This window comes from Gemmobacter serpentinus (assembly GCF_008973825.1).
In the GTDB taxonomy this organism is placed as follows: Bacteria; Pseudomonadota; Alphaproteobacteria; order Rhodobacterales; family Rhodobacteraceae; genus Gemmobacter; species Gemmobacter serpentinus.
This window is the reverse complement of sequence record NZ_WCHR01000022.1, coordinates 1-53,349: the sequence shown is the minus strand read 5'-3', so window position 1 is coordinate 53,349 and position 53,349 is coordinate 1. Positions and strand designations below refer to the sequence as shown.

Annotated in this window: 52 protein-coding genes and 2 tRNA genes; 16 read left to right on the top strand and 38 right to left on the bottom strand. The window is 63.7% G+C overall.

Going from position 1 to position 53,349, the window contains the following annotated elements:
• The first annotated feature begins 296 nt into the window (after window positions 1-296).
• Entirely contained in the window at window positions 297-1,589 is a 1,293-nt protein-coding gene (locus tag GBJ34_RS14705) for an adenylosuccinate synthase (protein WP_151719974.1), read from the top strand.
• Window positions 1,590-1,593: 4 nt separating this feature from the next.
• On the top strand, window positions 1,594-1,836 hold the full coding sequence (locus tag GBJ34_RS14700; protein WP_151719973.1) for a DUF2842 domain-containing protein: 243 nt from the start codon (window positions 1,594-1,596) through the stop codon (window positions 1,834-1,836).
• Window positions 1,837-1,930: 94 nt separating this feature from the next.
• Here the strand turns inward: GBJ34_RS14700 and GBJ34_RS14695 are convergent, their stop codons facing one another.
• Complete coding sequence (locus tag GBJ34_RS14695; RefSeq protein ID WP_151719972.1) at window positions 1,931-4,357, bottom strand: hypothetical protein; 2,427 nt, start codon at window positions 4,355-4,357, stop codon at window positions 1,931-1,933.
• A gap of 222 nt (window positions 4,358-4,579) precedes the next feature.
• Here GBJ34_RS14695 and GBJ34_RS14690 point away from each other — a divergent pair, with 222 nt between their 5' ends.
• A complete protein-coding gene (locus GBJ34_RS14690) occupies window positions 4,580-5,266 on the top strand; it encodes a thiamine diphosphokinase (protein ID WP_226341198.1) in 687 nt (228 codons plus the stop codon).
• Between the two features lie 25 nt (window positions 5,267-5,291).
• Here the strand turns inward: GBJ34_RS14690 and GBJ34_RS14685 are convergent, their stop codons facing one another.
• Entirely contained in the window at window positions 5,292-6,230 is a 939-nt protein-coding gene (locus GBJ34_RS14685) for a DMT family transporter (protein WP_226341197.1), read from the bottom strand.
• A 157-nt stretch (window positions 6,231-6,387) separates the two neighbouring features.
• Between GBJ34_RS14685 and gor the strand changes: the two genes are divergently transcribed.
• Window positions 6,388-7,746, top strand: a complete 1,359-nt coding sequence (gene gor, locus GBJ34_RS14680) for a glutathione-disulfide reductase (RefSeq protein ID WP_151719971.1) — start codon at window positions 6,388-6,390, stop codon at window positions 7,744-7,746.
• A 273-nt stretch (window positions 7,747-8,019) separates the two neighbouring features.
• Entirely contained in the window at window positions 8,020-9,393 is a 1,374-nt protein-coding gene (locus GBJ34_RS14675; RefSeq protein WP_151719970.1) for an L-serine ammonia-lyase, read from the top strand.
• 204 nt (window positions 9,394-9,597) lie between these two features.
• Here the strand turns inward: GBJ34_RS14675 and rpiA are convergent, their stop codons facing one another.
• Window positions 9,598-10,380, bottom strand: coding sequence for a ribose-5-phosphate isomerase RpiA (gene rpiA, locus GBJ34_RS14670; RefSeq protein ID WP_151719969.1), 783 nt, complete (start codon window positions 10,378-10,380; stop codon window positions 9,598-9,600).
• A 139-nt stretch (window positions 10,381-10,519) separates the two neighbouring features.
• The gene (locus GBJ34_RS14665) at window positions 10,520-11,095 is read right to left on the bottom strand and encodes a biliverdin-producing heme oxygenase (RefSeq protein WP_151719968.1); all 576 of its coding nucleotides are present in this window, start codon (window positions 11,093-11,095) and stop codon (window positions 10,520-10,522) included.
• Between the two features lie 232 nt (window positions 11,096-11,327).
• Here GBJ34_RS14665 and GBJ34_RS14660 point away from each other — a divergent pair, with 232 nt between their 5' ends.
• Window positions 11,328-12,365, top strand: coding sequence for a hypothetical protein (locus GBJ34_RS14660; protein ID WP_151719967.1), 1,038 nt, complete (start codon window positions 11,328-11,330; stop codon window positions 12,363-12,365).
• Between the two features lie 301 nt (window positions 12,366-12,666).
• Complete coding sequence (locus tag GBJ34_RS14655; protein ID WP_151719966.1) at window positions 12,667-13,077, top strand: VOC family protein; 411 nt, start codon at window positions 12,667-12,669, stop codon at window positions 13,075-13,077.
• A gap of 130 nt (window positions 13,078-13,207) precedes the next feature.
• Here GBJ34_RS14655 and GBJ34_RS14650 read toward each other — a convergent pair.
• Window positions 13,208-13,283, bottom strand: a tRNA-Ile gene (locus GBJ34_RS14650).
• Between the two features lie 124 nt (window positions 13,284-13,407).
• Between GBJ34_RS14650 and purM the strand changes: the two genes are divergently transcribed.
• Together purM and purN are read left to right on the top strand one after the other, a co-directional pair.
• A complete protein-coding gene (purM, locus tag GBJ34_RS14645) occupies window positions 13,408-14,454 on the top strand; it encodes a phosphoribosylformylglycinamidine cyclo-ligase (RefSeq protein ID WP_151719965.1) in 1,047 nt (348 codons plus the stop codon).
• On the top strand, window positions 14,451-15,038 hold the full coding sequence (gene purN, locus GBJ34_RS14640; RefSeq protein ID WP_151719964.1) for a phosphoribosylglycinamide formyltransferase: 588 nt from the start codon (window positions 14,451-14,453) through the stop codon (window positions 15,036-15,038). Before purM ends, purN begins: the two co-directional genes overlap by 4 nt.
• 144 nt (window positions 15,039-15,182) lie before the next feature.
• Here purN and GBJ34_RS14635 read toward each other — a convergent pair whose 3' ends face one another.
• On the bottom strand, window positions 15,183-15,548 hold the full coding sequence (locus tag GBJ34_RS14635; protein WP_151719963.1) for a YbaN family protein: 366 nt from the start codon (window positions 15,546-15,548) through the stop codon (window positions 15,183-15,185).
• A 334-nt stretch (window positions 15,549-15,882) separates the two neighbouring features.
• Between GBJ34_RS14635 and rnd the strand changes: the two genes are divergently transcribed.
• On the top strand, window positions 15,883-17,040 hold the full coding sequence (gene rnd, locus GBJ34_RS14630) for a ribonuclease D (protein WP_151719962.1): 1,158 nt from the start codon (window positions 15,883-15,885) through the stop codon (window positions 17,038-17,040).
• 59 nt (window positions 17,041-17,099) lie between these two features.
• On the opposite strand, the gene GBJ34_RS14625 is transcribed toward rnd, so the two are convergent.
• Window positions 17,100-17,561 (bottom strand): hypothetical protein, encoded by a 462-nt coding sequence (locus tag GBJ34_RS14625; RefSeq protein WP_151719961.1) that lies wholly within the window; start codon window positions 17,559-17,561, stop codon window positions 17,100-17,102.
• 163 nt (window positions 17,562-17,724) lie between these two features.
• Here GBJ34_RS14625 and GBJ34_RS14620 point away from each other — a divergent pair, with 163 nt between their 5' ends.
• Window positions 17,725-18,141 carry a SufE family protein gene (locus GBJ34_RS14620; RefSeq protein WP_151719960.1) on the top strand — a complete coding sequence of 139 codons (417 nt, stop codon included), beginning with the start codon at window positions 17,725-17,727 and terminating at the stop codon, window positions 18,139-18,141.
• A 134-nt stretch (window positions 18,142-18,275) separates the two neighbouring features.
• On the opposite strand, the gene GBJ34_RS14615 is transcribed toward GBJ34_RS14620, so the two are convergent.
• The 13 genes from GBJ34_RS14615 to GBJ34_RS14555 form a co-directional block, all read right to left on the bottom strand.
• Window positions 18,276-19,604 carry a P-loop NTPase family protein gene (locus GBJ34_RS14615; RefSeq protein ID WP_151719959.1) on the bottom strand — a complete coding sequence of 443 codons (1,329 nt, stop codon included), beginning with the start codon at window positions 19,602-19,604 and terminating at the stop codon, window positions 18,276-18,278.
• Window positions 19,605-19,676: 72 nt separating this feature from the next.
• Window positions 19,677-20,165: an A24 family peptidase gene (locus tag GBJ34_RS14610; protein ID WP_151719958.1), complete on the bottom strand. Its 489-nt coding sequence runs from the start codon at window positions 20,163-20,165 to the stop codon at window positions 19,677-19,679.
• Window positions 20,166-20,172: 7 nt separating this feature from the next.
• Window positions 20,173-21,021 carry a tetratricopeptide repeat protein gene (locus GBJ34_RS14605; protein WP_151719957.1) on the bottom strand — a complete coding sequence of 283 codons (849 nt, stop codon included), beginning with the start codon at window positions 21,019-21,021 and terminating at the stop codon, window positions 20,173-20,175.
• Window positions 21,022-21,066: 45 nt separating this feature from the next.
• Window positions 21,067-21,567, bottom strand: a complete 501-nt coding sequence (locus GBJ34_RS14600) for a tetratricopeptide repeat protein (RefSeq protein WP_151719956.1) — start codon at window positions 21,565-21,567, stop codon at window positions 21,067-21,069.
• Between the two features lie 85 nt (window positions 21,568-21,652).
• Window positions 21,653-22,618, bottom strand: coding sequence for a type II secretion system F family protein (locus GBJ34_RS14595; RefSeq protein ID WP_151719955.1), 966 nt, complete (start codon window positions 22,616-22,618; stop codon window positions 21,653-21,655).
• Between the two features lie 12 nt (window positions 22,619-22,630).
• A complete protein-coding gene (locus tag GBJ34_RS14590; protein WP_151719954.1) occupies window positions 22,631-23,593 on the bottom strand; it encodes a type II secretion system F family protein in 963 nt (320 codons plus the stop codon).
• Window positions 23,594-23,602: 9 nt separating this feature from the next.
• On the bottom strand, window positions 23,603-25,051 hold the full coding sequence (locus GBJ34_RS14585; protein ID WP_151719953.1) for a CpaF family protein: 1,449 nt from the start codon (window positions 25,049-25,051) through the stop codon (window positions 23,603-23,605).
• A gap of 23 nt (window positions 25,052-25,074) precedes the next feature.
• Window positions 25,075-26,352 (bottom strand): AAA family ATPase, encoded by a 1,278-nt coding sequence (locus tag GBJ34_RS14580; protein ID WP_151719952.1) that lies wholly within the window; start codon window positions 26,350-26,352, stop codon window positions 25,075-25,077.
• A 232-nt stretch (window positions 26,353-26,584) separates the two neighbouring features.
• On the bottom strand, window positions 26,585-27,229 hold the full coding sequence (locus tag GBJ34_RS14575) for an OmpA family protein (protein ID WP_151719951.1): 645 nt from the start codon (window positions 27,227-27,229) through the stop codon (window positions 26,585-26,587).
• A gap of 4 nt (window positions 27,230-27,233) precedes the next feature.
• The gene (locus tag GBJ34_RS14570; RefSeq protein ID WP_151719950.1) at window positions 27,234-28,625 is read right to left on the bottom strand and encodes a type II and III secretion system protein family protein; all 1,392 of its coding nucleotides are present in this window, start codon (window positions 28,623-28,625) and stop codon (window positions 27,234-27,236) included.
• 201 nt (window positions 28,626-28,826) lie between these two features.
• Window positions 28,827-29,666 carry a Flp pilus assembly protein CpaB gene (cpaB, locus tag GBJ34_RS14565; RefSeq protein WP_151719949.1) on the bottom strand — a complete coding sequence of 280 codons (840 nt, stop codon included), beginning with the start codon at window positions 29,664-29,666 and terminating at the stop codon, window positions 28,827-28,829.
• Between the two features lie 51 nt (window positions 29,667-29,717).
• Window positions 29,718-29,897 (bottom strand): hypothetical protein, encoded by a 180-nt coding sequence (locus GBJ34_RS14560; protein ID WP_151719948.1) that lies wholly within the window; start codon window positions 29,895-29,897, stop codon window positions 29,718-29,720.
• Between the two features lie 134 nt (window positions 29,898-30,031).
• Window positions 30,032-30,226, bottom strand: coding sequence for a Flp family type IVb pilin (locus tag GBJ34_RS14555; protein ID WP_151719947.1), 195 nt, complete (start codon window positions 30,224-30,226; stop codon window positions 30,032-30,034).
• A gap of 414 nt (window positions 30,227-30,640) precedes the next feature.
• On the opposite strand from GBJ34_RS14555, the gene GBJ34_RS14550 reads away from it, so the two are divergent.
• Window positions 30,641-31,687: a lytic transglycosylase domain-containing protein gene (locus GBJ34_RS14550; protein WP_226341195.1), complete on the top strand. Its 1,047-nt coding sequence runs from the start codon at window positions 30,641-30,643 to the stop codon at window positions 31,685-31,687.
• 36 nt (window positions 31,688-31,723) lie between these two features.
• On the opposite strand, the gene GBJ34_RS14545 is transcribed toward GBJ34_RS14550, so the two are convergent.
• Together GBJ34_RS14545 and GBJ34_RS14540 are read right to left on the bottom strand one after the other, a co-directional pair.
• Window positions 31,724-32,014 carry a GNAT family N-acetyltransferase gene (locus GBJ34_RS14545; protein ID WP_151719946.1) on the bottom strand — a complete coding sequence of 97 codons (291 nt, stop codon included), beginning with the start codon at window positions 32,012-32,014 and terminating at the stop codon, window positions 31,724-31,726.
• 105 nt (window positions 32,015-32,119) lie between these two features.
• The gene (locus tag GBJ34_RS14540) at window positions 32,120-33,193 is read right to left on the bottom strand and encodes a hypothetical protein (RefSeq protein ID WP_151719945.1); all 1,074 of its coding nucleotides are present in this window, start codon (window positions 33,191-33,193) and stop codon (window positions 32,120-32,122) included.
• A gap of 125 nt (window positions 33,194-33,318) precedes the next feature.
• Between GBJ34_RS14540 and GBJ34_RS14535 the strand changes: the two genes are divergently transcribed.
• From GBJ34_RS14535 to GBJ34_RS14525, 3 genes are all read left to right on the top strand, one after another.
• Window positions 33,319-33,402 (top strand) — tRNA-Leu (locus GBJ34_RS14535).
• A gap of 477 nt (window positions 33,403-33,879) precedes the next feature.
• On the top strand, window positions 33,880-34,383 hold the full coding sequence (locus GBJ34_RS14530) for a MarR family winged helix-turn-helix transcriptional regulator (RefSeq protein ID WP_226341194.1): 504 nt from the start codon (window positions 33,880-33,882) through the stop codon (window positions 34,381-34,383).
• Between the two features lie 193 nt (window positions 34,384-34,576).
• Window positions 34,577-34,921 (top strand): DUF6616 family protein, encoded by a 345-nt coding sequence (locus GBJ34_RS14525; RefSeq protein ID WP_151719943.1) that lies wholly within the window; start codon window positions 34,577-34,579, stop codon window positions 34,919-34,921.
• Window positions 34,922-35,445: 524 nt separating this feature from the next.
• Here the strand turns inward: GBJ34_RS14525 and GBJ34_RS14520 are convergent.
• The 10 genes from GBJ34_RS14520 to pedF form a co-directional block, all read right to left on the bottom strand.
• On the bottom strand, window positions 35,446-35,895 hold the full coding sequence (locus GBJ34_RS14520) for a pseudoazurin (RefSeq protein ID WP_151719942.1): 450 nt from the start codon (window positions 35,893-35,895) through the stop codon (window positions 35,446-35,448).
• Between the two features lie 106 nt (window positions 35,896-36,001).
• On the bottom strand, window positions 36,002-38,200 hold the full coding sequence (locus GBJ34_RS14515) for a hybrid sensor histidine kinase/response regulator (RefSeq protein ID WP_151719941.1): 2,199 nt from the start codon (window positions 38,198-38,200) through the stop codon (window positions 36,002-36,004).
• A complete protein-coding gene (locus tag GBJ34_RS14510) occupies window positions 38,197-39,351 on the bottom strand; it encodes an FIST signal transduction protein (protein WP_151719940.1) in 1,155 nt (384 codons plus the stop codon). Before GBJ34_RS14510 ends, GBJ34_RS14515 begins: the two co-directional genes overlap by 4 nt.
• A 140-nt stretch (window positions 39,352-39,491) precedes the next feature.
• Window positions 39,492-40,205, bottom strand: a complete 714-nt coding sequence (locus tag GBJ34_RS14505; RefSeq protein WP_151719939.1) for a response regulator — start codon at window positions 40,203-40,205, stop codon at window positions 39,492-39,494.
• 355 nt (window positions 40,206-40,560) lie between these two features.
• On the bottom strand, window positions 40,561-40,986 hold the full coding sequence (locus GBJ34_RS14500; protein WP_151719938.1) for a hypothetical protein: 426 nt from the start codon (window positions 40,984-40,986) through the stop codon (window positions 40,561-40,563).
• 44 nt (window positions 40,987-41,030) lie between these two features.
• Window positions 41,031-41,672 (bottom strand): pentapeptide repeat-containing protein, encoded by a 642-nt coding sequence (locus GBJ34_RS14495; RefSeq protein ID WP_151719937.1) that lies wholly within the window; start codon window positions 41,670-41,672, stop codon window positions 41,031-41,033.
• 131 nt (window positions 41,673-41,803) lie between these two features.
• Window positions 41,804-43,663 (bottom strand): PQQ-dependent methanol/ethanol family dehydrogenase, encoded by a 1,860-nt coding sequence (locus GBJ34_RS14490; RefSeq protein WP_226341193.1) that lies wholly within the window; start codon window positions 43,661-43,663, stop codon window positions 41,804-41,806.
• Between the two features lie 34 nt (window positions 43,664-43,697).
• Window positions 43,698-44,702, bottom strand: a complete 1,005-nt coding sequence (locus GBJ34_RS14485; protein ID WP_151719936.1) for a quinoprotein relay system zinc metallohydrolase 1 — start codon at window positions 44,700-44,702, stop codon at window positions 43,698-43,700.
• Window positions 44,699-45,484, bottom strand: a complete 786-nt coding sequence (locus GBJ34_RS14480; RefSeq protein WP_151719935.1) for a quinoprotein dehydrogenase-associated SoxYZ-like carrier — start codon at window positions 45,482-45,484, stop codon at window positions 44,699-44,701. The genes GBJ34_RS14485 and GBJ34_RS14480 overlap by 4 nt, the downstream gene beginning before the upstream one ends.
• Window positions 45,485-45,489: 5 nt before the next feature.
• Window positions 45,490-46,167 carry a cytochrome c-550 PedF gene (gene pedF / locus GBJ34_RS14475; protein WP_226341192.1) on the bottom strand — a complete coding sequence of 226 codons (678 nt, stop codon included), beginning with the start codon at window positions 46,165-46,167 and terminating at the stop codon, window positions 45,490-45,492.
• Between pedF and GBJ34_RS14470 the strand changes: the two genes are divergently transcribed.
• Window positions 46,151-46,837, top strand: a complete 687-nt coding sequence (locus tag GBJ34_RS14470; RefSeq protein WP_226341191.1) for a rhodanese-like domain-containing protein — start codon at window positions 46,151-46,153, stop codon at window positions 46,835-46,837. The two genes, pedF and GBJ34_RS14470, sit on opposite strands and share 17 nt — an antisense overlap.
• A gap of 145 nt (window positions 46,838-46,982) precedes the next feature.
• Here GBJ34_RS14470 and mnhG read toward each other — a convergent pair whose 3' ends face one another.
• Genes mnhG through GBJ34_RS14435 form a run of 6 tightly spaced genes read right to left on the bottom strand, consistent with a single transcriptional unit; the run spans window position 46,983 to window position 53,111 of the window.
• Window positions 46,983-47,345 carry a monovalent cation/H(+) antiporter subunit G gene (mnhG, locus tag GBJ34_RS14465; protein ID WP_151719932.1) on the bottom strand — a complete coding sequence of 121 codons (363 nt, stop codon included), beginning with the start codon at window positions 47,343-47,345 and terminating at the stop codon, window positions 46,983-46,985.
• The gene (locus tag GBJ34_RS14460) at window positions 47,342-47,626 is read right to left on the bottom strand and encodes a K+/H+ antiporter subunit F (protein ID WP_151719931.1); all 285 of its coding nucleotides are present in this window, start codon (window positions 47,624-47,626) and stop codon (window positions 47,342-47,344) included. The genes mnhG and GBJ34_RS14460 overlap by 4 nt, the downstream gene beginning before the upstream one ends.
• Complete coding sequence (locus GBJ34_RS14455; RefSeq protein ID WP_151719930.1) at window positions 47,623-48,114, bottom strand: Na+/H+ antiporter subunit E; 492 nt, start codon at window positions 48,112-48,114, stop codon at window positions 47,623-47,625. The genes GBJ34_RS14460 and GBJ34_RS14455 overlap by 4 nt, the downstream gene beginning before the upstream one ends.
• Complete coding sequence (locus tag GBJ34_RS14445; RefSeq protein WP_192931230.1) at window positions 48,111-49,856, bottom strand: monovalent cation/H+ antiporter subunit D; 1,746 nt, start codon at window positions 49,854-49,856, stop codon at window positions 48,111-48,113. The genes GBJ34_RS14455 and GBJ34_RS14445 overlap by 4 nt, the downstream gene beginning before the upstream one ends.
• Complete coding sequence (locus GBJ34_RS14440) at window positions 49,853-50,197, bottom strand: Na+/H+ antiporter subunit C (protein ID WP_151719929.1); 345 nt, start codon at window positions 50,195-50,197, stop codon at window positions 49,853-49,855. Before GBJ34_RS14440 ends, GBJ34_RS14445 begins: the two co-directional genes overlap by 4 nt.
• Before the next feature lies 1 nt (window position 50,198).
• Complete coding sequence (locus GBJ34_RS14435) at window positions 50,199-53,111, bottom strand: monovalent cation/H+ antiporter subunit A (RefSeq protein ID WP_151719928.1); 2,913 nt, start codon at window positions 53,109-53,111, stop codon at window positions 50,199-50,201.
• Window positions 53,112-53,349 lie beyond the last annotated feature (238 nt).

Sequence of the window (53,349 nt, the reverse complement as noted above, 5' to 3'; positions counted from 1 at the left end):
GAGCCTTGAGCCTTGAGCCTTGAGCCTTGAGCCTTGAGCCTTGAGCCTTGAGCCTTGAGCCTTGAGCCTTGAGCCTTGAGCCTTGAGCCTTGAGCCGTGCCGACAAGTGGCCCGCATTTTTATGTCTCTAAATATCCCGGGGTGAATTGGGCCGCAGGCCCAAGAGGGGCAGCGCCCCTGTCTTCCCGCAAGCGCCCCGTCACACCCCTTCCCGACCCCGCGCGCGTTTTTCGCTGTCATCGCCGGGCCGGCCTCTATATACGGTCGCGGGTTTCACTTTGCCGAAAGGTTCGGGCATGGCCAATGTCGTTGTCGTGGGCGCCCAATGGGGCGACGAGGGGAAGGGCAAGATCGTTGACTGGCTCAGCGAACGCGCGGATGTGATCGCGCGCTTCCAGGGCGGTCACAATGCCGGCCATACGCTGGTCATTGACGGCAAGGTCTACAAGCTGTCGCTGCTGCCTTCGGGCATTGTGCGCGGCGGCAAGCTGTCGGTCATCGGCAATGGTGTGGTGCTTGATCCCTGGCATCTGGTGAACGAGATCGCCAAGCTGCGCGATCAGGGCGTCGATATCAGCCCGGAAAATCTGATGATCGCCGAGAACACCTCGCTGATCCTGCCGCTGCATGGCGAGCTGGACCGGGCGCGCGAAGGCGCGGTGGGTGTGGCGAAGATCGGCACCACCGGCCGTGGTATCGGCCCGGCCTATGAGGACAAGGTCGGTCGTCGCGCCATCCGCGTCGCCGATCTGGCCGATGCGGCCACGCTTGAGGTCCGGGTGGACCGGCTGCTGGCGCATCACGATGCGCTGCGCAAGGGGCTTGGCCTTGATCCGGTGGATCGTGCGGCACTGGTGGCTGCGCTGCAGGCGATTGCCTCGCAAGTTCTGCCCTATGCGGCCCCGGTCTGGAAAGTGTTGACCGAGGCGCGTCGCGCCGGCAAGCGCATCCTGTTCGAAGGCGCACAAGGCGCGCTGCTCGATGTGGATTTTGGCACCTACCCCTATGTCACCTCTTCCAATACTCTGGCAGGGCAGGCGGCAACCGGCGTGGGTCTTGGGCCGACCGCCATCGATTTCGTGCTGGGCATCGTGAAGGCCTATACGACCCGCGTCGGCGAAGGCCCCTTCCCGGCAGAGTTGTTCGATGCCGATGGCGACCGTCTGGGCGAGCGCGGGCATGAGTTCGGCACTGTCACCGGGCGCAAGCGCCGCTGCGGCTGGTTCGATGCGGTGCTGGTGCGCCAGACCTGTGCCACCTCGGGCGTGTCGGGCATCGCGCTGACCAAGCTGGACGTGCTGGATGGCTTCAAGACGCTGAAGATCTGCGTGGGCTATGATCTGGACGGCAAGCAGATCGACTATCTGCCGACCGCCGCCGATCAGCAGGCGCGCTGCAAGCCGATCTATGAAGAAATGGACGGTTGGGACGAATCAACCGCAGGCGCGCGCAGCTGGGCCGATCTGCCGGCCGCCGCGATCAAATATGTCCGCCGCGTCGAAGAACTGATCCAATGTCCGGTCGCGCTGCTGTCGACCAGCCCGGAGCGTGACGACACCATTCTCGTCACCGATCCCTTCGCGGATTGATCGCATGGCCCTTGGTTACCGCACCCGCAAACGGCTGGCGCTGCTGATCCTGATCGTCGGGTTGCCGCTTTATATCGCGGTGGCCTGGGGCATCATGGGGGCATTGGAGCGTCCGCCGATCTGGCTGGAGCTGGTAATCTATGTGGCGCTTGGCCTGGTCTGGGCGCTGCCCTTCAAGTTTGTCTTCAAGGGCGTGGGGCAGCCCGATCCGGATGCCCCGCCATCGCGGGACGACCAGCTGCACTAGATGGTCTGAAAATGAAAAAAGGCGGAAGGGAAACCTTCCGCCTTTCGCGTCCGGGGAGGGTGGCAGCCCTGCCACCCGGACCTGTCTGCAGATCTCAGCCCACCAGCTTGCGGGCTTCGACCAGATAATGCGAACGTTCCGTCAGCGCGTAATGGCCGCGCCGCACTTTCACAATGGTGCCATCCCGCAGCAGACGGCCAAAGCTGCGCAACCCGTCTTCGCGGCTGCTATCGGCCCCGGATTCGGTATTGGCGATCTGCCGCATGATCTGCGGGCGCGAGAAATGCGGGCGCCCTTCGACGCAGGCAGCATAAGCTGCGGCAGCCTCCAGAAGTGCGGGCAGACCCTGCGCGCCAAGGCGGTCGGCAAATTCGGCAAATCCTTGATTGTCCTCAAAGATATTGCCCGCATCTTCGTCGTCCAGATCCTCGTCATCTTCGGGTTCCATCAGACGCGCCGCAGCCGCGGCCGCGCCGCTCGACAGGCGCTGCGGGCGCAGCGTTGCCACAGAGGCAGCCGGGGCTTGAACGGCCTCTTCGGCAGCATCAGCGGCCAAGGTGACCGGCTCTGCCGCGACAGGCGTGACTTGCGTCGGGCGGCGGTCGATCCGTTGCTCCGAGACCAGAACCAGCGGCGAGGGGCGGTTGGCCACGGCCTCGCCGTCGCCATGCACGATCTGAGACAGATCGGCGCGATAGGGGTCCTGGCGTTCCACCGGATTGGCGGGTTTGGCAAGACCGGCGCGCCGTTCCGCGACAGTCGCGGCAACGGCCGCCTTCAGATGCTGGATCGCAGCCAGACGGCGGCGGTTTTCCGGGCCATCCATCTGCGAATTGGTCTCGGCCAGCAGGCGCGACACTGATTCCTCGCCGGTCTCGCCGCCAAGCGCGGTGGCGGGCGGCGGCGTGACCGGGCCGGAGGTGGATCGGACCGGACGCACCGGGCGGACCGGACGCACGCGTCGCGGCGCGACGGAGCCATCGTCTGCAGGCGCAAGCGCGGCTTCGGCGCGCACTTCGGCCAGTTCGCGCATCAGATCGGCCTCGGCCTCGGCCGAAAGTGCGCTGGCGCGTTCCTGCATGGCGGGCGTCGTGGCCACGGCGTCTTCGGCAGGGCTCGCAGAAACCGGCGGATTGCGGCGGATGCGAATCACCCTTGCGCGGGCACGTTCCAGCCGCTCATTCGTGGGGCGGGCCGGCGAGGCCGCTTGTTCCGGCGTGGCTGTCAGCGCGGCGGCGATCCCGGCAAAGGCATCTTCCTGATCCTGCTCGGGTTCATCCTCAACCGTCTCAGCCGCAATCGCGGCTGCATCGTGCAAAGCATTTGGCGACAGATCGGCGGACAGGTCGCGCCCGTTCAATGCGCTGAGGTCGATGTCCAGATCAACCGCCGACTCGGCCACGTCGTTTTCCAGGCCGAGATCGTCTTCCAGCACCAGATCATCGGCCTCGGCGAGATCCAGCCCGTAGGCGGCCTCTTCGTCGTCATACCCGGCCTCGGTTTCCGGCTGGATTTCCGCCGTCTCCGGGGTGGCTTCTGCCAAATCTTCCTCAGCGGTGCTGAAATCGATCCCGGTCAGCATCCCTGCCAGATCGTCGTCTTCGTCATTCTCGGCCAGATCGGTTTCGACACTCGCTTCTGTCATCGCCGCGACCGCAGGCCCGGCCAGCGCGGCCGGCCCCTCGGTCAAGGCGGTTTCCGTTGCGATCGCGGCAAGCACCCCGCTCAGATCGTCTTCAGCATCGTCGGATTCGGCCACCGGCTCTGCAGCATTTTCCAGCACGAAGTCTTCGCCGAAATCTTCAGTCTCCAGCGCATCGGATGTGCGGAAATCGCCTTGGGCGAAATCGGCCTCGGCAAAGTCCCCATCATCAATGCCCTCATCCTCAAGGCCCAGATCGAAATCCGGCACCGCGATATCGCGCGGGACAAGCAGGGTTGCATCGGGCTCGGGGATGAAATCGGCCGGGGCCACCTCATCCTCGACGTAATCGACAAGGGCCGCCGAAAGCCGCGTGGTGTCCAGCACCGGCTTGGCGACAGCCGGGGCGACGGCTGCCTCTTCGCGGGCCTGGTTCACGGCATTCCGGATGCGCGACAGCCGCGCCTCGGTTGCGGGATCGTTATCCTTTGTCGCCGGCGTGGCAACGGATGCATTCGCGACAGGAGATGGGGCGGCGGTTTGGGCAGTTGCGGTGGGGGCGGCCTCCGCAGGTTGCGCTGAAGATGCAGGTTTCGGCGCGATCTGCGGTGCGGCGGCGTGCAGCGCGGCGGCCGAAGCCTCCGCGCGCAGGGTGGCAGGCACCCCTGCCGGTCGGGCACCCGGCGCAGGCATCGCCTGAACCTCGATCTCTCCCGCGCGCAGAATCACGCCGTTCTCCTGAATCTTTGCTTCGACCCGGCGCTGGATCTCGCGTTCGGCGATCTTGTGCAGCATCGCGGCATCGGGCGTGGGTGGTTCGGCGCCGAAATAGCGGTCCTCCGCAGCGAGGTCGCGGAAATATTCTGCGATGGCCTTCATGGTGTTGAAAGGTTCGTCAAACCCCTCCAACGTGCATGAGAAGGTCCCGTAGGAGACCGTTAGAATTTTACTGGCACCGATCATCGGTCGCTTCGCCCTCTACAAACCATGCTGCCACTTTAGGCCACCGGGGTTCAATTCCATGGACAGATAGGGGTAATTTGAAGGATTGATTATGGCCCGTAGCCCCATTGTCTGCCACATTTCGAGAACAGTATCCGTATGAATCCTGCCATTGTCGATGCCGAAGCCATGCGGTTTGACGCAGCCGTGACGTTGATCGCGGCGGGTCCGCTGCGGCGGGCAGAGCTTGCCTTGGCGCGGGCGCGGGCGCCGCATGTGGTCGCGGTCGATGGCGGTGCGGACCGTGCGCTGCGCCTTGGCATCACGCCGGATCTGGTGCTGGGGGATCTGGATTCGCTGAGCGATGCCGCCCGTGCTGCCCTTGGCCCCAGCCGCCTGCGCCAGATCGATGAACAGGAGACCACCGATTTCGACAAGGCGCTGCGGGGCATCTGCGCGCCGCTGGTGATTGCGGTCGGTGTCATGGGTGGGCGGCATGACCATGCGCTGGCGGTGCTGTCGGGCTTGATGCGGCATCAGGCAGCGGGGGGCGGGCCGGTCTTGCTGCTGGGGCCCGAGGACGTGATCTTTGCCGCCCCTCCCGACATAGCGCTGAAGATGCGCGCAGGCGACCGGCTGTCGCTTTACCCGCTGGCCCCTGTGACCGGGCGCTGCACCGGGCTGGACTGGCCGATCGAGGGGCTGCAGTTCACGCCGATGGGGCGCATCGGCACCTCAAACCGGGTCACCGACGGGCCGGTGACGCTTGAATTTGATGCGCCGGGCATGTTGATCATTCTGCCGCGTGCGCGCCTTGATGCGGCAATCCGGGCGCTGCGGGCCTGAGCGTCGCGCGTCACCTCACCTTCCGTCAGATCGCCTCGGGGCTGCGGCTGATCGCCTCGCTGCCTCGTGCCGCCGTCCGGGCGGTGACCCTCTCGCGCCAGATCACATAAAGCCCCGATCCGGTGATGATGGCGATACCTGCCCATGTCATCAGGTTCGGGAAATCGCCAAACACCAGAAAGCCAAGCGCCACCGCCACCACGATCTCGAAGTAATGCAGCGGGGCCACGGTCGAGGCCGGAGCCAGTTTCAGTGCCCATGTCATGCACATATGGCTGACACTGGCCCAGAAGCCGACGCCGAACAGCCAGAGCCAGACCATGCCCTGCGGCATGACCGGGTCCAGATCGGGCAGCCCGGTGCCATCGGCCCAAAGGATCACTGGCGCGCAGATCAGGCTTCCCGCAATCGCGGTGTGCAATTGCATCGGCACCGGGTGCAGCCCGCTGGCCATGGCGCGCGTCACCAGCATGTAGAAGGCGAACAGGAAGGCGGTGCCCAAGGGAAACAGCGTGACCCAGCCAAAGGTGGCAAAGGCCGGCTGAATCACCAGAAGCGCGCCGGCAAATCCGACGACCGAGGCCGCGATCCGCCTTGGCCCGACCGTGTCCCCAAACAGCAGATAGCCCAGCAGCAGCAGGATAAACGGCTCCACAAACACGATCGCCAGCGCATCGGCAATCGGCATCACCGCAATGCCTGCGATGAAGCAATAGGTGGACAGAACCAGAAACACCGCACGCAGCAGCAAAAGCCCGATCATCCGGGCATCCATCCGGCCCCATTCGCCCATCAGGGCCGCCACCGGCAGCATCAATGCGGCCTGCACCAAGAACCGCGCCAAGGTGATCTGCCCGACCGGCAGACTTGCGGCCGCCAGTTTGGCGCAGACATCCAGCAGGGGGGCCAGCACGCAAAAGGCCAGCATCAGAAGGATGCCGGGCAGGGGGCGGTCTTGGGTCATCGGCTTGGGCTTTCGTCAGGGTCAGGCAAGCGGGACCATGGCCCGCGCCCGCCCGCCTGTCCCGTCTGATCGCGGCATCGCTGTGTCGCACGCTCTGGTCTTTGGGGGGCAAACATGGAATATCTGCCAACCGCAACCACCGAAAGGGATCCGCGCCATGACCTTCGATTATGATCTTTTTGTCATTGGTGGCGGCTCGGGCGGCGTGCGGGCTGCGCGCATTGCGGCCTCGGAAGGTGGGGCACGCGTCGCGCTGGCCGAGGAATACCGCATGGGCGGCACCTGTGTGATCCGGGGCTGCGTGCCGAAAAAGCTGATGGTCTATGCCAGCGAGTTTCCCGCAGCCTTGCAGGACGCCCGCGCCTATGGCTGGCAGGTGGATGCAGGTGGCTTTGACTGGCCGCAATTCCGCGCGCGGCTGGAGCAGGAGTTGAACCGGCTTGAGGCCGCCTATCGTGGCGGTCTGACCAATGCAGGCGTGACCATTTATGACCAACGCGCCCGGCTGGTCGATGCGCATCAGGTCGAACTGGCCGATGGCACGCGCTTTCGGGCCAAGCATATCCTGATTGCGACCGGCGGTCGCCCCTTCATCCCCGAGATCCCGGGGGCGGATCTTGCCATCACCTCGAACGAGATCTTCGGGATGGATGCCCTTCCGGGCCGTGTGCTGATCGTGGGCGGTGGCTATATCGCATCTGAATTCGCCTGTATCCTCAACGGATTGGGGGTGAAGGTCACGCAATCCTTCCGCGGGACGCAAATCCTGCGCGGCTTTGATGATGAATGCCGCAGCCTCGTCGCGCGCAGCATGGCCGAGGCCGGGATCGACATGCGCCCCGAGACCACCGTCGCCGCGCTGTCGCGCCACGAAAGCGGGATCCGCGCCACATTCGGCGACGACGCGCAGGAAACCTTCGATCTTGTGCTTTACGCCACGGGTCGGGTGCCCAACAGCGCAGGGCTCGGGCTTGAAGGGCTTGGCGTGGGCCTTGGTGCACGCGGCGAGATCGTCGTCGATGGCTATAGCCAGACCGCGGTGCCCTCGATCTTCGCGGTGGGCGATGTGACCGACCGCATCGCGCTGACCCCGGTCGCGATCCGCGAGGGTCATGCCTTTGCCGATACCGTGTTCAAGGGGCAGGCGCGGCAGGTCGATCATGAACTTGTCGCCTCGGCCATCTTCACCCAGCCCGAACTCGGCACCGTGGGCATGAGCGAGGAAGACGCCCGCGCACAGGGCAAGATCGATGTCTATAGCGCCAGTTTCCGCCCGATGCGGACATTGTTTGCCGGGCGCGAGGATCGCATGTTGATGAAACTGGTCGTGGCGCAGGACAGCGGCAAGGTTCTGGGCTGCCATATCGTCGGCCCCGGCGCGGGCGAGATGATCCAGATGGCCGCAATTGCGGTGAAGATGGGCGCGACCAAGGCCGATTTCGACCGCACGGTGGCCGTCCATCCGACTGTGGCCGAAGAACTGGTGACCCTGCGCAACCCGTCCCGCCGCGACTGAGCGGGATAGAACGGCGGCCAGATGGCGCGTCCCCGCAAGGGGTGATCATGTCTTGGTGCTCATGTCTGGCCTCCCGTGTCTGGCCCAGCCGCCAATGACCGTTTGGCGACCTGGCGGCGCGTCGGTGCTGCGCCCTGGCCCTTTCCGGCGGTGATCTGTCGCAATTTTCCTGTCCCTCGCCCAAATCAAAGGCATAGTGAGCGGGAACAGGGAGAGCCGAATGCACATCAAACCGCCATCCAAACCCGCAAGCCGCCAGATCTGAGGCCGCACATGTTCCTGTCTGTCTTCGATATGTTCAAAGTCGGTATCGGCCCGTCCTCGTCGCATACGATGGGGCCGATGGTGGCGGCCGCGCGGTTTCTGGCAACGCTGCGCAACAGCCCGTTTCAGGCGCAGGGCCTGCGCGCCTCGTTGCATGGCAGCCTGGCCTTTACCGGCGTGGGGCACGCGACCGACCGGGCAACGATCCTCGGCCTTGCCGGGTTTGAACCCGCCACCTATGACAATGCCAAGGCCGAGGCCGCCCTGGCCGAAATCCACGCGACGCGGCAGATCACGCCGCCGGGCCTTGGCCCGATGCGGTTCGATCCCAAGGCCGATATGATCTTCGATTACGGCCCCGCGCTGCCGGGTCACGCCAATGGCATGATCCTTCGTGCGCTGGACGGGCAGGGCGACGTGATCCTTGAGGAAACCTATTATTCCATCGGGGGCGGATTCGTGCTGACCGCGGCCGAGCTTGCCGCGGGCTCCTCCGCAGCCAGCGGCCCGAAAGTGCCCTATCCTTTCGAGACGGCTGCGCAGATGCTGGAGATGTCGCGCGAGTCCGGCCTTTCGGTGGCCGCGATGAAGCGCGCGAATGAACTGGCTGTGCGCAGCAAGGCCGAGATCGATCAGGGGCTGGAGCGCATCTGGGCGGTGATGGAGGCCTGCATTGATCGGGGCATGACGACAGACGGCATCCTGCCCGGCGGCCTTTCTGTGCGCCGCCGCGCCAAGGGCATCCATGAGGCCTTGCTGGCCGAACGCGGGCTGAACATGACCGCGCCCCATACGATCAATGACTGGATGTCGGTCTATGCCATGGCGGTGAACGAGGAAAACGCGGCCGGGGGCCAGGTTGTCACTGCCCCGACCAATGGCGCGGCCGGGGTCTTGCCCGCAACGATCCGCTATTGGCTCGATCATGTGCCGGGGGCAAGCCGCGCCAAGATCGGGGATTTCCTGCTGACCGCCGCCGCGGTGGGGGGCCTGTGCAAGCACAATGCCTCGATCTCGGGTGCGGAATGCGGCTGTCAGGCCGAGGTCGGATCGGCCGCGGCCATGTCGGCGGCAGGGCTTGCCGCCGTGCTTGGTGGCACGCCGGAGCAGGTTGAAAATGCTGCCGAAATTGCGCTGGAACATCACCTTGGCATGACCTGCGACCCGGTGAAGGGTCTGGTTCAGGTGCCCTGCATCGAGCGCAACGGTTTGGGCGCGATCAAGGCGGTCTCTGCCGCCAGCCTCGCGCTGCGTGGCGATGGTGTCCACCTTGTCAGCCTTGACGCCTGTATCGAGACCATGCGCCAGACCGGCCATGACATGCACGAGAAATACAAGGAAACCAGCCTTGGTGGCCTTGCTGTCAACGTGCCGAACTGCTGACCTGCGCGCGCGCCTTCGAAGGTCAGGATGAAAATGCGGTGGCGGTCTGCCCCCGCACCCCCAGGATATTTTGGGACAGAAAATGGGCAGGCAGCCAAGCTCTGCCTGTTCAGCTGTTCTCAAATATCCTCGGGGGTGAGCCGCAGAATGCGGCGAGGGGGCGCGAGCGCCCCCTTCTCGTCCGATAGCCGAAGGGCTGTGGCTTCAGAAATCGGCGAAGATATTGTCGCTATCGGCGAATTCGATACGCTCATCGAAGGTTTCACCGGAATTGATATCGCGCAGCACCACGCGGCCATCGCCGTGCCCGATGATGACCTTGTCGCAGATATCAATGAACAGCCCGTTTTCGACCACGCCGGGGATCTGGTTCATCACCAGCGCCAGTTGCCGCGGATTGCCGATGCGTTTCAGATGCAGATCGAGGATGTAATTCGCCTCATCCGTCACCAAGGGGGCCGCGCCATTCATCCGCAGCGTCACGTCACGGTCCAGCACATCCATCGAGACCAGCGTTTCCTCAATCAGCGCCTTGGTGGTCTGCCAACCAAAGGGAATCACCTCCACCGGCAGCGGAAAGGCACCAAGCTGCGTCACCTCTTTCGCCGCATCGGTGATGACGATCATCTGATCCGAGGCCGTGGCGACGATCTTTTCCTGCAGAAGCGCCGCACCGCCGCCTTTGATCAGGTTCAGTTGCGGGTCGAACTCATCCGCACCATCAATGGTCAGATCCAGCCATTTTGCATCATCCAGCGAGGTGACGGTGATGCCCAGATTGCGCGCAAGTTCTGCCGTGCGGGTGGAGGTCGGCACGCCGGTGACGCGCAGACCTTCCTCGCGGATGCGCTCGGCCAGGCAACGCACCATCCAGGCCGCGGTGGAGCCAGTGCCAAGGCCAAGTTTCATGCCATCTTCAACGAAATCCACCGCGCGGCGGGCGGCAACGAATTTGGCCTTGTCGATGGGGGACAGTTCGGCGGGCATGGGCGACTCCGGCAGGCAGCTTTGGATCTGGCGCGCTTATAGGGCGGGAAACCGCGATAGGCGAGACATGTTTCACGGCCGTTGCAAATGCAAAAGGGCCGGTCGACAGGACCGGCCCCTGATCTCTGTGCAGCCCAGATCAGGCCGCGATGTGATGCATGGCCAGCTTGTGGGTATAATCAAAGGCGGTGCGCGCGCCTTCTGCCAGATCGGCGCGCCCTGACTCATCCAGATCCAGCGTGTTCAGCGCGGTCGTGAAGGTCGCCCAATGGCGGGCGCGCCCTTCCGGGGCCCCGGCCAGATGGCGCGCGCCATGGGTTTCCGACAGGCCAAGTGCTTTGGCGGCTTTCAGCAGGAAGGCCGCGCCCAGATTGGAGCCTTCGATGACATAAAGCGCGCCCAGTGCCTTGGGCAGCGGCATGGCCCCGAAATCAGGGGCCGAAAGCTCGGCCACCGGGGTGGGCAGCGACAGATCCTCGAGGTCGGCGGTGGTCGCATCGCTGCGCCCCAGCGTCTCCAGGTCGGGGATGATCGCGGCCAGATCGGCACGGCTGTAAAGCGGGCGCATCGCCTCATGCAGCAGGTGCTGCATCTGCACAAAGCCGCCATAGCGGGTGGTATCGGCAAAGGGATTGCGCGCCATGATGGCCTTGTCGAGACGGTTATGGGTCTCGGACGTTTCTTCCCGCAGGATCTCCAGATTGGTCTTGCTCATGATGCCCCTCGGCTGGCCGCTTTGATCGCTGAAGGTGATAGCGAGGGGTCGAATGCACGGCAAGATAAATCTTGACTGTTTTGCATTGGATTTCTGTTTGGCGGCAGCTTCAAGGGGGTGGCTGAGCAGGCCAGTGGGCAGCAATTCCATCTGCCGGGACCATATTCACGCCAAAATTTGACCACAGCGCCGGGAAAGGGTGGGGGTAGGGAGATTTGCTTGAGGTGCCGCAATGCGACCGATTTGGGTTCTGCTGTTTTTACTTTTGCCCCATGTGGTGCAGGCGGGTGCTCAGGCGCGTTCCCTTGTCGAAGCCGATCCGCAGATGTTGGCGGCACTGGCCGGGCTGGTGCCAGACCTGCCGGATTGGCATTGCACGGAGCCACCGTCATCTCCGATGCTCGACGCCGTTGCCCCCTATGCGCCTATGGCCGTCAGGGAATGTCAGTGGGGCGAGGTCAGCCTTATTCTGATGATCGCATTCGATCCGGACTTTGCGGCAAGTAACTGCACCCAGATCCGGCGGAGTGCCGCAGCCCCGGCACCGGGCAAGAGCCGGCCTGGGCGGTCCTATTTGCAGGAGGGCGGCTGGCTGGTGGAAGCCGGGGCTGCGGGGTTCAAGGCTTGCTTGGACAATCAAGTCTATACCGATGCATCATTGCTTGGGGCGGGAACACACAGCAGCACGGTGAATGCAGCGCTGGATCGGTTTCGCACTGCGCTGACGTCGCGCGATGTCACCAAGATCGAACAACTTGGTCCTGAAAGCGAGAAACGGCTGACCGAGACCTTTGCCGTTTTGCATGAGCGCAGCCTTGAGCTTGATCGCCTGTTGCCGCGCCCCGAGGGCTGGACGGTCAGCGCGAATACTGTCGAACAGATGAACATGATGGAACAGGCAGGCGTCCTCGACCTGCCCGTGCTGTTGCGCCTGATGTGGGGAGCGTTTGCAAGCCTGCGCCTATCGCGCGGCGACTGTTCGATCAACCTGAGCCTGTCGGCTGCACCTGAGGCGCTTCATGAGACGGGGGCGGAATTTGCAAGGTTGCGCTTAAGGGAAGGCTTCACCCGTTTCACCAAGCGCGACAGGGTGACGGCGCGTTTGCGCGGCCAGGAGGCGGTCGATGGCAGCGCTTACCGCTTCGTCCTTGACGAGAAGGTGGTGATGCGGGTCACGGCATTGGGGGATTGCTCGGCCGAGCCTGGGGCCGCCGAAGCCCTTTCCAACACCATCATCGGACATGATTTCTCGGGCTTCCCGCAAGACTGACTGCAAAAGCCGTGGGGCGGTTCCGGTTTCCGAGTGCATCAGGGCAGAGGTCTCGGGGCGAACTGGCATGACGGCATGAGGATGCAGGAAGGGCGGATGGTTCGGATTGCGGAGCCCATTTTCATTGGACAGCACGCTTGTATGACTGGACGTCTTGCGGCCCGAACCATAGCGCCGCGCATGAAGGCATCGGCCTGCAGATGCAATTCTCCGAGTGGTCTTTAAGCAGGATGGAGCGGTCGTTGTCGCTCCCCATTCCTGTGATAGATTGACCTCAGCCCATACATACAGACAGACCATCATGCCCAACCGTCTCGCATTCTTTGCAATCCTTGTCCCAGACTATGACGAGGCGCTCGAGTTCTTTCTTCAGATCGGTTTCGAATGCCGCGAGGATACCGATCTGGGGAATGGCAAGCGTTGGGTAAGAATTGCACCTCGCGGGGGAGAGACTGAAATTTTGCTAGCTCGTGCGGTCGGTGCACGGCAAGTCGAAGCGATTGGAGAGCAAGGGGGAGGTCGGGTCTGGCTGTTCCTCGAAACGACTGACTTCGATGCAGATTTTTCACATATGCAAAGCATCGGAATTCACTTCGAGACCAAGCCACGCGATGAACCATACGGGCGTGTTGCTGTATGGGTGGACCCTTGGGGGAACCGCTGGGACTTGATCGAATTTGTCCGAGAGGATCGCCGCGGCACAGTCCGCTAATGGGCGCTTCTCGACGGATCCGTCTCATGCCGGCGCAGCGCGTCGATCAGGTCTTCAACGCCTGCGGGGCAGGCGCGCAGGCAAGCTGTGTCTCGCGTCGGTCTATGCCGCGCCTGCAAATCCCGGAATTTGGTAGGGCCGGAGGGACTCGAACCCCCAACCAAGGCGTTATGAGCGCCCGGCTCTAACCATTGAGCTACAGCCCCGCCGCGCTCTGCCTAGGCAATCGTCGCGCGCGGGTCAAGCGCAGGCGTTGCCTGTGCGGCGTTTATCGTCTATGCGGGCGCCACATCCGCAACCCATATCCGCCACATAGCCTGGAGCGCCCAGATGACCACGCCGAAAAACGGACTGACCTATGCCGATGCCGGGGTGGATATCGATGCAGGTAATGCGCTGGTGGAGCGGATCAAGCCGGCGGCCAAGCGCACCAACCGCGCCGGTACTATGTCGGGCCTTGGCGGCTTTGGTGCGTTGTTCGATCTGAAGGCTGCAGGCTACAAGGACCCGATCCTTGTCGGCGCGACCGACGGGGTGGGCACAAAGCTGCGCATCGCCATCGACACCGGCAATGTCGACACGATCGGTATCGACCTTGTGGCGATGTGCGTGAACGATCTGGTGTGTCAGGGCGCGGAGCCGCTGTTTTTCCTGGATTATTTCGCGACCGGCAAGCTGGAGCTGGATCAGGCGACCCGCATCATCAACGGCATTGCCGAAGGTTGCGTGCAGTCGGGCTGCGCTCTGATCGGCGGCGAGACCGCCGAGATGCCGGGCATGTATCACAAGGGTGATTTCGATCTGGCGGGCTTTGCGGTCGGCGCGATGGAGCGCGGCGAGGATCTGCCCAAGGGCGTGACCGAGGGCGACGTGCTGCTGGGTCTTGCCTCCAATGGGGTGCATTCCAACGGCTACAGCTTCGTGCGCAAGGTGGTGGAGCTGTCGGGCCTTGGCTGGGATGCCGATGCGCCCTTTGCTGACGGCACTTTGGGCCATGCCCTGCTGGCACCGACCCGGCTTTATGTGAAACAGGCGCTGAACGCGGTGCGGGCGGGCGGTGTTCATGCGCTGGCCCATATTACGGGGGGCGGTCTGACCGAAAACCCGCCGCGTGTGCTGCCCGAAGGGCTGGCCTGCGAGATCGACCTGTCGTCCTGGGCGCTGCCGCCGGTCTTCCGCTGGCTGGCGGAAACCGCTGGCATGTCGGAGCCGGAGCTGCTGAAGACCTTCAATTGCGGCATCGGCATGATGCTGGTGGTGCGTGCAGACCGCGCGGCAGAAGTGTCGGCGCTGCTGGAGGCCGAGGGCGAGACCGTGGTGCAACTGGGCCGCGTGATCGCGGGCGAGGGCGTGGTCTATAAGGGCCGGCTGCTGTGAAACGCGTCGCCATCCTGATTTCCGGGGGTGGCTCCAATATGGTGGCGCTTGTCCGGTCGATGACCGGCGATCACCCGGCGCGCCCGGTTCTTGTGGCCTCCAACGATCCGCAGGCCGGGGGACTGGCCAAGGCTGCCGCCGATGGCATCGACACAGCGGCTGTCGATCACCGGGCCTTTGGCAAGGATCGCGCAGCCTTCGAGGCGGAGCTGTTGAAGCATATCGAGGCGGCGGAGCCCGATATCCTGTGCCTAGCGGGTTTCATGCGGGTGTTGACGCCCGGTTTTGTCGCCCGGTTCGAAGGGCGGATGCTGAACATCCACCCCTCGCTTTTGCCGAAATATCCGGGCCTTCACACCCATCAGCGCGCGATCGATGCCGGGGATTCCGAGGCCGGTTGCACCGTGCATGAGGTGACGGCGGTGCTGGATGATGGCCCGATCCTGGGGCAAGCCCGCGTGCCGGTTTTGCCCGGTGATCTGTCAGACACGCTGGCGGGGCGGGTCCTGGTGCAGGAGCATCGCCTTTACCCTGCGGTGTTGCGCCGTTATGCGGCAGGGGACCGGAAACCGCTGTTCTGGTGACTGCGGTCGGCCGGGGGGCTGTCTGCCCCCCGCACCCCCCGAGGATATTTTTGAACAGGTGAGGGCCGGGCGGGCTTGCGCTTTGCTGGATCGTTTTCCGGGCTGTTGTCGTCTGGACTGGCCCGCAGGCCGGGCTTCCTGAGGTCAGTTATCCGAAGGTGGCTCTGCCCGCGTCCAGATCCAGCTGCCCATGGTGACGAGCACCAGCGCCTGGAGCAGCAACGCCCACCATGCCACGCCAAGCGCCACGCTCAGCAAAAAGGCCAGCCCCATCGCGATCAGGGCCGCGCGCTTGCCGCGCCGGGGGATCGCGCGATGCGCGCGCCAGTCGCGGATCATCGGGCCGAAGACGCGGTGACCCATCAGCCAGCCATGCAGCCGGTCTGAGGATTTGGCGAAACAGGCGGCGGCGAGGATCATGAAGGGTGTGGTGGGCAGCAGGGGCAGGAAGACCCCGATCACCCCGACCGCGACTGCAAGGCAGCCCAGGATCAGCCAGACCAGCTTCATGGCGGGGCCTGCATGATGAGGGGAGGGGGCCTGGGCGGGGCTGTCATGATGGGCGCACCATAATCGCATTTCCGGCGATGGAAAGCCCCGGTTAAGCCCGCAATCCATGGCCCAGGGCGGGGTGGCGCGGATGGGTTTTCGGGCGAATGACCCGCAGGCACGGGGCATTTGCCCGGCATGGGGCTGTTGCAGGCCTGCCCGGAACGGCAGGCGCAGGCGCGCGCCCCTCTTTTCAATTCAACGTGAGCGCCTTACAGCTAGCGGATTCCGGTCAGATCCGTGGGTCGCCATGCCGGTCGAATGCGGGAGATCCCCGCGCAGCAGCAGGGGACCGATGCGCACCATCACCACGACCGAAGACCTCGTCGCCTATTGCGAGGCCGCCAAGCAGCAACCCTATGTCACCATCGACACCGAGTTCCTGCGCGAACGCACCTATTGGTCCAAGCTCTGCCTGATCCAGATGGCCCTGCCCGGCAAGACCGGCGAAGCGGTGCTGGTCGACCCGATCGAGGGCGAGGGCATGAGCATGGAACCGCTCTATGACCTGTTCCGCCATCCGGGCACCGTCAAGGTGTTCCACGCCGCACGGCAGGATCTGGAGATCTTCTTTGTCGAGGGGGGCGTCTTCCCCGAACCGCTGTTTGACACCCAGGTGGCCGCCATGGTCTGCGGCTATGGCGAGCAGGTCGGCTATGAGACGCTGGTGAAGAAAATCGCCCGCGAAAGTCTCGACAAGACCTCGCGCTTCACCGACTGGTCGCGCCGTCCGCTGTCGGATGCGCAGAAGGAGTATGCGCTGGCCGATGTGACGCATCTGCGTGTGGTCTATGAAAGCCTTGCCAAGCAGATCGCCAAATCCAGGCGCGAGGCATGGGTGGCCGAAGAATTGACCCTGCTGACCGATCCGGAAACCTATACCGTGCGTCCGGTCGAGGCCTGGACGCGGGTGAAGACCCGCACCACTTCGGGGCGGTTCCTTGCGCTTGTGAAGGCCCTGGCACAGTTCCGCGAGGAATATGCCCAAGGGCACAACGTGCCGCGGTCGCGCGTGATGAAGGACGACGCGCTGCTGGAGATCGCCTCGACCCGCCCGACCAATCACGAGGAACTGGGGCGGTCGCGCCTGTTGTTGCGTGAGGGGCGGCGGGGTGACATCGCCGATGGCATTCTGGCCGCCGTGAAGGCCGGGCTGGAGATGAAGCCCGAAGACATGCCCAAGCCCGACCTCTCGCGCGAGCAATTGCAGGTCAATCCGGCCCTGGCGGATCTGTTGCGGGTGCTGCTCAAGGCGAAATCCGAAAGCCTCGGGGTGGCGGCAAAACTGATCGCCTCGGCCTCGGAGCTGGATGCGATTGCGGCGGGTGAGCGCGACCTGCCCAGCCTGAAGGGGTGGCGCAAAGAGGCTTTTGGCGATGATGCGCTGCGGCTGTGCAAGGGCGAGATCGCCCTGACGGCCAAGGGCAGCATGGTGCAAGTGGTCACGCTCTAGGGCTTTTCCGCGCCGGATCTCCGGCGCGGGGCGCGCCCGCCCGCGTCGCGGCGGCCCAATCAGCGACGGGTGGTCATGCCATTGGTTGCACCCTGCACGGTGACCGAATTGATCCGCGACAGCTTGATATCCGACAGGAACACCGCTGCGGTGATGCTGCGCGAATGCGGGGTGGACACCCCGGCCTGATTGATCGGCGGATAAGTGCGGAATTCATAGACCATCTTGCCATCGACGGGCTCCTTGTCGACGGCGACCAGTTCGGCCTCCCACCAGCCTTGCGTCGGCATGACGGCAGTGGCGCGCAGGATGGCACCACCCGGCATCGGCTCCATCTTCAGATCGGTGATTTGGCCGGCAAGCGCGCGCGGATCTGCAGGTCTTGCCGGTATCACGGGCGCGGCAGCGGCCGGTTCGGCACGGCCGAACCAGTTGACCGGATTCAGGCGCGATTGCGAAAACCCGCCGCAAGCGGAGGTGAACAGCACGAGTGTCAGCGCGGCAAGCAGCGGCTTTGTCATTCCAGATCCTTTCGCGCCAGACCTTTCAGCCCCGGGGCTGCAATCTGCACCGGCCTTGGCGTTCCATCCCTTGGCTAACCGATGCCGGGCCGTTTGAAAAGCGCCCCTCTGGACGTTTTGGCCCTCAAAGGCTAGCTCTTCACCCGAAGCAGGAGAGCGCGCCATGGCCACCGCCGCCTTTGAGGATATTGTCGAGATATTCGAGTTTCTGGATGATTGGGAAGACCGCTATCGGCATGTGATCGAACTGGGCAAAGCCTTTCCCGATCTGGATGCGGCGTTTCAGGTGCCGGCCTTCAAGGTTGATGGCTGCGCAAGCCAGGTCTGGCTGCGTCCGCTGATCGAGGGGCAGGGGGCGCAAGCGCGGTTCGATTTTCAGGGCACCTCGGATGCGATGATCGTGCGCGGCTTGATCGCGATCCTGCACGCGCTCTATGCGGGGCTGAGCAAGGCGGATGTGCTGGCAGTCAATGCCGCGGCCGAACTGGCGCGGCTGGGGCTCGACGATCACCTGTCGGCGCAGCGCTCCAACGGGCTGCGGGCCATGGTGGAACGCATCCGCCAGACCGCCGCGGCCTGAGAAGGGCATTGATCCTTCGGCGAAGGATCGGGGCCGGAAAGGGCAAAACCGGGTTTTCGACGAAAACCCGTGGTCCTGTGCGGCAAAATTCGCGCCGGGCCTTGCCTTGCGCAAAACTTGCCTCGCGCCCGGTCTTACTTCGCAATCGTCTCGCTTTTCACGAACATATTGGCCCAGGCCCGGTCGATCAGTTCGGGCGACATCTGGTTCTCGATCCCTTCGAATTCGCAGATCGCCAGCATCTGGTCGATCAGGAAGACCGGCTGGTAATTGGCGTAATTGTTGTTGATTGTCGGGTATTTGTTCTTCAGCAGATGGATGATCGCCGCCTGATCGATGGGCATCTTTTTCTTGCGGGCGACCATGGCGAAGATCTTCAGGAAGTTTTCCTGGTTCGGACCGTCGATCTTGATCTTGAAGAAGATCCGCCGCAGCGCCGCGCCGTCGAAAATCTCGTTCGGGTGGAAGTTGGTCGAAAAGATCACCAGCGTGTCGAAGGGCACGGTAAACTTCTCGCCCGATTGCAGCTGCAGGATGTCGCGGCTTTCCTCCAGTGGCACGATCCAGCGGTTGACCAGCTTTTGCGGCGGCTCGGACTGGCGGCCAAGGTCGTCGACGATGAAGATACCGCCATTGGATTTCATCTGCAGCGGCGCGGTATAGGTGCGCGCGACCGAATTGTACTTCAGGTCCAGCATATCCAGCGTCAATTCGCCGCCGGTGATGACTGAGGGGCGCTGACAATAGACGTAACGCTGGTCATAGCGGTTGGAATTGCGGCGCAGGCTGGCCGGATCATCGACCAGTTCTTCGGCGGCGCTGTGAACGATCGGATCGAAGACCGTGATGACCTGGCCAGAATATTCCACCGCGCGCGGGATATAGATCTTGTCGCCCAGCGAATCGCGGATGCCGTTCGAGATCGAGGATTTGCCATTGCCGGGCGGGCCATACATCAGGATCGACCGGCCCGAGCCGACCGCCGGCCCCAGATTGCCGATCAGGTCATCGGGCAGGATCAGGTGGCCCATGCCTTTCAGCAATTGCTGGCGCGTCAGCTTCATGTTGCGCACGGATTGCCGCTTGGTCTGGGCATTGTATTCTGCCAGCGGCACCGGCATGGCCCCGTAATATTCGGATTGCTTCAAGGCATCCAGGGCGCGGGTCTTGCCGGTATCGGTCAGCTGATACCCCATTTCATTGCCCGAAGTCGCGTGGAGCGTGCCGGTGGCCTCCAGCAGACGTTGCGCCCGGGCCATATCCACCAGCTCTTGCACCGCGGTGACCGGCAGACAGACCACGCGCGAGATCTGGCTGACCAGATCCAGATTCATGCGGAACATGGTCTTCAGCAGAATATCGCGCATCATCACGACGGAAAGGCCGGTTGCCGCCAGGCTGCGCGGGGCGGGCGGGGCGGTCACATTCGGGGTGATCGCATCGGGGCTGATCTGCACATTCATCGGAACTGGTCCCTGTCAAACGGCAACAGGCCCGAAGGGGGCCTGTGCGGTGTCAGGACTGATCTGACCCGATCATTGGGCCAGAATTGCGGCAAGAAGATAGAAAATCAGCGTTCCTGCCAAGGCAAGCCCAAAGGGAAAGTCCTTGCGGGTCCAGCTTTCCCAATCGGGGGTGGCCCGGCGCACGGCCGGAATGGCGCGCGCGATGCGATGCACCACAAGTGCCGCAAACATCGCGCCGCAGATCAGTGTCAGGATCAGCCGCAGATCGCCGGTGATGAAGATCGGGGCCATGGCGGCCCCGAATTTCGCGTCCCCCGCGCCGAACAGCCCGATGGCATTGCCAAGAAAGCCGATGACCATGGCGATCGCCATCACCAGCCAACCCCAAAGCCAGGTCTCCAGCGGGAAGATGACGAAGCCGATCACGGCATAGACCGCGATCATGGCGAGGGTGGCAATATTGGGGATCTTCATCCGCCGCATATCGGTGATCGCGATCCAGATCGCGAGCGGCACACAGAAGGGCAGCAGCCAGGCTGCCTGCGTGAACGTCAGCATGATGGTCTCAGCTCTTGAGGGCCTCAAGGCTGCGCGCGGCTGCCTCGAAATATTGTGGATGGGTTTCGACAGCCTCTTCCAGCAGGTTGCGGCCGGTGGAGACATCGCCCTGTTTCACGGCCGTCAGACCAAGGGTGTAAAGCAGTTCGGCCCGTTCGGTCTGGGTCATCTCGATCACCGGCAGGTCATATTTGCGCTGCGCGCCGCGCGCCATGACCAGATTGTTCTTGGCGGTGAACATGGTGGGGTCATTGCCAAGCGCCTCGATGAACAGCTTTTCCGAGGCGGCATATTCGCCCCGGTTCATCTTGGAGAAACCCCAATTGTTCAAAACGCTGGCGGGTTTGGCAGTCAGCCCGGCCGCGATCTCGTAAAAGCTGTCAGCCTTCTTCCACTGTTTCTTGCTGTCGGCAACCATCGCCTCCAGCCGGTAGCGGTCATAGGTTTCATGCGTTGGCGGGATCTTGGCCAGCTCGGCCTCAGCCTCGGGCCATTTATTGGCGCGGATCAATGCCTCGGCATAGCCCACGCGGTCCTCATTCGTGCCTTCATGCGAATTGACAAGGCCGGACCAGGTGCGCGCAGCCTCTTCCGGCTTCCCCGCCCGCATCAGCGATTTGGCGAGGCCGCGTTGCAGGTCAGGGCGGCCCGGGTTCTGCTGCAGCGTGCGCGAGAAGTAATTGACCGCTTCATTGGGGTCGCCGACCGTCAACATGATATCGCCGAGATTGCTTTCATCGACGACGTTCACGTCCTTCACCGCGCGTTTCACCTCGGCATCCGAGGGGCCGCGATTGCACCCGGCAAGAACCGCCATGCCGGTCAGGCATAGCGTCACATACAAAGAATGGCGCATATAGCGTCCTTCCAACTGCTCAATACGGGCGCGCGATCCCTCGGATCAAAGCGCAGACAGCAGGACGAATTCACCCTGTCCGCGCCGGACCAGCTTGAGGTTCGGAGCCTCTTTTTCCGTTTCCTTGGGCTCAGAATAGACAGAATTCTCGGTCATGGCTATGGCGAGGCGGAGATTTTCGCGGATCGAGTCCGAGGCGCCACTGTCCAGGGCAAAGGCCTGCTGAAAGACGTTGCGCGCCTCATGCAGCTTGCCCTGCTCCATCAGGGCGCAGCCCAGATTGTTCAGCGCCGGCACAAAGGCCGGATCGCGCTCCAGCGCGCGTCGCAGCACCTGTTCGGCCTGGCCCAGACGGCCCAGGGCAAGATTGGCCGATCCGATGGCCGACAGCACATCGGCATCGATGCCGTCTTCCGCCGCTGCACGGTAATAGGCTTTCAAGGCAAGCTCATGCTCGCCCGCCTCCATCAGCCGGTGGCCGACCAGCAAGCCATCGACGCCTTCGCCGCGCGCATCGGCCGCAGGGGCGCGGTTCTCGGCAGTCATGCGCGCGCCGCCCAGCGAATTGCAGGCGGCGAGCGTAAGCAGGACAACTAGGGAAATCGTGACGCTGTGCAATTGGGCTCCGGTCTCAGCCCCCGCTCAGACCCGCAGCGATACTGTAGACCGAGGGGCCGACAAGCATCACCATCAAGGGCGGAAGGGTGAAGACCATTGTGCCAAGAGACAGTTTCGTCGGCAAGGTGTTCGCTTTTTCTTCGGCCCGCATCACGCGTTTGTCACGCATTTCCGCCACATAGACCCGCAGCGCATCCGAGATCGAGGTGCCGAAAGTCGCGGATTGGATCAAGGTGGTGATGAAGGATGACACATCCGGCACCGCGATGCGTTCGGACATGTCCTTCAGCACCTGCACCCGTTCCTTGCCGGCCTTGACCTCTTGCGCGACGATTTCGAATTCTTCGGCGAGGGATTTGTAACCGTTGCGCATTTCCTTGGCGACGCGGTTGATCGATTGGTCCAGCGACTGCCCGGCCTCGACACAGACCAGCATGAGGTCAAGCGCATCAGCAAAGCCCGCGATGATCTCTTGCTGGCGGGTTTGCAAGCGGCGTTGCACCCAGTATTGCGGCAGATAATACCCGATCCCGCCGGGTATGATCGTGTGCAGCAAGATGGTTTTCATCGGCAGCTCACCCTGCTGCGATTGCAGATACAGCGTATAGACCACCCCAAGCAAAAGCCCGCCAAGCCCCAGCGAGAATTTGGCAAAGTGGAAGATCCGCACCGCATTCTTGCTGCGATAGCCGGCGCGCATCATCATCAGCTTGGCCTTGGACATGGAGGCCATGTCTTGCGGTTCCAGATATTGCGCATATTTGTCGAGCTTGGCGGCGGCACCGCTTTTCTCGCGCAGATGCATGGTTTCTGCCGAGGGCGCGCTGCGCAGGGCCTTCAGCTTATCGAGCGGATCGATGCGTTTCTGCAGCACAGAAGGCAGGATGAAGGCCAGAAGGCCTGCACCTGCGATCAGGATGAGGAAGGCCGGGGCAAGCGGCCCAAACGCATCGGTCAGGGGGGTCAACAGACCGGACATGGCATTACTTCCTCAAACCTTGATATTGACCATGATCTTCATGAAGATCACGTTGACGACCAGCATCGCGAACACACCGATGGCGACCGGCGTGAACAGCGCGCTTTCTTGCACCTGGTCGAAATAGTCGGGCTTGATCATCAGGATCATGCCAAGCGCAAGCGCAGGGAATGCCGACAGGAACATGCCGGACCATTTCGCTTCGGCGGTGATGGCGCGCACGCGCCGGAACAGCTTGAACCGCGCCCGAATGACCTGGGACAGACCATGAAGGATTTCGGCAAGGTTGCCGCCGGATTGCTGCTGGATCGATACCGCGACTGCGAGGAAACGCAGATCCTGATTGTCGACACGTTCGGCAAATTCCTCAAGGCTTTCGGACACGTCACGACCATAGGCCGCCTCGTCCGAGATCAGACCGAATTCGGTGCCGATCGGATCGGGAATTTCCTTGGCGACGATGCCGAGCGATGCGTTGAACGGATGTCCCACACGCAGGCTCCGCACGATCAGTTCCACCGCGTCGGGAAGCTGTTCCTCCAGCAAGGCCATGCGTTTCTTGGCCTTCTTGTTGACCCAGAAATAGACACCGCCCACGCCCGCTACCAGCGCCATGACCGCACGGACCTGCGGCGAGGTGCCGGTGCCCACGGTCAGGCCGACAAAGGCAAGGATGGTAACGCCCAGCATGATGCCGAGCAGGACCAGCGGCGAAAAGGCGATATTGGCCTGTTGCGCCTTCTTGGCGAGGATCGAATAGAGCGGAATCGAGGCTGCGTTCAGGTGTTGGCCGGCTTCCTTGCGCAGCTGATCCAGCGCCTGTTCCTTGTTGCCATGCTTTTCCAGCAGGGCCATGCGGCGCGACATGCGCTGATCCAGGCTGATGGATTTACCGAAGGTGACCCGGTAGATCCCTTCAATCAGCAGAACGACGCCTGCAAAGACAATGACATAGACGATTAGGACGGATTCCATGGCATATCCTCAGGCGATGGGTTCATAAATCGATGGCGGCAGATGGAAGCCCCATTGCTTGAAACGGTCGGAATAGTGGGACCGCACACCGGTCGCGTTGAAGCGGCCGATGATCTTGCCGTCGGGCGCAAGGCCCAGGCGCTCATAGCGGAAGATCTCCTGCATGGAGATCACCTCGCCCTCCATGCCGGTGATCTCGGTGATCGAGGTCATCCGGCGCGAGCCGTCCTGCAGGCGCGAGGCCTGCACGATCAGGTTCACAGCCGAGGAAATCTGGCTGCGCATCGCCTTCAGCGGCATGTCGATCCCGGCCATGGCAACCATGTTTTCAAGGCGGCTGATGCCGTCACGCGGGTTGTTGGCGTGGATCGTGGTCATGGAACCGTCATGGCCGGTGTTCATGGCCTGCAACATGTCGATCACTTCTTCACCGCGGGTTTCGCCCACGATGATGCGGTCGGGGCGCATCCGCAGCGCGTTGCGCAAACAGTCGCGCTGCGTCACCGCGCCCTTGCCTTCGACGTTGGCGGGGCGGCTTTCCATCCGGCCGACATGGATCTGCTGCAGTTGCAGTTCTGCCGTATCCTCGATGGTCAGCACGCGTTCGGTATTGTCGATGAAGGAGGACAGCGCGTTCAGCGTCGTGGTCTTGCCCGAGCCCGTGCCGCCCGAGACGATGACGTTCAGCCGGGTTGAGACGGCCGCTTCCAGATACAGCGCCATTTCCTCTGTGAAGGCCCCGAAGGCGACCAGATCCTTGATTGCCAGCTTGTCCTTCTTGAATTTCCGGATCGAGACGAGCGAGCCATCCACCGCAACCGGCGGCACCATGCAGTTGAAGCGCGAGCCATCCGCCAGACGGGCGTCGCAATAGGGGTTCGATTCATCGACCCGCCGCCCCACGGCCGAGACGATCTTGTCGATGATGCGCAGCAGGTGGCGTTCATCCTTGAAGGTGACGTCCGACAATTGCAGCTTGCCGCCGCGCTCCACGAAGATGCGCTGCGGGCCGTTGACCAGAATATCGCTGATCGTGTCATCCTTCAGCAGCGGCTCCAGGGGCCCAAGGCCCATGACCTCGTCATAAAGCTCCTGGTTCAGCGTGGCGCGGTCCGGGCCGCTCAGCACCACCGCCATATCGTCCAGAGCCTCGGCGCTGATCGCGGCGATCTCGGATTTCAACTGGCCTTCCGAGGCTTTTTCAAGCGCCGCAAGATTGAGATCTTCCAGAAGGCGCTTGTGCAGCTCCACCTTCAGGTCCTGCAACCGTTCCTTACGCTTGCGCTCCTTGTCGGCCACCGCAGCCTCTGCCGGGTTTCTCGGCAGCGGCTTGGCGGCGGCAGGTGCCGGGGCCTTGGCCGCAACGGGCGCAGGCGCGGCTTGCGCCGCGCCGACCGGAACCATCTTGGCGGCGGGTTTGGCAGCCCCGGCCGCTGGTGTCTTGAAACGCGAAAACATCGTCACTCCCCCATCGTGCAGGCTCAGGCGCTCGTGCCGGCCTCGGCGGTTTTACTCAGATCGAACAAAGACTTGGCCAGCTTTGCAATTTCCTTGCGCAGCGGGTTCTTCGCCGCCGTTTCCGACAGCGGCAGCCCATGGTCGTTGGATTGCGTGACCTGCGGTCCGCCCTCGGGCAGTTGCAGTTCCAGCGTGATATCAAGGCTTTCTGCCAGCCGTTTCACCCGGCTTTTTGCCGTCAGATCGGTAAATTTCGGCGCGCGGTTCAGCACGAAGCGCAGCCGCTCATAAGGCAGCCCTTCGGCCTTCAAGGCGCGCGCCAGCCGCAATTCATTCTGTGCCGAACGCAGGTCCAGCTCCATCAGCGCGAAATAGACCTGCACCCGGTTCAGCACCGTTTCGGTCCAGGCCACGATGGTCTTGGGCATATCGACGATGACGAAATCGAAATTCGCCTGCGCCATGTCCAGCAGCTTTTCGATCTCGTTCGGTCCGATGATGTCCAGCGGCAGCATATCGGCGGGGGCGGTGAACACGTTCAGCTTGTCGTTGAAGCTGACCATGGCCTGCAGGAACATCTCGCTTTCGACGTTTTCCAGGTCCTGCAGCACCTCGAACACCGCTTCGCGGCGCGGCAGATCCAGATAGGTGCCGACCGAGCCGAATTGCAGATCAAGGTCGATCAGGCAGACGCGCGGGGCCTTGCTTTTGTCGACGGTGGCCAGTTCCCAGGCCAGGTTGGTCGCAAAGGTCGAGGCACCGGCACCGCCCGCCATGCCATGCACCGCCAGAATCACCCCGTCGCGATCCCCCTTGGCCTTGAAGCGCGGCGCGTGGTGGTCATCTTCGGGAATATGCGGCGGGGGCGGGGCAGGGGGCGCGGCCACAATGGCCGCCTGTTTCAGCCGCTCAATCGCATCATGCAGCGCGCCATCGGGCAGCGGATAGGGCACGAAATCATCGGCCCCAAGGCGCAGCAACTGGTGCAGCGCCACCGGGCTGACCTGATCCGCGATCAGCACGACCCGAATGTCACGTTCTTTCGCAATGCGGATGATTTCTGTGATGCGGCCCAGATCGCCCTCGTCATCCGTATCGACGGCGACAGCCACGAATTGCAATGAGGCAGCATCGGGTTGTTGCAGGAAAAGCGGCGCATCCTCGAACGAAAGATCGCCCCAGTTTTCCCCCAGCTCCTGCTCCATATCATCGATCAACAGCTCGAAATTCTGCACATCCCGAGAGATCGTGCAGGCCAGGATCGGCGCCGGTTCCGGCTGGAGATTTGCCACACTCGTCATTCGCCTCAAGTCCTTTCTGATCGGTCGGATGGGTGGGGGAACACATCGACACCTGTCCGGCCGAGCGCAGGCATTGGTCTGCGCAATCGGGTTCTATTGTTGCGACATTCACCGGGAAGTTGGGCGAGAATGGGGCTAAACTTTCGTATTTCTGGGGATTCTGAGGGGCCGAAATGGGCAAGGGCAGACCCTTCGGTCTGCCCCTTTCCTTCTGGTTGTTTCCTGCGAAGGATCAGTTGCTGATGTTCAGCTGTGTGACCTGCGTCGGCGGATCGATGGCGCGACGCGCGGATTCCACATATTCGCGATGGATCACTTCGGCATATTTGCCGCTCAGCGGGCCGGATTTGCGATTGGCCCAACCCGAGACCTCGGTCACGGTGCGGCGGTTGCGCTCTTCCGGGCCAAGGGTGTGAACAACGGGTTGTGTCTTGCCGAACGAGACCAGCGCATCCAGCCGCGAGGACGAGATACCGCGGCTGCCCAGATAGGCGACAACGGCCTGCGCCCGACGTTTGCCAAGTGCCTTGTTGTAGCTGTCGCCCCCCACAAGATCGGTATGGCCATAAACTGAGAAGCGCAGTTCCGGGAATTGCCGCATCCAGCTTGCCTGCAGATCCAGCACCGACCGTGCTTCGGGTGTCAGCGAGGCCGAATTGAACGGGAAGGTGATGGTTGGCGGCACTTCGCGGTTGAACCGCTGCGCCAGCAGCGCCTGCGCGTCGATCGCACCCATCTGCACCATGGTGTTGTTCATGGTGGAGTTCCCGAAATAGCCGCTATCGACCTCGGCCCCCACTTCGCGGTTCATGTCGCCACAGGCGGCAAGGGCCGCAAGGGTCGACAGGGAAAGAAGAAAACGCATATGCCCCCGCATGGCCTTACTCCATCACATAGCCATAGGGGCTGGTGAATTCCTGCCGCGCCACCTCGGCCGCAGGGCCTTTCTTGCCGGTGACCTTGCCAAACAGGAACAGCTCTTTTTCCGTCGGCAGGCGCACCCGGTCGGTCGGAAGCGCCAGCGCCTCGCCCCGGGTCGGGGTGACCAGATGCGGCGTCACGATGATGACCAGTTCGGATTGCGACCGCTGATATTCGGCGCTGCGGAACAGCGTGCCCAGAACCGGGATATCGCCCAGCCACGGCACCTGGCCGTTCAGATCGCGGAAGTCATCCTGCAACAGACCGGCAATGGCAAAACTTTCGCCATCGCGCATTTCGACCGTGGTCGAGGTCTCGCGCCGCTTGAACGCATTCACCGAGAAGCCGCCGCTCGACATCGTGATGCTGGTATCGATCGAGGACACCGCCGCGTTGATCTCAAGGTTAATCAGATCGCCATCGACCACGACGGGGGTGAAGTTCATCTCCACGCCGAAGGGTTTGTAATCGATGCTGATTCCATTGTCGGAAACCACCGGGATCGGGTATTCGCCGCCCGCCAGGAATTTGGCTTCCTGACCGGAAAGCGCGGTCAGGTTCGGCTCTGCCAGCGTGCGCACGACACCTTTGGATTCAAGGGCTTCCAGAAGAACCGCGAATTGCAGGGAACCGGCGGTGAAGCCTAGGGCAAGCGCGGAATTCGCGTTTTCGCGCGCGGTGATCGTGCCGTTGGAGATACCGTTGTCGCCGTTCAACCAGGTGCCGGTTTCGCCGTTGACGCCCACCGATTTGCCGCCTGACATTGCCAGCGACGAGGACAGGTTTTTCGACACAGACCGCTGCATCTCGGCAAAGCGGATCTTCAGCATCACTTGCTGGGTGCCGCCCACGCTCATCAGGTTGGAAACCCGGTCAGGCGCGTAGCGCTGTGCAAGATCAAGCGCGCGATCCAGTTTTGCGGCAGATGAGACGGTGCCCGACAGCACTATCCCGTCATTGGCGGTGCGCACCTCAATGGTTTCGCCGGGCAGGATCTGGCGCAGCCGTTCCTTGAATTCGGCAACGTCGGGGGCGACCTGCACCTCGACATTGGAGATCAGTTTGCCCTCGGCATCGAGAAGGGTCATCGTGGTGCGGCCCGGGGCCTTGCCCAAGACGTAGATCGATTGCGAGGAAAGGGCCGAGACATCCGCGATCCCCGGATTGGCAATCGAGACCTCGTTGAAGATCACGTCGCTTTCCACGACGACGGCCCGGTTCATCGGGACGTTCAGGGGGGCTGACGCCTTGCCTTCCATCACGCGCAGGTTCTGCGCGAATGCGGGCGCGACTACGGCGGTGCAAAGCGCAAGGCCAAGCAGGCCTGCGCCGAAAACTCTATTGTACTGCATGTGACCTGCCTTTCGGATCACGCCTCGTTACCGGGTCTTTGCGCCCATTATGCCGCCTAAAATGCCGGAGGTCGGTTTTTTTGCAAGAATCAATTGGTTGAAGCCCTGACCTGCTGTGGACAGTTGGCAACAGCCGGTTTTGGCCCCGAAATGCGCCATTGCGCCCCACAAGATCTGGGGGCGCGATGGCACTTCATCACTTCAGTTGGTGCAAGGGATCTCGACCTCGACCACATCGGTGCCAACGCGCTTGCGCACCGTGCAGGCCTTCGGGGTATCCGCGACCTGGATATCGGCGACACCGAAGATCGAGGTGTCGACTTCCAGATTGGAGACCGTCTCGCTGCCCTCGGAGGTGCCAACCAGCGAGACCGACAGTTTGCCGGACGCTTGCGCCTGCGCCAGACGGGCCACCTGTTCGGGCGAAACCGAGACCGTCATGGCCTTGGGCACCTGAAAATTGTTGCCGTCACGGCTTTTGCCCTCGGGGCGGTCGACCGCGATGATCTCGACCGCGCTTTCGATGAGCATGGTCTTTTCCTGGCCGGTCATGGTGACGCCGGTCCAGTAGACATCGACGCGGTTGGTCGGCTGCAACAGGCGCGAGGCACCGGCAGTGTCGCTGAAATTGATGGTGAAGGCGCGTTGGCCGGGGGCCAGCATATTGGTCAGGCCTGCGGTCTCGCCCGGTTCGGTGACCTTGACCGCCAGAAGCGGCTCATAGGTTTCAAATTGGCGCAGCACATAGCGCGGGTCCTTCTGCCCTTCCACGAAGGGCGGGTTCTCGGCGGTGAAGATGCCTTCGGGCAGGGCCTTCTTGGGCCAATAGATCGTCTGCACATCTTCAGGGGTCAGAACATCGCCATAATTCAGCGGCTTGTTGACCACATAGACCTTCACGACCTGCCCGATTTCGCGCAGCGTATCCTGGTCGCGTTTGTGCTGGGCCTGGGTCTGGCCCACATATTGCTGCACCATATAGACCGATGCGCCCGCAAGGGCGAAGCCGGCCAGAAGAATTCCGACACGCGTCAGCTGCATAACAGTCATCCTAAAGGGGCGCGCCGCAACGGGGGCGGCCCGGAAAAGAAATCAGGACCGGAGGAAGGTCCCCACGAGCTGAGCCAGGAGCGTTCCTTGCAGCACGCCTTCGTTCACGATCACCACGATGACGCCAAGTGCCATGATGACGATGGCTGCGGTGATGACCACGAAATCCACGGTGACGGCACCGTCATCCCGTTTGAGGAAGGAGTTGAAAATACGCTTCATCTGCCATGGGCCTTTTGAAGTTTCCGGCGCAGGCGGGTCCGACGTTCTGCTGGACACCATTCACGCAAGAGGCTGCGGTCCACATGGAACCGCAGCCTGCTTTGTCACGCTTAAGTCAAACGTAGACGGTCAGATCAGTTGCGGCCGACTTCGCGAGCTTCTTGCATGTCGGTGGCGATCTGGTCAGCGGTCGCCTGGACTTCCGGGGTGACGGCGCTGATGATCAGGATGCCGAGGCCCACGATGCCAGCGGTCAGCACCACGAAGTCAACGGTCACGGCGCCCGACTCGTCTTTGGCGAAGTTTTTGAAGATGTTCAGGAGTTTCATGGTCTCAGTCCCTTAGGTTCGATTTTGCTCTGGTTACCACCGCCCCGTTTCGCGTCTGACCGGCCTCTGTTCCGATCCGCTCTTCGTTGCGGCATGGGCTCATATAGCCCTCCAATGGTGGCGGCAGTTGGGAGGCAATATGGCCGAATTGGAAATCTTGCTGAGGCTTGAGCGATTTCACTTAGGGGCCTGAATCTGCGCGATTAATTTTTCGTAAATTTTTCCGCTTCAACCTGGGCGATAATTTTGGGCCGCGGAGTTGGACGCAATTGCGGCAAAACTGCCACGATTGCCCTTGGTTTGCGCGGGTTTTGCTGGATCGACGGGCACGATTCTGCGAGGATTCCCGGATAACACCGAGAAACGGGCAGGAACCCCATGAGGCGGGGACGTAACACAGGCGCTAAAAGCGGCATGATTCTTGTATCTGCGGCCGGGATTTTCCTGTCTTGGCCGCTGATGGGGGCTGTTGGCGCTCAGGATTCGGCGGATCCTTTGCTGGATTCTGTGCCCGATTCCGGTTTTTCGTCTGACCCCGCACCGGATCCGGCTCCAAAGGCAGATGTCGATAACCCCGATGTGACGAAATCCGATGCGACGCAGGCCGAATCTGCGGCGCAAGCACCAGCCGCTACGCCGCCCCCGTTTGAGGATTTCACCTTTCGGCGTGTCACGGCCCCGACCGGCGGGGTCGGCAAGCGCATTCAGGTGCAGATCGATCCGGCCGAACAGGCGCGCCGTCTGGCGGCGGGCGCGCGCGTCAAGCTCAAGCGCGCGGCGGATCTGACGCCGGAAGACGCGGTGATCGCGGATGCGCCCGAGGCCCCGGCACCCACCGTGCCCGGCAGCCAGACCACGGTGCCTGCGGCCTATTCCTGGTTCTGGGACAGCGTGCCAACGGCGCGCGATGCGGTGCAGGGCCGCTATCCGCTGGCGATGTCGATGCTGTCGCAAGGACCGAAGGGCGCACAGGTGGCTGCCCCCCGGATGCAGCATATGCAGGATATCGCTCAGACCTATGGCACGGATATCCTCAAGGCCACGGTCGGCACTGAAGTGTCGCCGGCGCTGGTGCTGGCGGTGATCGGCATCGAAAGCGCCGGGCGCAAGGATGCGGTCAGCAGCGCAGGGGCGCAGGGGCTGATGCAGCTGATCCCTGCGACGGCGGAACGCTTTGGAGTCACCGATAGCATGGTGCCGGCACAGAACATCAAGGGCGGCGTGGCCTATCTTGACTGGCTGATGAAGCGGTTTGACCGTGATCCGTTGATGGTGCTTGCGGCCTATAATGCGGGCGAGGGGGCGGTGGATGCCAATTCCGGCGTGCCGCCCTATGCCGAAACCCGCGATTATGTGCCAAAGGTTCTGGCCGCCTGGCAGGTGGCGCAGGGGCTTTGCATGACCCCGCCCGAGATCATCTCTGATCCATGTGTGTTCCGCATCATCGCGGCGGGGGGCTGACCCCGCGCCTTGCGGGATCGGCCAAACGGTCAGAGGTCAGACTGAAAAGGCATCCGCCCATTCAGGGTGCTTCTTGCGCTGCGCATTCACAAAGGGGCAAAGCGGCATGATCTTCACGCCCTCGGCCCGGGCCTGTTCCACCATCCGTGTCACAAGGGCAAGCCCTGCGCCGGTGCCGCGAAAGCTGTCCGGCACGCCGGTATGATCGGCGATGATCAGTGTGGGTGAGGCGATGGAGAAGGTGACCTCGGCCTCTTCGCCATTCTGGCGGATGACGTAGCGACCCTTGGAGCCGTTCACCTCGCGGGTGATCTCGAAATCGGGCATCTGAACCTCCTGTTTCCTGTCGCCATCTGGTGCCGAATGGTCAGACAAGGCAAGCACTCCGACGGTGCGGGCCTGCACAGGACCTCTGCGCAAGCCCTGCGGGTCTCAGCCCGGCAGCATCGACCAGGCCAGAAAGGCCATGGCATTGTGCTGGATATAGTCGATCTGCACCTTGTCATGGGCATCGCCGCGCCGGAACTGCCCGCGCCGGAACCAGCGCAATTGCAGCGCCAGGTTCTCGCGCAGGCAGCGTTTCAGATCTCGGATCTGCTCGGGCGTGAAGAAGCGTCCCGGGGCCTGGGTGTCCAGCCAGAGGAAATGCGCCAAAGCCTCGCTCCGGCAGGCGATGGGGGTGGATTCGGCCCGGTTGCGATAGCTGTCATCGGTGACAATCGCCGCCAGCAACGCTCCCAGATAGTCGCGCCCCAGATCCTGCGGCACCAGCCCCCGCGCGCAGGCCTCGGCTGCGGCATAGGACATCCAGTGGCTTTGCACATCGATGCCATAGCCCTGCTGCATCAGCGCCTCGGCCACCGGGCCAGTCAGGGCCGGATCGGCGCCGCTGGCAATCAGGCCGAACAGCGCCTCGCCGGTATAGTAATCGCTGTGAAAGCCCTCGTCATGGCCATCCTCGGCCTGCCGCATATGGGCAAAGCGTGCAGGATCGGCCTTGTCCTGCTGGGCGAAGGCATAGGTGCCAAGCGCCGCCATCGTGTCGGGCAGGTCCATCGGCAGGCGCGGCGCGCGCAGGGCCGCCGCATCCGGTGCCATCGCGCGGGCATATTCCGGCAGCATCAACAGCGCGAGGCCGACACCTCCCAGCTTGACGCGACCGCCAGTGACCAACGCAAGGCCCGGCGCCCAGTCGACCGCCCGCATTCGCCGCCCGGCATAGCCGACGCCTGCGCGCAACGCCCGCGCCTCGGTCTTCAGCAGCGGCAGGCGCAGCACATTCACCGCCCGCAGCATGAACCACAGCGTGCCGCAATGGCGCAGCATATTATATCCCTCGATCTCGGCCTCGGGATCATCCATCTTGTGGGCATAGATGAAACTGCCTTCGGGGCGCAGCATACGGAACAGATGGGCAAGCCCTTCTGCGGCGACCGCACGGGCCAGATCAGGTGTCAGGGCATCGGGGGAAATCGGCGCGCTCGGTGCGCGGGCAGAAACTGGCATCACGGTCTTCCGAAACAGGGAACGGGGCCTGAGTTGCGCAGGGTGCGGGCCAAAGGTCAACGGGCGATGCACGCCTGTCCAGCGCATCTTTCCCTTTCTCTATCGCAGGGTTATGGTGCCGCGCGGCCCGCGTGGTGGAATGGTAGACGCTGGGGACTTAAAATCCCTTGCCTTCGGGCGTGCGGGTTCGAGTCCCGCCGCGGGCACCAGATGACATCTGTTCTGAAAAGTCCGTAGCCCGCGCAATCTGGCGGGGGCGGTCCTGTGGGGGATGGGTTTAGCCTCTGGGTTGCCACCCGGCGGGTTCCTCAGCCATCACGCTTGTGTGCCGGTTCGAAAGTGATCGTCGTCAGGTGATTTGCTGGCAAGTGCTGCGGGGGCGCTGTCCGCAGGTCGCGCAAGCCCCCGGCGTGATCTGCACCGGCGGGCTTCATCTATCCGAACCGGGCAGGCAACCGGCTCTCGCAGTGTCGGGGCGTTCGTTCGGGGCAATGCATCTGTTGCCCGGCCCAGACCCGGTTTCCGCTGTCCCGGGCGGATAAGCGGGGTAAATTACAGCCGTTGCCAAAGCCTGCGTGCCCAACCTGCTTTTGCGGAATAAGGCCGTCGCGCTACTGGCGCAGCCAGAGGCGGCTGTGCCATATTGACATTTAGATAGGTGACATACTATATGCCGACATATGAAAATGCTGGAACAAAAACATCAAGCCTTGCTGGATGAGGCGGAGCGTCGCGGGCAGCCGGACACCGACAATATCCGGCTTTGCTTTCAGGTGCTGACACTGGCCGCGGCCATCGATCGCGCTTGCGCGGCCAGACTTGCGCCGCATCGCCTGTCTGAAGGGAAATTCGTGCTGCTGTTCCTGCTGCGCGATCTGCCGCAAGGTCTGGCTGCGCACGCATTGGCCGAGCGCGCCGGCGTGACGCGCGCAACGGTCACCGGGTTGCTGGACGGATTGGAACGCGACGGCTTTCTGGCGCGTCATGATGACAAGGAGGACCGGCGCAAGCTGTCGGTGCGCCTGACTGAAAAGGGGCAGCAAATGGCGGCCACCTTGTTTGATGAACACAGCCAATGGATCGCCAGTTTGTTCGCCGGTGTCGATCCCGAGGGGCGCGCGGCGCTTACGGCGCTTCTGCACCGCGTCTGGCGCAATGTGGATGCCATGGCTGAGGGCAGCCCCCTCTGAGCCCGCGCGCCCGGCTTGCGCCCCGCAGGCTCAGGTCTCGCAGGCTTGGGCCTGCGGGTCGGGTTTATCTAGGCAAATGACGGAACGGGCTGGCAAAGGCCCACGCGACTTGAGGTGCCTGCCTCAAGCGATTTCTGCAACCGCGCCCCGCGATCCATCAACCGTTTGGGCAATTCATGGAAGGACCCTCGACATGGCACATTATCTGGCCGAACTCTATACGCCGAAACCCGCATGGCTGGCGCTGGACCAGACTGGCCGAAAGCAGTTTTTCGCGACCATCGGCGCGGGCATGGGGGCGCTTGCGGCCCTTGGCGTTGAGGCGATTGCCTTGGGCGAAACGGAGGCTGCGACGCTTCATGCCCCCGCGCAGCAGTTTTTCGCGATTTGGCGTGGACCGGATGCGGCATCCATCGGTGCGCTGGTCTCGGGTATCGCCGCTTCGGGTTGGCATGATTACTTTGAGACGATCAATGCGACCGGCCAGGGTCTGGACCTGAACGGCCACCTCGCGCAACTTGCGGCGCTGGAAGCCTGAACGGCGGGGCGGCCAGCTTGCCAATACCTGCAAACCAATACCCAAGGCAGATCCTTCGGGAGCGTGGTGATCTGTTTCTTCTGCCGCGCGGCCCTGATCCGCGCCAAATGTCGGGCTGCATGGCGGGCTACCTCGCCGCGTGGCCCGGGCCACACCGCAGGGGCCGGATACAGGCGGTGCGCTGCGCCGAGAGGTTCGGTGCTGCGCAACCGGTTGCTCAGGACAGATCCGCCGTCACATGACAGCCCAGGGTGCTGCGCCGAACTTGGAACCCGCGCCTGGGCACCCAAGGCTTGGGGTGCCCAGGCGCGGGCAGCCGGTGACGGAGGGAGCCGGTGCCGGGCGATCCGGTGTCGGGGGAAGTCGGGCCTTGACCGACCGCCGGCCTGACGAACGTGGATATCTGCCTTCGGGACATCGACATCCCGGACCGGGGGCGGCCCCGTCCGGGACAATCCAGCACCGGACGATCCAGCACCGGACGATCATGGGGGCCAATCGGGGCGCGCCGATCCTGCTGGGCCTCAATCGGCGATCTGTGCGAATGCCGCGCCCATGCGTTCCGCAGCCTTGGGGGGCAGCTTGGCAGCTTGCGCTGTTTCCAGATTGGCGGGTGCGGCCCCGACCTGGATCAAGGCGACCATCCCCATGGTGAAATGTGGCGTGCATTTCACGCCATAGACCCCCGGCGCGTCCAGGGTCAGCACAAATTCCTCATTCACCTTGCTGCGGAACGGCTCCACCCCTTCGGGCAGCATGGTCTTGATGCCCTCGACATTGTGGCTCTTGTCGGTGGGCACAAAGCGGACCGTATCGCCGGGTTCGGCGCGCAGGAAAGCGGGCTCGAACACCATCGTGCCGCTTTCGCCCTTGTTCAGCATCTTCACCTCATGCTCGGCCGCGCGGGCCGCAACTGGTGCCACGATTGCCGGCAGGGCAAGGGCCATGGAAAGGGTCACGATCAGGTGTTTCATTGCGTTCTCCCGTTTTGGTCTATGCGGACCATGGCGGGGCGTCAGGACAGAGACAATGCGACCATGGTCGATGCGACCTTGGCGCCGGATGCGCCTTGGCGCGGGTCTAGGGCAAGGCGGCGGATTGCAGCACGAAGGCCCCAAGGGCATCGGCGTCTATGGGCTTGAACATGATGTCCAGCCCGGCTTGGCCCGCGGCGTCACGGGTGTCCTGCGTGCGGTCGGCGGTGATGATCCGGGTCGGACGAGGGCCGAAGCGGCGATGCAGGACCTGCGCGGTCTCGACCCCGGTCAGACCGGGCCCAAGTTGCTGATCGATCAAGTAAAGATCGGGGACGATGCCGATTTCTTCCAGAAGGGCGATGGCCTCGCTGCCACTGGCGGTTTCCAGCACCTCGATGCCGCGCCGTTCCAGCGACAGGGCGATCGCGCGGCGCAGCCCCTCGTCATTCTCGATCAGCAAGGCGATGCGCCCGCCGGGCAGGTCTTCCGGTCGCGGTGGGGCGGGCTGGTCATCGGGCGGCGGCACCGCGCGCGCCACCGGCAGTTCCACCGCGAAACAGGTGCCGATCCCCGGCTTGGATCGCAGCGTCAATGGATGGCGCAGCAGCGCGCAGGCGCGCTCCACAATGGCAAGGCCCAGGCCCATCCCCTCGGCCGCCGATGCGGAGCCGCCGATGCGGTGAAATTCGCGAAACACCGCCTGCTGGTTTTCCGGCGCGATACCGGGGCCGGTATCATGCACCTCGATCCGCACCGATCCGCCAAGGCGGCGCGCCCCCACCAGAACCCTGCCGCTGCTGGTATAGCGCAGCGCATTGCCGATCAGGTTCTGCAGGATGCGCCGCAGATAGGCGGCGTCGCTTTGCACCGCCAGCCCGCAGGTCACGATCGTCAGCCGCAGCCCCTTGTTCGCGGCGATGGGAGCAAATTCATCGGTCAGTTGCGCCAGCAACAGCGACAGGGGAATGGGCATCACCTCGATATAGTTCGCCCCGGCCTCAAGCCGGGATATATCCAGCAGCGCCCCCAGAATGCCCTCGACGCTGAGAAGGGCGTTATGCGCCTTTTCCAGCGTGGCGGACTGGCCCGGCCCGGCCTCGTCGCGGGCAGCGGCGACAAACAGCTTGGCCGCTGACAGGGGTTGCAAAAGGTCATGACTGGCCGCCGCCACAAAGCGCGCCCGCGTCGCATTGGCGCGCTCGGCGCTGGCAAGGGCTGCCGCCAGTTCCTCGGTCCGGGTCGCCACCCGCATTTCCAGCGTTGCATTGGCGCGCAGCATGGAATGGACCGCCAGTCGTTCACGACTGACATCGCTGAAGGACAAGACAAAGCCGCGGCCCGGCATTTCCTGGCCATAGGCGGCCAATACCACGCCGGAGGGCTGCTGGATCTCGAAGGAGATGGGCGGGCGGCCATTGCTCATGCGGATCCAGGCCCGCAACCGCGCCGCAGTGAACCCCGAGGAAAACGCCGCATGGGCCAGGGCAGGGGCGATCAGCGCCTCGAAATCCACCCCGCGCCGCAACAGGGGCGCGCGAATGTCGAGCATTTGCGCCATCCGCCAGTTCCATCCCGCCATCCGCCGGTCGCCATCGACAATGGCCACGCCTTGATTGAGATGATCCAGCGTGGCGCGGATCATCCGCGCCTGATCGTCCAGCAGCTTGCCGCGTTCAGACCGTTCCGCCCGGATGATCTCGGTCACATTGGTTTGCAGCACCACGGTGCTGCCATCCTCCATATGCTGTTCGCTGACCTGCAACCAGCGGTCGCCGGTCAGATCGACATAGAAGACCCGGCCCGACAGGTGATGGGCCATGCGTTTTTCCGCCCAGATCTCGCTGCCTTGACCATGGGGCAACAACAGATGGCGTGATCGGCTGGCGGCGCGAATGTAATCGGTGAAGGTGATGCCGGGACGCAGCCGGGCGCGGGCATCGGGCAGTTCGCTGCAAAAGCGGCTGTTCAACAGCACCAGCCGCTGTTCGGGATCGAAAAGCGCAAAGCCTTCCTCGATGGCTTCGACCGCCTGCGCCAGCACATGGCGCGCGCGTTCGGCGGTGGAATTGGCCTCGTTCAACAGGCCGAGCGCGGTTTCCAGCTCGCGCGTGCGCTGGCGGACATGGTCTTCCAGCACGGCGGCGCGACGAAATTCCTCAAAGGCGGCATCGTGATCGCCGTGACCCTGTTCGGCATGACGCATCAGCGCATCGGTGATGGTCAACAGCTTCTCGATACTGACAGCGGGATCGTCATTGGGATCCAGCAAGCCGTCGGAGATGCGGTGGCGATCGGGGTTCATTGTGCAGCCTCGATGCGGGTGCCGGGCGGATAGAAGGCGCAGCCGGTCAGGGTGTGGTTCACATGCATCGGGCCGATCTGCTCGCCATAGGTTGAAAATCCCCAGACCTGATGGCGGCGCAGCACCTCCGAGACGCGTCCGGCAAGCTGTTTCTCGCGCGCCTCGACCCGGCGCAGGATGCAGTCAAAGCCAAGGATCGCGATGGGGCGGCCCGGGGCGGCCAGGCGCTGCAACTCGGTCTCCAGATGCGCGACCATATCGCGTGGCCGGGTCACCGACAGCACGACACCGCTGGCGATGGCCGAAAAGAACAGCAGATCGCCCGAGGGCAGCATCCGCTGGATCGCCCGGACATGGTGGCGTGGCCCCATGCGCAAGGCCAGCGGATAGGCCGCGAAGGTCAGGCTGTCGAGGCTGGCGGGATCCTTGCCCAACAGGCGCGCATATTCCTGGGCGGCGGGTTCGGCATTGATCCGCCGCACGATGCGCGCAGCCGGATCGGCATCCGTCACCACCATGCGCTGCCCTGTCGGGTCCAGGTGGTCCATGTTCAGCGCCTGCACAGGGCAATCGCTGCGCAGCACGCATAGGACGGCGGCATGTTGCAAAAGCTGCCCGTCATGCAGGATGAAGGTGCGGGCAAAACGGGTGCCGTCGCCCGCCGATCCCCCGATCATCGGAATATTGCCTGCGCCGCCGGCAAGGGCTGCGGCCAGTTCGTCCTCGCGCACCGAAAGCCCGTCCACCAGCAGCAACGCGCATTCATGGGCAAAGCCTGAATGGGCCAGCAACAGCCGTTGGCGGGCCTGCAGGAATGCGGCCGCCACCGCATTGCGCGAGAAATGGTCCAGATCCGGGATCAGCAGGGTTTCGGCGGCGAAATGCTGGGCGGAAAAGCCGATGGCGACCACCGTTTCCTCTTCATAGCCCGCGCCGGTGATCTCACCCGCGGTGGTGCAGCCGACAATCTGCGCCCCGGCATGGCTGGCCCTGAAGGCTTGCGCCATGCCCGCCAGATCGGCCTGGGGCGACATCAGCAGCAGGATCAGGCTGAACGGCCCGGGCCCGAGGGCGCGCAGCAACCGTTCGCCCGCGTCTTGATCGCGGATCGACACGCTGGCGCGCGCCACGATTTCTGCGCCCTTTGTCATGCAGATCCCTTGTGTCCGATCCTTGGTCTTGGTCGTGAGACCCCCACCCGATGCCTCGCCCCAAAACACGGCCCCAAAACACGGCCCCGGAAAATGCGGCCCCGGATAGACATCCTTGCCGGCCTAGTCAGGGCCTGTGCCTATTCCCCCCGCATTGCGGCGCTGGGCATCTCGGCGGGGGACATGGCAGCAAAGCTGACATCCTGGGTAAACAGAACGGCCTGGGTCCGGGTCTGCACGCCCAGCTTGCGCATGATCGCCGTGATATGGGCCTTCACGGTGGTTTCCGCGACCGACAGCTCATAGGCGATCTGCTTGTTCATCAGCCCGGCACTGACCAGCTGCAGGATCTTGCCCTGCTGCCGGGTCAGAAGTGACAGCCGCGCCACGGCCTCTTCGGCAGGGGTGGGCGTGGTCTGGTCCAGAATGCGGCGGCTTGGATGGGTTTCGCCGCGCGCCAGAATGGCAAAGGCCTCACGAAAGGCCTCGCGCGCAGCATGTTTGGGCACGAAGGCGCTGACGCCCGCCCGCAGCGCGGATCGCACCACGCGTGGCTCGTCCATCGACGACACCACGATGATGGGCGTTGCAGGGGCCGCCTGACGCATCCGCACCACACCGTCCAGCCCGTTCACATCGGGCAGGTTCAGATCCAGCACGATGACATCCGGCGCCTCCCCCATGGCGAGCCGGTCCAGTGCTGCGCCAAGGTTCCCCACGGCCTCGACCCGGCTGATGCCCACCGGGCCTGCCAACGTCATCGACAAGGCGTCACAAAACAACGGATGGTCATCCACGATCAGCACCGAACGCAGCGGGCGATCCGTCGCCGAGATGCTGCTAGCTTGCGCCATGCGCCTCCTCCTCCCGAGGTTATGGACATCCGGGCCTCCGTCGCCCTCGCGTCCCGCGACAATCTGGAGGTTTGCCCGACCGGCCTCCCGCGCCGATGGGCATTCCTGCTTGTTCAGCATCCGCTGCCCGCCCCTGAAATTGTATAAGACAATGGTCGTAGGCGGCCGGGGCTGGCTGATGGGGCCAGATGGCCGCTCTGGCCTCGCCGCAGCAGATCGCCAGGCGATCGGGTTGGGGGGCGTGGGGCCTTGCGGAGGGCCGCTGCCGCGCAGGGGTCTGTGGCGGATCGCAGCCGCGCTGGGCCGCTATGTGGCGGGGGCGGCCCTTTTGGCGGGGCGGCGCGCATTGGATCGGTCAGGGCTTTTCAAGGCTCATCCGCCAGCCGCCCGAGGCATTGACCTGCAGGCTGTAGCGGCCCGGATGGCGGATCAGGTAGCTGGCGGTCCCGGCCCCGGCTTGATGCAGGTTTTGCACCACCGCCCCGGTGCCATCCAGCAGATAAACGACCATGATTGCGTCCATGCTTTCAAAGCTCAGCAGCGTCGGGGCCTGCAGATCGAAGGGGGGCGTGACCTGGCTGCCAGTGCCCCGAAACACCGTGCCGGGGGCCTTGGCGGGTAGCGCATCGTAACAGGCAAGCCGCGCCATCGTGTCGGACTGGCGGCGGCAGGCCAGAAGGCCCGCCGCATAATCCTGTGCCGCAAGAGGCACCGCCATGGCCAGGGTCACGGCCATGGCAGACAGGGCGACAGCGGCCCTGGGTCCCGTCAGCGAAGGCATCCGGTCCCGCCAGATCGCCGGCTTCGGACTTTGCAGGTTCGTGCTTACCAGTTGACCGGGCATCCGGTGCAATTCTCCATATGGACGCCCTCCCAGATCGCATAGGGCGCATAATTGCCCTCCAGATGCGCATCGGCGAAGTCGGCATTGTAGAACTTGGTTTCCAGCAGATTGGCCGCGACGACCGTAGCCCCGACAAACTTGCCCTTATGCACGGTCGCAGCCTCCAGCGAGGCGGCTGTCAGATCGGCATGTGAGAAATCCGCGCCCGCCAGCCGCGAATAGGCCAGATTGGCCCCGACCAGCTTGGCATTATGCAGGTCGATCCCCTGCGCCTGGGTCACTTCCATATTGGCGCCGGTCAGGTCGGCACCCGAAAAGTTGGCCCCCTTCAGCTCTGCCCCGAAGAAATTGGCGCGCGTCAGCAAGGCCCCCGACAGATCGATCCCGTTCAGCTTCAACCCGCGCAGATCGGCATGGCGCAGATCGGCGTCTGGGCAGGAGCCGCCGGGCTTGAGTTCGCATCCGTTGATGACCAGCGGACCTTCCTGCGGGGCGTCGGTATCGACGATGACGGGGAAGCCCACGGTATTGACGCCGCCGGTCAGGGCACCGCCCAGCATATCGGCCTGCGCCGCAAGCGGCAGCAAAAGCGCGGCCGTGACGGCCATAAATTTGGTGTTCATCGGAACCTCCAGCCAAGGGGGGAACGGCAAAGGGGGGGAAAAGCAAAAGGGGGATCCCCGATCAGGGGCGTTGCAATCTTGCGATCCCGCAAAACGGGGGCGGCCGGTGCCGCCCCCGGCAGTCAGCGGGATCAGTTGGCCGAGGCCAGCAATTCGTCCGGGATCTCGAACACCCAGAAAGAGCCGCCCTGGCTGACCTGCGTGGTCAGTGTCGCCATATCGCCACCCCAAAGCGGAACCGCGCCGCCGTAACCCGAGGCAATGCCGATATATTGCTTGCCGTCCAGCTCCCAGGTCACGGGCTGCGAGATGATCCCCGAGCCGGTGTTGAACGACCAGAGCTGCTCGCCGGTTTCGGCATGGAAAGCTTTGACAAAGCCGTCCGAGGTGCCGGTGAAGACCAGATCGCCCGCGGTGGCCAGCGCACCGGCCCAAAGCGGGAACTTCTCGTTATGCTCCCACTTCTTCTCGCCGGTGACCGGGTCATAGGCGCGCAGGGTGCCGATGTGATCTTCATACATCCGCTTGATGCGGAAGCCCTGACCCAGATAGGCCGCGCCTGCCTGATAGGTGACGTTCTCGGTCCAGTAATCTTCTTTCCAGTTGTTGGCGGGGATGTAGAACAGGCCGGTCTTCTTGGAATAGGCCATCGGGTTCCAGTTCTTGCCACCGAGGAAGGGCGGCGAGACCTCGATCGTGGCCCCCTTGTCCTCGCCTTCTTTCGGCAGCGGCGGGCGTTGACCCTCGTTTTCGACCGGGCGGCCGGTTTCCAGATCGATGCTGCTGGCCCAGGTGATGTTATCCACGAAGGGGAAGGCATTCAGCAACGCGGTCGGGCGGTTGATATCGCCGCCGCGCTTGGACAGCGCATCGACATCTGTCACATAGAAAAAGCCGTTCCGGTCGGCATGGCCGCCCGCGCGGTGGGTCTTGCCGTCCTTGTCGGTATAGTCGAACAGGATGATCTCGTTATTGCCCGAGAAGTCCCACGCGTCATTCGGCGTATGCTGATAGAAGCCGACCAATTCGCCATTGGACGGATCGACATAGGCCTGACCCGAAGTATACAGGCTGTCGCCCGGCGTGCGCGCCCAGGTGTTCCAGGGGGCAGGGTTGCCCGCGCCCACGATGATCGTGTTGGTTTCGGGGTCGAACGAGGCCGATTGCCAGGGGGCGCCGCCACCATGGCTCCAGGCTTCGACCTTGCTGCCATCGGCATTGTTGGGCCAGCTGGGTGCTGCCGGATCGCCGGTGATGGTGCCCTCGGCTCCGGCCAGCGTGCCCTTGTGACCTTCGACGAAGGGGCGCATCCAGATCTCTTCGCCGGTATCGGGATCGCGGGCGTAAAGTTTGCCGACCACGCCGAATTCATCCCCCGAGGATCCATGGATCAGCATGACGCGGCCGGTCACCTGATCCTTCACGATGGTCGGTGCGCCGGTCAGGGTATAGCCGATCTTGTGGTCGTCGAACTTCTCGCGCCAGACCACCTTGCCGGTGTTCTTGTCCAGCGCGTAGATCGAGGCATCCAGCGCGCCGAAGAAAACCTTGTCGCCATAGATCGCAGCACCGCGGTTCACCACGTCACAGCAGGGCCGGATGTCTTCGGGCAGGCGGGCCTCGAACTTCCAAAGCCGCTCGCCGGTCTTGGCGTCCAGCGCCCAGATCCGGGAATAAGAGCCCGTGATATAGATCACGCCATCATGCACGATGGCCTGGCTTTCCTGACCGCGCTGCTTTTCATCCCCGAAGGAAAAAGCCCATGCCGGGCGCAGATGCTTGACCGTATCGGCATTGACCTGCTGCAGCGTCGAATAGCGTTGGGCATTGTTGCCCATGCCATACATCAGCACGTCAGTTGTGGTTTCACTATCGGCCAGAATGTCCTCCCAGGTGACATCCTTGGTCTTGCGGGCCTCGGCCAGCGCAACCCCCGCCATGGCAATCAGCGCGATGGCGCTGGCGGTGGTCAGTTTCTTCAGCATGGTCATGTCGTCTCCTCCATCCATGAACCGGCATTTGCAGTCAGAGCCCGCCGACAAGCGGCAGGGCTTCCGTTTCGTGATCCGCCCATCGGTGAATGACCGAGCGCAGGTATTCCTCGGGATTGGCACCAAGTGCCGCGAAGGCGGGCGCGGGGCCTGCCGACATCGCCTCGATCGGGGCCAGCCCCAGGTCGGCCGCCTGTGTCAGTCGGGCGCGCGTGGCTTCCAGATAGGCGCGGGTCTGGGCCAGTGCCGCGCTGGAGCGGTGAAAGCCGCCATGGCCCGGCACCGTGCCCGAGGGTTGCAATTGTGCCAGCCTGTCCAGCGCCTTGAGCCAGATCCCGTAATCGGCATCGGGCAGGCTTGGGGCACGGTCGAGAAACAAAAGATCGCCCGCAATCAGCGTGCCGCTGTCTTGATCCAGAATGGCCAGATCGGCCTGAGTATGGCCCGACAGCGCCAGAAGGCGCAGCGCCCGACCGCCGATCCGTGCCTCGCCGGCCTCGGTTGTGCCACTGGCGGGCAGCGGGCTGGTGCCCGACATCCACGGCCCCAGAATGGCGTAGAGCGAGGCCGCGAAATCCTGTCCGTATTGGGCGCAGGCCGCCGCGGTTTGCGGCAGCGCCACGATCTGGCGGTCGGCAAAGGCCCCATTGCCGAACCAGTGGTCGGGGTGATGATGGGTGTTCACCACCGTCGCGACCCCGCCCAGCCGATCATCGGCAAAGGCGCGGATCTCGGCGCCCATTCCAAGGGTGGAGCCGGTATCGATCACCACCGCACCCTGCCGGGTTTCCAGCAGCACGATATTGACGATGGCCCCGCCATTGGCAGGCGCGAAGACCTCGCGCGCGCCCTCGATCATCCAGACACCCGCCGCCACTTCGACCGGGCGCAGATCATAGCGCCGGGTCTTGGCACGCGCGGGCACGGGGGCGAACGTCGCGCCCAAGCCAAACGTGCTGAGGCCTGCGGTGGTTGGAGTCAAGGCGGCCGCAGCCATCCCGACCAGTGCATCGCGGCGGTGCAGGGAGATGGGGCTCATGGTGCGCCCTCCGCCCCGGACACCTTGCCCCGGAAGCCGTTGCCCAGATTGTCGCGGGCCCGGATCGTCACCTCGCCGCGCGCCAGATCCTGCGGCAGCAGGAAGGTGAGCGAGGGGTTTTCCTCCAGCGGCTCGAACAGATCCAGCGCTGCGATCTCGGCCCCATCGGCATCCAGCAAGAACAGTTCGGTCAGGAAATGCGCGGCAACGCCATCGGCAAGCCCTGTATCCTGCGGATGCCGGATATTCACGCGCAGCCTGCCGGTCTCGGGCCAGATCCGCGCGCGCATTTCGCCAAAGCCAAGTTGCCAATCGGGCCGTGCATGGGCGACCGAAGGCGCGCTGCACCCGCCGCCCAGGGCGCTGACCCAGGCCGCACCCACATGCCAATCCTGCCCGATCCGGGCCGACGCGCGCAGCGCCCCCGCAACCTCGTATTTCACCGCAAAGCCCAGAAATGGCAGGGCGCGGCCGGGGCGAAAGGTCATCGCATGGGCGAAGGGGCTGTAATCGACGGTCACAAGGATCTCGTCAACCCGGCCCGGCAGCGCCGTCGCATCGATCAGAAAGGGCACATGAGCCGAGTTTTCGGCAGCTTTGGGCGCCAGCACCGCGATTGCCGGATCATTGCTCCAGCGGGCCTCTTTCCCCAGATAGGCCTCGCGATGCAGCGGCCACATACCGCTGTCGAACGGATCGCCCCCCACCGCCGCCGCGCCGGTGGCCGGCAGGATCAACGGCCTGTCGCCTCCGGGCAGCAAAGAGGTGAGAAGCGCGCCCATCTGCCTCAATCCCGCAACGATCCGGCGATCAACTCGGCCGCGACGGTGGCGCGGGCCGGATCGGCACGCAGGATATGCGCGGCCTGCGCCAGCACGGTCACTGATTTCGGCGCGCCGGACAGGGCGGCGAACTGGTCATTCGCGGTGTCCAACTCATCGGCGACAGCGCCCGCGGCCGCGGCATCCGCGCCCGCCTCCAGCGCCTTCACCTTGTCGAGAAGCGCGTGGATCTCAGCCGATTTTCCGGCCATCTCATCGGCATCGGGCCGGGTCTCGATATAGGTGCGGATCGCCCAGACTGCCTGCTGGTTGAAGATATCGGCGAAGGGCGGCATCTTCACCGCGCCGTTCTGCTCATAGCCATGCAGAACGCGGTCAAGATACCATTCATCGCCGAAATCATTGGCTTCGAGATAGCGCAGATCCGGGGCAAGCCCGCCCGAGATCGCCTCCAGCCCATGGCAGCGTGCGCAGTTGGAGTTGAAGCCCTTGGCCCCCACCTCGACGGCCTTGAACAGCACGTCGCCGGTGGCCGCGCGCCAGGGGTTTTCCTTGGCCATCTCCTCGGGCAAGTCCGGCAGTCCGGCGGTGTCCACAGCCTGCGGCACGGTATCGCCATGCGCCAGCACCATGGGCGCGGCCAGGGCCAACGAAAGTACAATAGGAATGGTCTTGCGATTCATGCTGGTCTTTCCCGAGGTCTGGCACGCCATCGAGGCGCGGCTTGAAACCACAATTCGCCAAAACGAGGGGGGCGATAAATTGTCCATAGGTCGTAGGTCGCGCCGTCTGATGCTTGGGACCGCGCTTGTGCTGGCTGGGGGGATATGGGTCGGGACGCCCGGGGCATGGGCCGAGGAAGGGCCGCTGTTTGATGGGCAGGGTTATCGCCTGAAGGACTACCGCGCGCCCGTCCCGGCCGAGGCCCCAGGGGCCCGCACCATCACGCTGTCAGAGCTGCAGGCGCTGCAATCCGAGGGGGCCGTGCTGCTGGATGTGATGGGGCTTCGCCAGTTCGAGATCGGGCAGGACGGGGTCTGGATCACGCCCGAGGATCACCTGACCATTCCGGGGGCCATATGGTTGCCGGTGGTCGGTTGGGGCAAGCTGGAAGAGTGGCAACAAGCCTATCTGGAACAAGGGCTTGCGCGGCTGACCGAAGGTGATCTTGCCACGAAGATCGTGGTCTTTTGCAAGCTGGATTGCTGGCTCAGCTGGAACGCGGCGCAGCGTATTTCGGCGCTTGGATATCGGCAGCTTTACTGGTTCCCACCGGGGGTGGACGGCTGGTCGGATGCAGGGCTGAAGCTGGTCTTGACCACGCCGTTGCCGCGCCCGCCGATGCGGGAATGAAGGCCGATTCAGGCAGCATCACCGGCCCGCAATCGGGGCGGGGTCAATCGGATTGAGCCGGAGGTTGAGATCGCCATGCGGTGCACAGGCTGCGCAAGCGGCGGGGAGCCGCCGCAGGCATCATTCCCCCGGGGGCCAGGGGCGATCAATCCTCGGGCGGGGCCGAGGTGGGGGGCACGTCCGGGTTGCCCTCCATCCGGTCGCGATGCAGCGCGGCGCGGCTCAGCAGCATCAGTGTGATCGGCGTCGTAATCATCACGAAGCTGCCGATCACCAATTCATGAAGGATGGCGCGGCCATCGAGCCAGGAATAGGCCAGCATCGAGGCCAGCATGATCCCGGCGGTGCCCCAGCTGGTGCCAAGGGTCGGGGCATGGATACGGTCGTAAAAGCTGTTCAGCCGCACAAGGCCAAGCGCGCCCAGCATGGTCAGCGTGCTGCCGATAATCAGCAAAAGCGCCACGGGAATCGCGATCCAGAGGGGCAGGGTGTCCAGCGGCGTGCTCATTCGATCACCTCGCCGCGCAGCAGGAACTTGGCCAGCGCGACCGTTGCCGCAAAGGCCAGAACGCCGATCACCATGGCGGCTTCAAAGAAGAAAGGCGTGCCGATACGCATTCCCGTCACCACGAACAAAAGCATCGTGGTCACATAAAGTGTATCAAGCCCCAGCACGCGGTCCTGCGCGCGCGGGCCGCGCAGGGTGCGCCAGCCCGCCATGCAGGCGGCAAGGGCCAGCATCAACTGGGCATAGCTCAGCGCCGCGATCAGGATGGTTCCGGCCGTCATGCGAAAGCCTCCAGCAAAAGCGATTCATAGCGGTCGCGGATCTGGCTTTGCCAGTCATCCTCCTCGCGCATGTCGAAGACGTGCAAAAGCAGGATGCCGCTATCCATGTCATGCTCCATCCAGGCGGTGCCCGGGGTCGCGGTGATGACCATGGCCAGCAGCGCCAGCGGCATCGGATCCTGCAGGCGCAGCGGGATCTTCACAAAGCCCGAGCGGCGGCGGTGATGGCGGTCGCCGCCAAACAGGATCAGCCGCGCCACCGCGATATTGGACCGGATGATGTCGACGCTGACAACGGCACCAAGCCGCACCAGCGCCCATGGGCTGCGCAGTTGCGGCCCCACGGGTTCCAGCCGGGCGAAAGCCAGGCCTGCCAGCCCCGCGATCATGCCGCCCAGCAACAGATGCCCCAGAGAAAAGCTGGTCAGCAGCATCCAGACCAGCGTCAGCCCGGCGGTCAGCAGCGGATGGGGAAGGATGCGTCTCATGGTTGAACCTCCCCGTTGGGCGCGGAGGGCGCCGGCGTTGCCGGGGCCGGTGCGGGAGCCGCTGCGGAGGACGGTGCCTGAGCGGCGGGTTTTGCGGGGGGCGAAGGTGCCGGTGCGGGGGTGGGTGAGCTGACCACGCGCGGCGCGCGCAGCACGCCCTCGGCATAGATCGTCGGGCGATACAGCGCCTCGGCGGTGGCGCGCATATAGCGCAGCGCATCATCGGCGCGCACCGACAACAGCACGATCATGGCGCAAAGCACCAGAACTGGCGCGATTTCCAGCGCCAGCACACGCGGCACGACACCATCCGAGGCCCAGAAGGTCTGGATGCCGATCCGCACCAGCCCGATCAGCGTGGCCAGTCCCGAGACCAGCATCAGCGCGACAAAGGCCCAGCCCAGACCGGCGGGCAAGGCCTCGCTTGCCATGACGCCGCGCAGGATCGCGACCTTGCCGATAAAGCCCGGCAGCGGCGGCAGACCTGCCAGCACCAGCAGGCAGATCCCGAAGGAAAGCCCCAGCACGGTCAGGGTGCCCGGGATGGCCAAGCCGGTTTCGGGCTGGCTGTCCTCTTCCTTCTCGTCCAGACCATAGGCATCGGCAGTCAGCGCCAGCAGGGCGGCGATGCCGCCTTCCTCGCGGCTCATCGGCTCAATGAGCAGGAACAGTGCGCTGGTCGCAAGGGTCGAGGCCAGCATATAGAACAGCGCACCGCCCAGCATGGCGCTGCCGCCGCCCATTAGGGCGAAGCCTGTGACGGAAAGCAGCGTGCCAGATGACACCAGCACCAGATGCGCGGCCATGCGGCCAAGCCCCTGCGAGGCCAGAACGCCGATAAAACCGAAGATCACGGTGGCCATGCCGCCGCCCAGCAGCAGATAGGCCCCAAATCCCGCCGATGCACCGGCAGAGGCCCCGAACATCAGCATGGACAGACGCAGCACCACATAGACCCCGACCTTGGTCATGATGGCAAAGATCGCGGCCACCGGGGCGGCAGCGGCCATATAGGCGGTCGACAGCCAGAAGGATAAAGGCCAGATCCCGGCCTTGATCAGAAAGGCAAGACCCATCAGAACGGCGGCCGCGTGCAGAAGCGGGCGCTCGCTTTCCGGCAGCAACGGCACCAGATTGGACAGATGCGCCATGTTCAGCGTGCCGGTCACGCCATAAATCATGCTGACGCCGATCAGGAACAGCAGCGAGGCCGCAAGGTTGACCGCGATGTAATGCAGACCCGCGCGGATCCGCAGCTGCCCCGAACCGTGCAGCAACATGCCGTAGGATGCGGCCAGCAGCACTTCGAAGAACACGAACAGGTTGAACAGATCGCCGGTCAGGAAGGCCCCGTTCAGCCCCATCAGCAGGAACTGGAACATCGAATGGAAGTGCTGGCCCTGTCTGTTCCAGCCCGCCGCCGCATAGACCAGCGCGGGAAGGGCCAGCAGCGCGGTCAGCACCAGCATCATGGCCGACAGCCGGTCGATCACCAGAACGATGCCGAAAGGCATGGCCCAATCGCCCAGCAGATAAAAGCCGATATCGTTGCCGCCCGACAATGCGCTGCCCTTGGCGCGATTGAGCAGCTCGATCGCGGTCAGCAGCAGCGCCAGAGCCGATCCAAGGCTGATCAGCAGCTTGGTCCGGCGCTGCCGGTCATCGTAGAGCAGCATCAAGGCACCCGCGAAGAACGGGATCAGGATCGGCGCGATGATGAGGTGGTTCAGGCCTGCGGTCACTCGTCACGCTCCTTGCCGTCAACATGGTCGGTGCCGGTGACGCCGCGCGAGGCGATCATCACCACCAGAAACAGCGCCGTGGTGGCAAAGCTGATGACGATCGCGGTCAGGACCAGCGCCTGTGGCAGCGGGTCGGCATAGGCGGCGGGGTTGATGAAACCGCCCTTCGGCATGATCGGGGGCGCGCCAGGTGTCAGCCGCCCCATCGAGAAGATGAAGATATTGACGGCATAGGACAAAAGGCACAGGCCGATGATCACCTGAAAGGTGCGCGGGCGCAGCAGCAGCCAGACGCCCGAGGCGGTCAGGATGCCGATGGCTGTGGACAGCACGATCTCCATGTCAGACTGCCTCCCTTTCCGTCGGGCCCGATGCCGCTTCTGCCGCGGCTTCGCTGGCTTCCTGTTCGCGCAGACGGGCCGAACGCAGCGACTGGTGGGCGATCGCGATCAGCATCAGCACAGTGGCGCCAACCACCAGCGCGAAGACGCCGGTATCGAACAGCATCGCGGTGGCCGCGGGCACCTTGCCGATCAGCGGGACCGAGACATACTGCGCATGTGCGGTCAGGAACGGGTAGCCGAAGGCAAAGGCCCCGACGCCGGTCGCCCCCGCGATCAGCAGCCCGACCCCCATCCAGCGGATCGGCAGCACGGTCAGCCGTGCCTCCACCCAGCGGACGGAATGGCCCATATATTGCAGCAGGAAGGCAATCGCGAGGGTGACGCCGGCCGAGAAACCACCCCCCGGCAGATCATGCCCGCGCATGAAGAAATAGGCGGAAATCACGATCATCACCGGGAACATCCAGCGCATGATGACCGAAGGCACCACCAGATAATCGCGCAGATTGGCGGCGTGGATATCCTTCTGCTGATCCGGGCTGGAGCGGCTTTCCGACGCCGGACGGAAGCGGCGCAGCAGCGCAAAGACCGTCAGCCCCACGATGCAAAGCACGGTGATCTCGCCAAAGGTGTCAAAGGCGCGGAAGTCGACAAGGATCACGTTCACCACATTGGTGCCGCCGCCCTCGTAATAGGCATTGCGCAGGAACCAGTCGCCGACATTGGGGATCAGGGGCCGGGTCATGATGATATAGGCGAGGAAGGCCATGCCAAGGCCCGCGATGGCCGCGATGCCCAGATCGCGCATCCGCCGCATCCGGGCGGGCAGCAGCTTGTCATCGGCAATCTCTTCGCGCCGCTTGGGCAGCCAGCGCAGCCCCAGCAGCAGCAGGGCGGTGGTCACGATCTCTACCAGCAACTGTGTCACGGCAAGGTCAGGTGCCGAGGCCCATGCGAAGGTCAGGCAGGTCACCAGACCCGCCCCGCCCAGCAGCATCATCGCGGCAAAGCGGTGATATTTTGCCTGCCACGCCGCGCCGATGGCGCAGGCTGCGCCCACCACCCACATCAGTGCGAAGGCGATGTTGAACGGGTTGGAGCGGGGCCGGTCGGTGATCTGCACCGTCTGCCACAGCGTGGCCGTCGTCAGCACGATGGCCAGCACAACGATAATGGTCAGTTGCGGTTGCAGCCGTTCGGTCCCGGTCAGCTTGTGCAGCGCGCGCGGCCATTTCCACGACAGGGCCAGCAGCATCCGCTCAAAGATCTTCTGTGCCCGGATCCGGTGCAGCAGCGGCGGGCCCTCGGGTCCTTCGGCAATCCGGGCGGCGAAGACCAGATACAGCACCGTCCCGCCGGCAAGGGCCAGCAGGCTCATGATCATCGGCGTGTTGAAGCCGTGCCAGATCGCGATGTCGTAATAGGGCAGGTCCGGCCCCAGCACGGCGCGGGCGGCAAGGTTCAGCGCAGGCCCCAGCGTCAGCGCGGGCAGGATGCCAACGACAAGGCAGACCAGCACCAGAAGCTCTACGGGGCGGCGCATCCAGGCCGAAGGCTCATGCGGTTCGCGCGGCAGATCGACCGGGGCCGGGCCGAAGAACACGGTATGGATGAAGCGCAGCGAATAGGCGACGGCGAAGATGCTGGAAATGGTCGCAAGATAAGGCATGGCATCGTCCAGCCATGTGCCATTGTGCCAATCCACCGCTTCGGCAAAGAACATCTCTTTCGAGAGGAACCCGTTCAGCAGCGGCACACCTGCCATGGCGGCCGAGGCCACGATGGCCAGCGTGCCGGTCACCGGCATGAAGCGGATCAGCCCGCTGAGACGGCGCATGTCGCGCGTGCCGGTCTCATGATCGATGATGCCCGCCGCCATGAAGAGCGAGGCCTTGAAGACCGCGTGGTTCATGATGTGGAAGATCGCGGCAAGGATCGCGCCTTCGCTGCCGATGCCCGCCAAGGCGGTGATCAGGCCCAGATGGCTTATGGTGGAATAGGCCAGCAAGCCTTTCAGATCATGGCGGAACAGCGCGATCATTGCGCCCAGCAAAAGCGTCGCCATACCCGTGCCGGTCACGGCATAGAACCACAGCTCCGTCCCACCCAGAACCGGGAAGAACCGCACCAGCAGGAAGACGCCTGCTTTCACCATGGTGGCCGAATGCAGGAAGGCCGAAACGGGCGTGGGCGCGGCCATTGCGCCGGGCAGCCAGAAATGAAAGGGGAATTGCGCCGATTTGGTGAATGCGCCCAGAAGGAACAGCCCCAGCACCAGCGGATACAGCCTGTGCCCGCGCACCAGATCGCCCGCCGCCAGCACGCGGTCCAGATCGTAGCTGCCGACAATCTGGCCCAGAACCAGCATTGCAAACAGCAGACAGACCCCGCCTGCCGCCGTCACGATCAGCGCCATCCGCGCACCATCGCGTGCCGCCTGCCCCTGATGCCAATAGCCGATCAGCAGGAAGGAAATGACCGATGTCAGTTCCCAGAACACCACCAGCATCAGGATATTGCCGGAAATCAGCATCCCGACCATCGCGCCAGTAAAGGCCATCAGGAAGGAATAGAAGCGTGGCACCGGGTCGGAGCGCGACAGGTAATAGCTGGCATAGATCACCACCAGAATGGCAATTGCCAGCACCAGCGCCACAAACAGCCACGAGAACCCGTCCAGCCGGAAGGTCAGGTTCATCCCGATCGAGGGGACCCAGGGAATGGTGACGCGCAAAACCTCGCCCGTCACGATCCGGTCATGCAGCGCCATCAACACCGCAAGCGCGCCCGCCATGCTCAGCCCCGAGACCCAGGCGGCAGCGGTATGCGAATTCACCGAAAGCGACGCGGTGATGAGGGCTGCGATAAAGGGCAGGCCGATCAGGATCAGGATCAGGTTCTGTTCGATCATCCGGGGCTGTCGGCTCCTGTAACGGTGGCGGAACGGTTGCCGCCCCGTCAGGCCGATACATCACGACTCATGTCCTGCCGATGACAGCGGATCCGCAATACGACCTCAAAAGGGAAGCTCGTCACTTATGAAGGCAATCTATCTGGAATTTCGCGGCACGCAGCTCAGTTCCGACGGCGGCCTTCTGGTGATGCGCGAGCTTGATGACGCGCTCGGGTTGTCCGATTTGGCGTCAGCG

Excerpts from the sequence above, each read along its gene's own strand:
- GBJ34_RS14705 (WP_151719974.1), top strand. The coding sequence starts at position 297 with ATGGCCAATGTCGTTGTCGTGGGCGCCCAATGGGGCGACGAGGGGAAG.
- GBJ34_RS14700 (WP_151719973.1), top strand. The coding sequence starts at position 1,594 with ATGGCCCTTGGTTACCGCACCCGCAAACGGCTGGCGCTGCTGATCCTG.
- GBJ34_RS14695 (WP_151719972.1), bottom strand. The coding sequence starts at position 4,357 with ATGAAGGCCATCGCAGAATATTTCCGCGACCTCGCTGCGGAGGACCGC.
- GBJ34_RS14690 (WP_226341198.1), top strand. The coding sequence starts at position 4,580 with ATGAATCCTGCCATTGTCGATGCCGAAGCCATGCGGTTTGACGCAGCC.
- GBJ34_RS14685 (WP_226341197.1), bottom strand. The coding sequence starts at position 6,230 with ATGACCCAAGACCGCCCCCTGCCCGGCATCCTTCTGATGCTGGCCTTT.
- gor (WP_151719971.1), top strand. The coding sequence starts at position 6,388 with ATGACCTTCGATTATGATCTTTTTGTCATTGGTGGCGGCTCGGGCGGC.
- GBJ34_RS14675 (WP_151719970.1), top strand. The coding sequence starts at position 8,020 with ATGTTCCTGTCTGTCTTCGATATGTTCAAAGTCGGTATCGGCCCGTCC.
- rpiA (WP_151719969.1), bottom strand. The coding sequence starts at position 10,380 with ATGCCCGCCGAACTGTCCCCCATCGACAAGGCCAAATTCGTTGCCGCC.
- GBJ34_RS14665 (WP_151719968.1), bottom strand. The coding sequence starts at position 11,095 with ATGAGCAAGACCAATCTGGAGATCCTGCGGGAAGAAACGTCCGAGACC.
- GBJ34_RS14660 (WP_151719967.1), top strand. The coding sequence starts at position 11,328 with ATGCGACCGATTTGGGTTCTGCTGTTTTTACTTTTGCCCCATGTGGTG.
- GBJ34_RS14655 (WP_151719966.1), top strand. The coding sequence starts at position 12,667 with ATGCCCAACCGTCTCGCATTCTTTGCAATCCTTGTCCCAGACTATGAC.
- purM (WP_151719965.1), top strand. The coding sequence starts at position 13,408 with ATGACCACGCCGAAAAACGGACTGACCTATGCCGATGCCGGGGTGGAT.
- GBJ34_RS14635 (WP_151719963.1), bottom strand. The coding sequence starts at position 15,548 with ATGAAGCTGGTCTGGCTGATCCTGGGCTGCCTTGCAGTCGCGGTCGGG.
- rnd (WP_151719962.1), top strand. The coding sequence starts at position 15,883 with ATGCGCACCATCACCACGACCGAAGACCTCGTCGCCTATTGCGAGGCC.
- GBJ34_RS14625 (WP_151719961.1), bottom strand. The coding sequence starts at position 17,561 with ATGACAAAGCCGCTGCTTGCCGCGCTGACACTCGTGCTGTTCACCTCC.
- GBJ34_RS14620 (WP_151719960.1), top strand. The coding sequence starts at position 17,725 with ATGGCCACCGCCGCCTTTGAGGATATTGTCGAGATATTCGAGTTTCTG.
- GBJ34_RS14615 (WP_151719959.1), bottom strand. The coding sequence starts at position 19,604 with ATGAATGTGCAGATCAGCCCCGATGCGATCACCCCGAATGTGACCGCC.
- GBJ34_RS14610 (WP_151719958.1), bottom strand. The coding sequence starts at position 20,165 with ATGCTGACGTTCACGCAGGCAGCCTGGCTGCTGCCCTTCTGTGTGCCG.
- GBJ34_RS14605 (WP_151719957.1), bottom strand. The coding sequence starts at position 21,021 with ATGCGCCATTCTTTGTATGTGACGCTATGCCTGACCGGCATGGCGGTT.
- GBJ34_RS14600 (WP_151719956.1), bottom strand. The coding sequence starts at position 21,567 with ATGACTGCCGAGAACCGCGCCCCTGCGGCCGATGCGCGCGGCGAAGGC.
- GBJ34_RS14595 (WP_151719955.1), bottom strand. The coding sequence starts at position 22,618 with ATGTCCGGTCTGTTGACCCCCCTGACCGATGCGTTTGGGCCGCTTGCC.
- GBJ34_RS14590 (WP_151719954.1), bottom strand. The coding sequence starts at position 23,593 with ATGGAATCCGTCCTAATCGTCTATGTCATTGTCTTTGCAGGCGTCGTT.
- GBJ34_RS14585 (WP_151719953.1), bottom strand. The coding sequence starts at position 25,051 with ATGTTTTCGCGTTTCAAGACACCAGCGGCCGGGGCTGCCAAACCCGCC.
- GBJ34_RS14580 (WP_151719952.1), bottom strand. The coding sequence starts at position 26,352 with ATGACGAGTGTGGCAAATCTCCAGCCGGAACCGGCGCCGATCCTGGCC.
- GBJ34_RS14575 (WP_151719951.1), bottom strand. The coding sequence starts at position 27,229 with ATGCGGGGGCATATGCGTTTTCTTCTTTCCCTGTCGACCCTTGCGGCC.
- GBJ34_RS14570 (WP_151719950.1), bottom strand. The coding sequence starts at position 28,625 with ATGCAGTACAATAGAGTTTTCGGCGCAGGCCTGCTTGGCCTTGCGCTT.
- cpaB (WP_151719949.1), bottom strand. The coding sequence starts at position 29,666 with ATGCAGCTGACGCGTGTCGGAATTCTTCTGGCCGGCTTCGCCCTTGCG.
- GBJ34_RS14560 (WP_151719948.1), bottom strand. The coding sequence starts at position 29,897 with ATGAAGCGTATTTTCAACTCCTTCCTCAAACGGGATGACGGTGCCGTC.
- GBJ34_RS14555 (WP_151719947.1), bottom strand. The coding sequence starts at position 30,226 with ATGAAACTCCTGAACATCTTCAAAAACTTCGCCAAAGACGAGTCGGGC.
- GBJ34_RS14550 (WP_226341195.1), top strand. The coding sequence starts at position 30,641 with ATGATTCTTGTATCTGCGGCCGGGATTTTCCTGTCTTGGCCGCTGATG.
- GBJ34_RS14545 (WP_151719946.1), bottom strand. The coding sequence starts at position 32,014 with ATGCCCGATTTCGAGATCACCCGCGAGGTGAACGGCTCCAAGGGTCGC.
- GBJ34_RS14540 (WP_151719945.1), bottom strand. The coding sequence starts at position 33,193 with ATGCCAGTTTCTGCCCGCGCACCGAGCGCGCCGATTTCCCCCGATGCC.
- GBJ34_RS14530 (WP_226341194.1), top strand. The coding sequence starts at position 33,880 with ATGCTGGAACAAAAACATCAAGCCTTGCTGGATGAGGCGGAGCGTCGC.
- GBJ34_RS14525 (WP_151719943.1), top strand. The coding sequence starts at position 34,577 with ATGGCACATTATCTGGCCGAACTCTATACGCCGAAACCCGCATGGCTG.
- GBJ34_RS14520 (WP_151719942.1), bottom strand. The coding sequence starts at position 35,895 with ATGAAACACCTGATCGTGACCCTTTCCATGGCCCTTGCCCTGCCGGCA.
- GBJ34_RS14515 (WP_151719941.1), bottom strand. The coding sequence starts at position 38,200 with ATGAACCCCGATCGCCACCGCATCTCCGACGGCTTGCTGGATCCCAAT.
- GBJ34_RS14510 (WP_151719940.1), bottom strand. The coding sequence starts at position 39,351 with ATGACAAAGGGCGCAGAAATCGTGGCGCGCGCCAGCGTGTCGATCCGC.
- GBJ34_RS14505 (WP_151719939.1), bottom strand. The coding sequence starts at position 40,205 with ATGGCGCAAGCTAGCAGCATCTCGGCGACGGATCGCCCGCTGCGTTCG.
- GBJ34_RS14500 (WP_151719938.1), bottom strand. The coding sequence starts at position 40,986 with ATGCCTTCGCTGACGGGACCCAGGGCCGCTGTCGCCCTGTCTGCCATG.
- GBJ34_RS14495 (WP_151719937.1), bottom strand. The coding sequence starts at position 41,672 with ATGAACACCAAATTTATGGCCGTCACGGCCGCGCTTTTGCTGCCGCTT.
- GBJ34_RS14490 (WP_226341193.1), bottom strand. The coding sequence starts at position 43,663 with ATGACCATGCTGAAGAAACTGACCACCGCCAGCGCCATCGCGCTGATT.
- GBJ34_RS14485 (WP_151719936.1), bottom strand. The coding sequence starts at position 44,702 with ATGAGCCCCATCTCCCTGCACCGCCGCGATGCACTGGTCGGGATGGCT.
- GBJ34_RS14480 (WP_151719935.1), bottom strand. The coding sequence starts at position 45,484 with ATGGGCGCGCTTCTCACCTCTTTGCTGCCCGGAGGCGACAGGCCGTTG.
- GBJ34_RS14470 (WP_226341191.1), top strand. The coding sequence starts at position 46,151 with ATGGTCTTGCGATTCATGCTGGTCTTTCCCGAGGTCTGGCACGCCATC.
- pedF (WP_226341192.1), bottom strand. The coding sequence starts at position 46,167 with ATGAATCGCAAGACCATTCCTATTGTACTTTCGTTGGCCCTGGCCGCG.
- mnhG (WP_151719932.1), bottom strand. The coding sequence starts at position 47,345 with ATGAGCACGCCGCTGGACACCCTGCCCCTCTGGATCGCGATTCCCGTG.
- GBJ34_RS14460 (WP_151719931.1), bottom strand. The coding sequence starts at position 47,626 with ATGACGGCCGGAACCATCCTGATCGCGGCGCTGAGCTATGCCCAGTTG.
- GBJ34_RS14455 (WP_151719930.1), bottom strand. The coding sequence starts at position 48,114 with ATGAGACGCATCCTTCCCCATCCGCTGCTGACCGCCGGGCTGACGCTG.
- GBJ34_RS14440 (WP_151719929.1), bottom strand. The coding sequence starts at position 50,197 with ATGGAGATCGTGCTGTCCACAGCCATCGGCATCCTGACCGCCTCGGGC.
- GBJ34_RS14435 (WP_151719928.1), bottom strand. The coding sequence starts at position 53,111 with ATGATCGAACAGAACCTGATCCTGATCCTGATCGGCCTGCCCTTTATC.